A 57,671-nucleotide genomic window follows, 5' to 3' on the forward strand; every position below is an offset into this window, starting at 1 on the left:
CCCCAAAACCCGCAGCGGCAAAATCATGCGCCGCCTCCTGCGCGACGTCGCCGAAGGACGCGAACTCGGCGACACCTCCACCCTCGTCGACCCGAAGGTGTTCGAATCGATCGCCCGCGGGTAACCACCCAAGAGCGGCGGACCCGGCCACGAACAGATGAGGGGGTCCGGGTCCGCCGCTCGCCTCCTCGGCCCGTCCGCACCTCGCCGCCCGCGCCACGACACGCCCGACAGCGACACTCGAGCACACCGAATTGAACCGCGGGACCGCCCTACTCCGTTGACCAGGCGGAAAGCGGCACCGGCGCAATGCCTGCCGCGCCTTCGAGCCGCACAGCGGCCTCGTCTTCGGAACGGAACGCGACATGACATTCGACGAACAGCTCCGCACCCGCCGCAGGGCGGTCATCGCCGGTGCGGGCATCGCCGCCGCCGCGGCGGTCACCGCCTGCACCGCCTACGGCAAGGGCGATTCCGCGCCGGATACCGCGTCCACCGCTCCGGAAGACCGGCCGATCAATGCGGACCGGCCCGCGAACGCGCTCGCCGAGACCGCCGACATCCCGGTCGGCGGCGGCGTGATCGTCGGCGACACCGTGGTGACCCAGCCTGCCGCGGGCACCTTCGTCGGGCTCTCCTCGGTGTGCACGCACGCCGGTTGCAAGGTCGCGACGGTGTCCGGCGGCACCATCAACTGCGCCTGCCACGGCAGCAAGTTCGCGCTGGACGGCACGGTGGTCGCCGGCCCGGCCACGCGGCCGCTCGCGCCGAAGAGCGTCCGGGTCGCCGGTGGTTCGGTGGTCGCCGGGTGAGCCGTCCGGCTCAGGAACCGCCGAACAGGTCGGCCATCCGGCGATCCATCTCGTCGGGCGGCACGTCCTCCACGTGGGTGGCCACGGTCCACCGGTGCCCCCAGGGATCCTCGAAGGCGCCGCTGCGGTCACCGTAGAACTGGTCGGTCATCGGCGTGAGCTCCTTGGCGCCCGCGGCCAGCGCCGCGGCGAAGGCGGCGTCGGCGTCCTCGACGTACACATACAGGTTGACGGGGGTGCCGCCGACCGTCTTGGGGTCGAGGAAGTCCATATCGGGCGCGGGATCGCCGAGCATCACGACCGAATCGCCGAACATCAGCTCGCAATGCGCGATCTTGCCGTCCGGACCGGGCATCCGCATGCGCTCGGTGGCGCCGAAGATGTTCTTGTAGAAATCGATCGCCGCCGCCGCGCCGTCGATCGCCAGCCCCGGCGAAACCACCGGATATCCCTCGGGAACGGGTTTGACATCAGACATGGAAAACCTCCGGTCGAGGCGTTGTGTCGGACCATGCCGAGCCTATTCCGGCGACCGGCGCAATTGGCCGGATCGTCGGAAATCAGGGACCCGCGACCCCCTGCAGACGGCGCACCTGGGCCGCGGTGAGCGCGCCGAGCACACCGGGGTCCACCGCCTCCGGCGCGGTTACCGCCACCTGCAACAACGTGCTCTCCACCTGGACGATCGCGACCGACGAGCCCAGCGTGAGCCCTTCGCTGGTGGCGCGGACCTGGAAGGCGGTGGCGGCCGCGCCGGCAGCGGGCTGGGCGAGTCCGCCGATCCGGTAGTCCACCGCGATATCGGTGGCGTCGTCCCCGGAATAGCGCGTGCACCGGCGCAGGGTCTCCTGCACGGCCGAGAACGCGCCCGCGAGCGCGTCCCGCGGATAACTCGCCGCATCGATATCGATGCTGGAGAAATTCGGCCCGGCGTATTGTGTGGCGGCCTGGGCGAGTGCGCCGGGGTATTGCGCGCCGAGCGGACTGAGGACTTTCGCGCATTCCGCCGGATTCGTCACCGACGAGCCGGCCGGGGTGGCCCCGGGGTCGGGGCGGGGCGGCAGGGCGGTGAAGCCGGGCGGTAGATCCGTGTCACCGAGCAGCCGTGCGGCCAACCGCCCGGAGTCGGTCTCGGGTGCGGACGTCACCGGCGCAGCGGCCACCGCGGGCCCCAGCGGCGGCAGCTCCGGCGCTTTCGCGGCGGGCGCGGAGGACCCGCACCCCACGACGACAGCGACGGACGCCACTGCGATCAGCAGGCCGTGCGCCCGGCTCACTCGGCCCACGACACCTGCGTATCGATCGTCTGCCGCAGCGTGCTGTCACTGTTCGGATCGCGGTAGGCCTGGTGACCGCCGACGGTGATGGACCCGGCCACCGGCAGCGGCAGGCCCAGATCCACCGTGATGGTGCCCGCACCCTGCATGACGTAGTCGCGGATGTCCAGGGTCCCCGCGTTGTTCGGCAGGTTCCACACCGGCGACTTGGGCTTCTGGGTGACGTGCAGCTCGATGGTGAGCCGGTCGCCGTCGCGTTTGCTCAGCGTCGCGGTGGTCACCTGGTCGAGCAGGACGCCGCTGCTCACCTCCTGGCGCACCGTCCACACCGCGCCCTCGCCGACGGGCTCGTCGGGGAACGCGATCGACCGGTAGACGGCCTGATAGAACGCCTGCTCGAGCGCGGCGCGGGCGGTGTTGGACGTGTCCGGCGCCGGCTCCAGCCGCAGCGCGGTGATCGCGCCCAGATCGCTGAGATCGAAGCCCGCGTGCGAGCCGCCGATCTTGGTGAGCGCTTTGGCCATCGTCGGGTCCGGCGAGGTGACCGTGCCCAGGGTCAGATCGATGCCCTCTGCGGTGGTCTGCGCGGTCATCGGGATGGTCAGCGCGGGCGTGGAGAAGTCGCGCTCGGGCTGTTCATCGATCTGCTGCTCGATGTGGTGGGCGGTGTAGAGCGTGACCCGCTGCACCGTGCCGGCCGGATACTCCGGCCGCAGCAGCGAGCGGGGCTCCGCGCCGGCCGATTCGACCGTGGCCACCGCGGCCGCGATCGGCACGGTCACTTCCTTGCCGATGCCGAGCGGCTCCGTTCCGTCGGCCTCGCCGGTCGACTCGGCGCCGTCACCGCAACCGACGCCGAAGGCCGAGAGCCCGAGCGCGAGCACCATGAGCAGCACACCCGAGCGCGCGCTCCGTGCGAAGCCGGCGCTCCGATGAAGGCGGGGGGAAGACAACACCGTCACGAGCATCAGGGTACGACCGCTTCCTGAGTGTCAGCTGGGACGTCGGCTGTGCGCCGCTCGGCGTGCCCGCGAACCCCGGGGGCCGGGCGGGCAATCGGACGCGCGCACCGGCCCCGATTCCGCTCGAGCGATGATGGTCGGTGTGAGTGACGACCGGCCGCCCGAGGAAAACCCAGCGAACACCGCCGATCCGACGACCACGTCGGCTCCCCCCCAGCGCCTGCGGGCGCTGCTCGTCCTCGCCGCGGTGGTGTTCGGACTGGATCTGCTCACCAAGACCATCGCGGTGGCGAACCTGACGCCGGGCGAGCCGGTATCCATCGTCGGCGACTTCGCGCGGCTGAGCCTGGTGCGCAACCCGGGCGCGGCGTTCTCCATGGCCACCGGCATGACCTGGTTGCTGACCCTGGTCGCCGCCGCCGTCGTCATCGGCGTGGTGCGCATCGGCCGCACCCTGCGGTCCCTGTGGTGGGCGATCGGACTGGGCATGGTGCTCGGCGGTGCGCTGGGCAACCTGGTGGACCGGCTGTTCCGCGCGCCCGGCCCGCTGCAAGGGCACGTGGTGGATTTCGTGGCGGTCGGTTGGTGGCCGGTGTTCAACGTGGCGGACTCCGCCATAGTGTGCGGCGCGATCCTGCTCGTCGTGCTCACCGTGTTCGGCTTCGAGCCGAACGGCACCCGGGTGGGCCACGGCAAGCCCGGCGGCGCGAGCGAGGGCAGCGCGGCATGAGGGAGACCAGGACCATGCCCGTCCCCGACGGGCTCGACGGCATGCGCGTCGACGCGGGGCTGGCCCGGCTGCTCGGCCTGTCCCGCACCGCGGTGGCCGCGCTCGCCGAGGAGGGTTCGGTGCAGCTCGACGGCGTCGCCGCGGGCAAATCCGACCGGCTCACCGCCGGGGCCTGGCTCGAGGTGATCTTCCCGGAGCCGAAGCGGGAACTGACCATCGAGGCCGAACCGGTGGAGGGCATGAAGATCCTCTACGCCGACGACGACATCGTCGCGGTGGACAAGCCGGTCGGCGTGGCCGCGCACACCGGCGTCGGCTGGACCGGCCCGACCGTCGTGGGCGGCCTCGCCGCGGCCGGATACCGCATCTCCACCTCGGGGGCCCACGAACGGCAGGGCATCGTGCACCGCCTGGACGTCGGCACCTCCGGAGTGATGGTGGTCGCGCAGTCCGAGCACGCGTACACGGTGCTCAAGCGCGCGTTCAAGCAGCGCACCGTCGACAAGCGGTATCACGCCCTCGTGCAGGGGCACCCGGATCCGAGCAGCGGCACCATCGACGCCCCGATCGGACGGGCCCGCGGCAACGACTGGAAGTTCGCCGTCACCGCCGACGGACGGCCCAGCGTCACCCACTACGACACCGTCGAGGCGTTCCACGCGGCCAGCCTGCTCGACATCCACCTGGAGACCGGCCGCACTCATCAGATCCGGGTGCATTTCTCCGCGATCCGCCACCCGTGCTGCGGTGATCTCACCTACGGCGCCGATCCGCGCCTGGCCGAGCGGCTCGGGCTGCAACGCCAATGGCTGCACGCCCGGTCGCTGGGCTTCCAGCATCCCGCCGACGGCCGCTATCTGGAGATCACCAGCGAGTACCCCGATGATCTGAGACACGCGCTGGACGTCCTGCGCGATGCCTGACCGCCGGGTGCCGCCGTGGCGCGGGATCATCCTGGGCGCGGCGGCGCTCGCACTGATCGTGCTGATCTATGCGCTGGGGGCGCTGCGACCGCCGTATCGCCCCGCGGTCTCCACCGACCGGCTCGGGCCGGATCAGGGCGAGCAGGTCGCGGATTACCTCGCCCGATCGCGCGATTCGCTCAGCGCGGGCGGTGACGAACCGCGCTGGGCCCTGGTGTCGTTCACCGAACCCTTGGTTCCCGGCCGGATCCCCGCGCACAGCGGCGGCTTGCGCATCTCCCAGGTGCTCTACCGGGTGCCGATCGACCGCGTGCAGACGCCGCTGGTGGCCGTGCCCGTCCCGGAAGGCATTGCCGCTGCGGTGGATTCGGCGCGCGACGCGGCCTGGCTGCTCCCCCGCCCCGTCGACGATCGCGCCGCTCGGGTGGTCGCGTTCTCCGCCGCCCGGCTGCGGGACGGTTGCGGCTGCGTCGTCGGGCTCGTCGTCCGTGGCTCCCCGGCGCGGTTGCGCGAACTGGCCGGGGGCAACGGCATCCGCGCGGTCCAGGCGCTGCCCGCCGACGCGGTAGCGGGCAGCTTCGCGGTCGCCCCGCTGCTGCCCGAGTACCGCGACGTCGTCGCGCCCGGCCCCGACGACGGACCGGTTCCGCAGCCGTGAGCGCCAGCGCGGTCAGTCCGGCAGAGTGACGACGCCGTCGAGGTAGCGGCGGCACCGTCCGAACAGCAGCACCCGCTCGCCCGCCAGTTCGCAGCGCAGGCTGCCGCCCCGGCGCGAGAGCTGCCGGGCCCGCAGTTCGGTGCGACCGAGCCGCTCGCTCCACAGCGGAACCAGCTGGGCGTGCGCCGATCCGGTCACCGGGTCCTCCGGGACGCCCACACCCGGGCCGAAGAACCGGGAGACGAAATCGACCGAGTCGCCGGGGGCGGTGACGATCGCGGCGCGCGGTAGGGCGGGGAACGCCGACAGCACCGGCGCGGCATCGCGCACCTCTTGTTCGGTCGCCACGACGATCACCTCGTCGGTGCCGGAATACGCGCGCACCGGACGCACGCCGAGCGCCGCGACGAGCGCCGGATCGGGCCGCACCGGAATGCTCGGCACGACCGGCAGGTCGAGCACGAACTCGTCGTCGTCGGTGCGGTCGACGTGCAGCCAGCCGCTGCGCGTGTAGAAGCTCACCCGGTCCTCGCCGGGATGCATGTCGACCAGAATCTGCGCGGCGCTGGCCAAGGTGGCGTGCCCGCACAGCGCCACTTCCACCCTCGGCGTGAACCACCGCAGGTGGAAGGCGGGCCACTCGCCCGGCGGCACGCCCGCCTCGGGAGGTAACCGCGAGGTGTAGAACGCGGTTTCGGCGAGGTTGTTCTCCTCGGCCAGCTGTTGCAGCAACGCATCCGGCAGCCACGACGGGAGCGGCATCACCGCGGCCGGGTTGCCCGAGAACGGTGCGTCGGTGAACGCGTCGATCTGGTGCAGCAGTACCTCCATAATCTCCAGAAGGTACTCCAACTCTGAATGCCCGCTTCGCACAAGGCTTCTCGTGGCGCGGCGAGTCAGGCGTCCAGTCTGTCAGGCGGCCCCGCCGGGCGAGCTGGGCAGCAGTTGCCGCTTGTCGCCGAGCAGCGCCGCGCTCACCCACCACGCGGCTTCGACCAGCACGATGCCCACCACGCCACAGGCCACCGCCGCACCGGTGAGTGCGGGGTTGGAAGGGTCGAGTTTGAAGAACTCCCGGGTGAACGGGACGGTGAACAAGAAGACGTACGCCGCCACCGACACCGCGATCAGCACCACCTTCCACCAGACGTACGGCCGAGCGACGATGGCCAGCACCCACACCGCGATCATGATCAATGTGGTGAGCGCGGTGGTGCCCGCCTGGACCTTCTGCTCCTCGGTGGCATCCGGCCCCGCGTAGGCGATCAGGTACGCGACGAAGGTGGCCGCGCCGATCACCACGCCCGACGGGATGGCCAACCGCATGACGCGCCCCACGAAGCCCGTGCGGGCCCGCTCGTTGTTGGGCGCGAGCGAGAGGACGAACGCCGGAATGCCGATGGTGAACCAAGCCGCGATCGTGACGTGGCGCGGCAGGAACGGATACCCGATGGGCTCGTAGTCGAAGATCTGCGAACCTGCCCCGGCGACGCCGACCAAGAACGCGAGCAGAACGGAATACACGGTCTTGGTGAGGAACAGATTCGACACGCGCTCGATGTTGCCGATCACCCGGCGACCCTCGCCGACCACATACGGCAGTGTGGCGAACTTGTTGTCCAGCAGGACGATCTGCGCCACCGCCCTGGTCGCGGGGCTCCCCGAGCCCATCGCCACGCCGATGTCCGAGTCCTTCAACGCGAGCACGTCGTTGACTCCGTCACCGGTCATCGCCACGGTGTGCCCGCGCGACTGCAGTGCCGACACCATGGCGCGCTTCTGGTCCGGGCGGACCCGGCCGAAGGTGGTGTTGCCGTCCAGCACGTCGGCCAGCCCGTCGCGGTCCTCCGGCAACGTCCGCGCGTCGATCGGATGCTCGCCGCCCGGCAGATCCAGCGAGGACGCCACCGCGCCGACCGAGACGGCGTTGTCGCCGGAGATCACCTTGATCGCCACCTGTTGGCTCGCGAAGTAGTCGAGAGTGTCGCGAGCGTCGGGCCGGACCTTCTGCTCAAGCACGACCAGCGCGGCGGGCCGCACGACGCCGGGAGCGTCCGCCGCGTCCACCGGACGGTCGCCGCGCGCCAGCAACAGCACGCGCAGACCCGACGCGCCGAGTTCCTCGGCGACCCGCGCGTCCGCTGAGCCCGGGTCGAGCAATACGTCCGGCGCGCCGAGCAGCCAGTCGCCGTGCTCGCCGTAGGAGCAGCCGCTCCACTTCTTGGCCGAGGAGAACGGCGCGACGGCGGTGCGCTGCCAGCCGGGACCGTCCGGCAGGGCCTCGGCGATCGCCTGCACGCTCGCGTTCGGGCGCGGATCGTCGGCGGCGAGCGCCGCCAGCGCGGTACGCACCTCGGCGTCGTCGAAGGTGCCCAGGGTCTTCAGGTCCGACAGCCGCATGCCGTTCTCGGTCAGGGTGCCGGTCTTGTCCGCGCACACCACGTCCACCCGGGCCAGCCCCTCGATCGCGGGCAGCTCCTGCACCAGGCACTGGCGCCGGCCCAGCCGCACGACGCCGACCGCGAACGCGATCGACGTCATCAGCACCAGTCCCTCGGGCACCATCGGCACCAGCGCGGCCACCATGCCGGTGACGGCGGGCCGCCACGACTCCCCGCTGGAGACCAACTGGTTGTAGATGCTCAGCAAGCCCGCGGGGATCAGCAGATAGGTGATGAACTTCAAGATCTTGTCGATACCACTGCGCAGTTCGGAGTGCACCAGGGTGAACTTGCTCGCCTCCTCGGCCAGCCGCGCGGCGTAGGCGTCGCGGCCCACCTTCGTCGCCCGGTACGCGCCGGACCCGGACACCACGTAGCTGCCCGACATCACCGTGGCGCCGACGGCCTTGTCGATCGGATCGGCCTCGCCGGTGAGCAACGACTCGTCCACCTCGAGCTGCGCGGACTCCTCGACCGTGCCGTCCACCACGATCTGATCGCCGGGACCGAGCTCGATCAGGTCGTCGAGCACCACCTCGTGCGGCGCGACCTCGACGGCCGTGCCGTCTCGGCGGACGGTCGGCTTGGCCTGGCTGACGATGGCCAGCTGGTCCAGGGTGCGTTTGGCGCGGATCTCCTGGATGATGCCGACCGCGCTGTTGGCGACGATCAGCAGGCCGAACATGCCGTCGATGATCGACCCGGTGGCCAGCACCAGCACGAACAGGACGCCGAGGATGGCGTTGATCCGGGTGAAGACGTTCGCGCGCACGATGTCCCGGACCGAGCGGCTCGCCCGATCCGGGACGTCGTTGGTCAGACCCTCGCGGCGGCGTTGCTCGACTTCGCCCGCGGTCAGTCCGGTGGCGCCGGACGCCTGCACGGTAATCGACATGACCGCAAGGCTACGGGACAACTACGTTCGTGATCGTGCGGCGAAGCAGGTCCATCCCCGGTGTAGCGTTCGGAGCGAGCGCGTACTTCTTGTGGGGGCTGTTCCCCGCGTTCTTCGGATTGCTGGCGTTCGCCGGTGCGGGTGAAGTGGTGGCGCAGCGGATCGTCTGGACGCTGGTCGTCGTGCTCGCGGTGCTCGCCGTGAGCGGACGGATCCGCGAGTTGCGCGGCATCGGCGCCCGCGTCTGGCGTCTGGCGGCCGTCGCCTCCGCCGCGATCGCGCTCAACTGGGGCGTGTACGTCTACGGGGTCACCTCGGGCCACGTCGTGGAGTGCGCGCTCGGGTATTTCATCAACCCGCTGGTCACCGTCGCGTTCGGTGTGGCGCTCTTTCGTGAGCGGCTGACCGGCGCCCAGTGGGCCGCCCTCGGGCTCGGCGCGGCCGCGGTGGCCGTGCTCACCGTCGACTACGGCAGACCACCGATCATCGCTCTCGCCCTGGCCTGCTCCTTCGCCACTTATGGCTTGGTGAAGAAGGTCATCCCGCTGGACGCGCTACGCGGCATCGCCGCCGAGGGCGTTGTCGCCGCGCCCTTCGCGCTGGCGTTCGCGATCGCCCTCGCGCTCGCCGGGCACAGCGAATTCGCCTCCGGCCCCGCGCATACCGCCCTGATGGTGGCCACCGGACCGGTCACCCTGGTTCCGCTACTGCTGTTCGCCGTCGCGGCCCAGCGCGTCGCGCTGTCCACCATGGGCCTGCTGCAATACCTCACCCCCGCGCTCCAGATGGCCTGGGGCGTCGCGGTCGCGCACGAGCCGATGCCCGCCTCCCGCTGGGCCGGTTTCGCGCTCATCTGGGCGGCGCTGGCGATCTTCACCGCCGACGCGCTGGTACGAGCCCGCCGCGCGCGGCGCACCTCCCCGGTCACCCCCGAATCCGGCGCTCCCGCGAACGAAACGCAGTCCCCAGCATGAACACCGCACAGGGGCAGGTCGCCGAGTTCATCTCGACATCTCGGCGGCGTCAGTGGGTGCCAGCCTCGGAAGTCCTCCGGGAACTGGTTCGCCCGGGCCCGGATAGCACGGGCGTCCGGCGGGAATTGCGCGAGATCCTGAGCGACACGACGGACAGCCTTTCGTCACACAGGACGGCAATTAGCCGCGATGCCCGACTTGAAATGTAAAGCTGCGTCGGAAATGGTCGCAGAAGTGTCGGATCCGACACTTCTGCCGGGCTACGGCCTCCTCGTAGCGTCGACACATGACCGCGCTCAGACCCCTTCGCCCCCGCACCGGCACCGGGCAGCCACCGGCCGAGAACACTCACGACCTGCTCGGCATGACCGGACGGGAAATCCTGCAGGGAACGCTCGACGGGCGATTCCCGAGCGCGCCGATCCTGAGCGCACTCGGGTTCCGGCTGGCCCAGGTGGGCCACGGGACCGTGGTGTTCGAGGGAGAGCCGGGCGATGACTTGCTCGGCCCGGCGGGCGGTATGTATGGCGGCTTCATGGCGACCCTGCTCGAATCGGCCCTCAGCGCGGCAGTGCTGACGCGATTGGCGGGCGGGACGCGTTCCACCTCGGTCAAGATCGGTATCGACATCCACCGTGCCGTGCGCGGCGAGACGCGCACGCTGCGCTGCACGGGTACCGCGATCCACGTCGGCCCCACCACGGCCAGCGCGGAGGCACGTCTGATCGGCGCCGAAGACGGCGAGCTGTACGCGCAAGCCACCTCGATGTACGCGATTCTGCGCATGCTCTGAGCGGCGCACCGGGGCCGAAGGTCAGCGAACTACGGTATGCGGCAGAGCATTACGCACGACGACCGGCCCGGTCGCCGAGAAGAGGCGCGGCGACCGGCCGGTCGGGTGAACTCAGCTGCAGGCCGCCGACTGCTGGCCGAGGTTGGTCAGCATGGTGCAGGCCCACTGCTTCTGGATCTTCCACTTGCCGTTGTCGGCGACGAACGGCACGTCGACGATGTTCTCCTGGCCGTTGAGGATGAACTTGGCCTTCGCGTTCACGCTGTCGCCGAACGAGGTGACGTCGGTGACCTCGATCTTCACGTCGGCGCCCGACGCGGCCTGGGACAGGCGATCCGGCAGGGTCGGATCGGCCTCGGCGCCCTGAACGTTGTCCAGCTTCTCGGCGGCGGGCACCGACGGGTCCAGCGCACGGGCGAGGGCGGTGTTCAGCTCCGCGGGGGTGGGGACCGGCGGCAGGTTCGCGCTCGCGGTCGCCGACGCCTTGGCGCTGGTCGACGTCTTGGCGGCGGGCTTGCTGTCCTTGTCGTCGCCACCGCAGGCGGTCAGGCCAAGCGCGGCGACGATGGCCAGCCCGGCGATCGCGATGCGTCCAGTCTTACGAAGCTTCAACTGCTCGTCCTTTGCGTTCGAGAGGTCCGTGTCGTGTTCCACCATGGCAGCCGCCCCCGAACCGGCGGCGCTGCACGAGGTCCCAGGCTACCGGCACCGGGCGGCGCCGCTCGGATCCACACGGGACCGTCGATGGTCGTCGGCAGCGAACGTACGCGCCCGGCCGGGCGATGTCGAGCCGCGGGCCGCGCCCGTCAGAGCAGGCTGCCCAGCGGATCGGCCCGGGTGAGCGCGGGATCGTCGGCGGCGAAGGTGTGCGCGGGACCCGGACCGGTGGACCGTGTTTCGAAGCGGACGGTCACGACGCCGAGCCCAGCGCCCTGCACCCAGCCGTGGCCGTGCTCGGGGTGCGTCACGTCCATCCCGGGATGCCAGACGGCGACGGGCAGGACCTGCGCGGCAGCGTCGAGGTCGGCCGAGTGCGCCGGCTCGGCTTCGGGTGGCGGGGTGGCCATCTCGGCGGCCGGTGCCCGATCCAGTTCGGGGAACAGCGATTCCTGCCGGACGGTCGACAGGCCGCCGTAGCCGACGCCGACGAGGCGGATCGGACCCAGTTCCCTCGGGTCGATCGCCGAACGCTGCGCGGCCGCGGCGAGGGTGGCCAGGTCCTCGGTGGCGTAGGGCAGGGTGAAGGAGCGGGTGACGATGCTCATATCGGACTTCTTCAGTTTGAGCACCACCGTGCGCGCCGCACGTCCGTCACCGGTCAGGCGCCGGTGCGCCGCGGCGGCCATGTCCTCGATGGCCGGACGCAGCTGCGCGAGGCTGACGATGTCGGTCTCGTAGGTGGTCTCCGCGCTGATCTGCTTCGCCTCGGTACGTTCGGCCACCGGGCGGTCATCGATGCCGCGCGCCAGCCGGTGCAGTGCGGCGCCCACGCTGCCGCCGAGAATCGACATCGCCTCCGATTCCGGCAGGGCCGCGAAGGCGCCCACGGTCTCGATACCCAGCGAACGCAACCGGCTCTCCGCGACCGGCCCGATGCCCCACAGTTTGCGCACCGGCAGCCCCGCGAGCAGGCGCGGCTGTTCGACCGGCGAGATCACTCGAACCCCATCGGGTTTGGCCAGGCCGGAGGCGATCTTGGCCAATTGCTTTCCGGTGCCCGCGCCCACCGAGGCGGTCAACCCGGTCTGTTCGCGCACCACCGCGCGCAATTCCTCGCAGAACGCGTGCACCCGGGCGACCGTCGCGCCGGCCAGTTCGGCGGGCTCGCCGAACGCCTCGTCGAACGACAGCGTCTCCAGCACCGGGATCCGGCTGCGCAGCGCGTCGAAGACCTGCCCGCTGACCACGCCGTAGACCGCTCCGCGCGGCGGCACCACCACCGCGGTGACACCCACCAACCGGCGCGCCTGATGCATCGGCATCGCAGACCGGGCGCCGAACACCCTCGCCTCGTAGCTGGCCCCCGCCACGACCCCGCGCCCGCCGGTCCCGCCGACGAGCACCGGCCTGCCGCGCAACGTCGGCCGGGTCAGCTGTTCGACCGAGGCGAAGAACGCGTCCATATCAATGTGCAACACCCAACGCCGGGCGGCGCTGTCCGCATCGGCAGGCACCGGCAGATGCTGCGGAGGCACCACGCCGTCGCCGCGTGCCGTCCCGGTCCCGGTCGACGGCGCGGTCACCCGCTCGACGCGCGGTTGCTCGGTACGCACGGGTGCAATGTACGCCCGTCCACCGACAACCGGAGCGGGCGGCGACGCTGTCGGATGGCTGTGCGCTAGCTGTCGGTTACCTGCCGGTATCGGCGCAGGCTCGAGCGCGGCTCCGGTGGCCCTTTCGTCCCGCCGCGACGGCCATGATCTGCCCTTTTCCACGCCGGACCAGGCATGCGGCAGTCTCGAAACACCCCGCCGACGTGCCGCGGGCGCGCAGCCGGGCACACGGTCCGATATGTGATGATCGGACCCATGAATATCCGCAAGGCCGTCATCCCGGCCGCCGGTATCGGCTCCCGGCTGCTTCCGCTGACCAAGGCGATCCCCAAGGAGATGCTGCCGGTCGGCGACAAGCCGGTCATCGAGCACACGGTCCGTGAGCTGGTCGCTTCGGGCATCACCGACATCACCATCGTGGTCAGCGGCGGAAAGTCATTGATCCAGGACCACTTCCGCCCCAACCCCGCGCTGGTGGCCCAGCTGCGCGCGGACGGCAAGACCGCCTTCGCCGACGCGGTCGAGGAGGTCGGCGAGCTGTCCCGGCTCGGCCACATCACCTACCTCGACCAGCACGGGCCGTACGGCAACGGCACCCCCGTGCTCAACGCCGCCCGCAATCTCGGCGACGAGCCGATGCTGGTGCTGTGGCCGGACGACGTGTTCGTCGCCGAGGTGCCGCGCGCCCAGCAGCTCATCGATGCCTACGAGGCCACCGGAGCGCCCGTCCTCGCGCTGATGCCGATGGACCCCGCCGAGTCGCAGCGCTACGGCGTGCCGGTGGTCGCCGACGACCACGGCAACGGCCTGCTGCGCATCACCGGGCTGCGCGAGAAGCCGAAGCCGAAGGACGCGCCGTCGTCCTTCGCCGCGATCGGCGGCTACGTCGTCACGCCCGGCATCATCGAGGAACTGCGCAGGCAGACCGAAGCGTGGTACGAGCACCGCACCGGTGAGGTGTATCTCACCGACGCGATCAACGTGCACGCGGCGAACAACCCGGTCTTCGGCCAGGTGATCCGCGGCCGGTGGTACGACACCGGCAACCCGGCCGACTACCTGGTGGCGCAATTCGCCTCGGCGCTGGCGCATCCGCAGTACGGCCCCTCGCTGCGCGACCTGGCCGACGGCCTCGACCGCTGACCTGCGGGCCGCACCGCCGCGGCGACCGAACCGGCGGCGCGGCCCGGCTCCACCAACGGCAATCGCCGCGGACCGTCCCTCTACCAGGACGGCAGTCGTCGTCCGCCGGTCGAGCCGACCGTCATCTGTTTCGGCCGGGCAGCGCCGAGCCGACACGGCCCCGACCACACTGCTGGTCGGGGCCGTGTCATGCCGGGAGCAGCCGCGATCGGCATCGCGCGCCCTCGACGGCGCACGCTCAGAAGCGGCGGATGGCGTAGATGTCGAATTCGTCGAGCGGGGTGTAGCCCACCGGCACACCCCAGTCGTACGCGTTGAGCACCTGTCCGTTACCCGCGTAGATGCCGACGTGCGAGCCGTCCCGGTTCAGCACCACCACGTCGCCGAGCGACAGCGAGCCCATCGGGACCGGCGCGCCCGCCTTCGCCTGCTGCCAGGTGGTCCGCGGAATGCTCACGCCGACTTGGCGGTAGGCCCATTGCACCAGACCCGAGCAGTCCCAGCTGTTGGGGCCGGTCCCGCCCCATTCATATGGCTTGCCGATCTGCGTCGTCGCCGCGGCCAGCGCGCCGACGCCGAACACACTGGGCACCGGCAGGAAGCCCGAGCCGCTGGCGCTGCCGGAGTCGCCGCCGGGACCGCTACCCGAGGCCGAACCGGAGGAGGCGCTGCCCGGCCCGCTGCCGGAGGCGCTGCCGGTGTCGGCCCAGCCGGGTCCGGCGAGCAGAACGATTGCGATGGTCGAGAGCAGGAATCCGAGTGCGATGCGGTGCAACGATTTTCTCGGCACGTGCTCGCCCCTTCCATGGGCGCAGTTGACTTGGCCACCGATCGGCAGCCTGGCTAACACATGGCATCGACAGCGGTCCCCGATATGGAGCCGCGGCCACCCGCGCCGGATCTGTTCCCGGCACGGCCAAATTCCACGTACGACACGCCGAAAAGAGAAACTGCCGTCCCGGAGATCACCTGGGTCACAGCAGCGACACCGCAGATTGTGCCTGGGATATCGGCGAATTGTCGGGAATCAGCAAACTCTCAGCATGTGATCTATATCACTAAAGAGGCGCAGCGGGCGGCGCTGGAACTCGATCGCGCCTTGCCATCGAGTTGCCCTTTGATAGCGCATGATGCGCGACTGGACCGCCGCGCAGGTCCACCTCGAGCGGCCGGGAACAAGCCGACCGTGGCGCAGATGTTTCCGGCCCGGCCGAGAGCATCGACCTATTCGGCGTGTGCCGCACGACCTTCGCCGATCGCTGCCGCGCGGCACAAGGCCGCTCGGAACAGCAGTCGGGGCGGAACCCTCAGGTTCCGCCCCGATTCACTCGGTACCCGGCGCTCAGGCCTTCGCGATCGTCGCGCGCACACCGCCGACCAGATCGGCGGCCTCCGGACCCGCGTCGCCGAAGGTCAGCGTGGTGGCGAGGATCTCGCCCGCGATCAGGTCACGGTGGGTCCGCGCCCACTCGGCCCGATCCGCGGGGACGTCCAGGACCACGGTGATGCGGTCGGAGACGTCCAGCCCGGCGGACTTCCTGGTCTCCTGGAGGTCGCGGATCAGGTCCCGCGCCCAGCCCTCGGCCTCCAGCTCCTCGGTGACCACCGAATTCAGCACTACGAGACCGGCGTTCCCGGGCAGCGCCGCGGTCGACTCCGGTTCGGCCGCGACCAGGCGCTGGGTGTACTCCTCGGGCAGCAGGGCGATCCCGGCCGCGCGGACCGTGCCGTCCGCGTCCTCGGACCACTCGCCGGCCTTGACCGCCTTGATCACCGTCTGGACGTCCTTGCCCAGGCGCGGACCCGCGGCGCGGGCGTTGACCACCAGCTCGAAACGGCCGTGCGCGTCCACGTCGGTGGTCAGGTCCACCTTCTTGACGTTGACCTCGTCGGCGACGATATCGGCGAACGGCGCCAGCCGCTCGGCGTCGGCCGCGGCGATGGTGACCTCGGCCAGCGGCAACCGCACCCGCAGGTTCTGCGCCTTGCGCAGGCTCAGCACCGTCGAGCACACCACCCGCACCTCGTCCATGGCGGCGACCAGCTCCGGATCGTCCGGCAGTTCGCCCTCCTTCGGCCAGTCGGCCAGGTGCACCGAGTCGCCGCCGGTCAGACCGCGCCAGATGACCTCGGTGATCAGCGGCAGCAACGGCGCCGCCAGCCGGGTGACCACCTCGAGCACCGTGTGCAGGGTGTCCACCGCGTCGCGGTCCTCGCTCCAGAACCGCGACCGCGACCGCCGCACGTACCAATTGGTCAGCGCGTCGGCGAACGAGCGCAGTTCCTCGCAGGCGCCCGCGATGTCGTAGACCTCCAGCGCCGCGGTGATCACGTCCCGGGTCCGCGCCAGCTTCGCCAGGATGTAGCGGTCGAGCACGTGCGGCGAATCGGTCCGCCACACTCCGGGCTTCGACGCGTACAGCTGCAGGAACGTCCACGCGTTCCACAACGGACGCAGCGCGTGGCTCACGCCCTCGCGGATGCCGCGCTCGGTGACGATGAGGTTGCCGCCGCGCAGGATCGGCGAGCTCATCAGGAACCAGCGCATCGCGTCCGAGCCGTCCCGGTCGAACACCTCGTTGACGTCCGGGTACTTGCCCTTGGACTTGCTCATCTTCAGGCCGTCGTCACCGAGCACGATGCCGTGCGCGGCGACCGTCTTGAACGCCGGGCTGTCGAAGAGAGCCGTCGCCAGCACGTGCAGCGTGTAGAACCAGCCGCGGGTCTGCCCGTTGTACTCGACGATGAAATCGCCCGGGAAGTGGCTGTCGAACCACTCCTTGTTCTCGAACGGGTAGTGCACCTGGGCGTACGGCATCGAGCCCGACTCGAACCAGCAATCCAGCACCTCCGGCACCCGGCGCATCGTCGACTTGCCGGTCGGGTCGTCGGGATTCGGCCGGGTGAGCTCATCGATCATCGGGCGGTGCAGATCGGCCGGGCGCACGCCGAAATCGCGCTCCAGCTCGTCCAGCGAGCCGTACACGTCGACGCGCGGATAGGCCGGATCGTCGGACACCCACACCGGGATCGGGCTGCCCCAGTACCGGTTGCGGCTGATGTTCCAATCCCGCGCGCCTTCCAGCCACTTGCCGAACTGGCCGTCGCGGATGTGCTCGGGCACCCAGGTGATCTGCTTGTTCAGTTCGACCATGCGGTCGCGGAACTTGGTGACCGCGACGAACCAGGACGGCACGGCCATGTAGATCAGCGGCTGCCCGGAGCGCCAGCTGTGCGGGTAGGAGTGCTCGATCGTCTCGTGCCGCAACAGCTTTCCCGCGGCCTTGAGATCCTTGATGATCACCGGGTTGGCGTCGAACACCATGAGGCCCTCGTAGGGCGGCACCATCGAGGTGAACCGGCCGCCCGCATCCAGCGGCTGCACCAGCTCGATGCCGTGCGCGGAGGCGACGTCCATGTCCTCCTCACCGAAAGCCGGTGCCAGATGCACGATGCCGGTGCCGGAGTCGGTGGTCACGTAGTCGGCGGTGAGCACCCGGTGCGCGTTGTGGTGGCCGGCGAAGAAGTCGAACGGCGGCGCGTAGGACAGCTCGGCCAGCGCGGCGCCGTCGAACTCGGCGAGCACCTCCGGCTCCTCGCCGAACTCCCGCGCGTAGTGCGAGACCCGCTCGGTCGCGAGCACATAGCGTTTGCCGTCGGCGGCGCGCAGGTGCACGTAGCGGACGTCGGGGTGCACCGCGATCGCCAAGTTGGACGGCAGCGTCCACGGCGTGGTGGTCCAGATCAGCGCGTTGGCGCCGTCGAGTTCGTGCAGCGGATGCTCGGCGGGCACGCGCAACGCCATGTCGACGGTCACCGCCGGGTCCTGGCGCATCTTGTAGGCGTCATCGAGGCGGGTTTCCTGATTCGACAACGGCGTCTGCTCGTACCAGCTGTAGGGCAGCACCCGGAAGCCCTGATAGATCAGCCCTTTGTCGTACAGCGACTTGAACGCCCACATCACCGACTCCATGAAGTCGGTGTCCAGCGTCTTGTAATCGTTGTCGAAGTCGACCCAGCGGGCCTGGCGCGTCACGTAGTCGCGCCATTCCCCGGTGTAGCGCAGCACCGACGTTTTGCAGGCCGCGTTGAATTCCGCGAGGCCCATCGCATCGATCTGTGATTTGTCCGTGATACCGAGCTGCTTTTCGGCTTCGATTTCGGCGGGCAATCCGTGGCAGTCCCAGCCGAATCGCCGGTCGACCCGCTTGCCGCGCATGGTTTGGAAACGCGGAACGAGGTCTTTGACGTATCCGGTGAGCAAATGTCCGTAATGCGGCAGACCGTTGGCAAAGGGCGGCCCGTCATAGAAGACGAATTCAGCTGCGCCGGAACGGTTTTCGATGCTCGCGCGGAAGGTGTCGGCGGCCGCCCACGCGTCGAGCACGCGGCGCTCCATCTCGGGGAACGACGCCCCGTTGCCGACGCTCAGGTCGACGCGCGGGTACGCGCTGTTGCTGGAAGTCTGGTCCGCCATGGCGGATACGTCTCCTCGTGCCGAGTCGTTGGCACGGGGACGATGCCGGCGCCCGGTGCGCCGAAACCGCGGTACCACCCCGCTTGTCCGGTGTGGCGGACACCGGACCTCTCATTCGCGAGCTGTGACGGGCTCACCCGTTCGGTTCTACTGAGCGCCCGGCCCGCAGGCCGTGCCGCCGTTCTTCCGAAGGCTCCCCGGTGATAGCCGGATCGACGCCGCATTCATGTTTGATTCTAGCCGGAGCGGTCAACTCACTTTGTGAGGCAGGTCAGCGTTTGGCATGACGACCAGGAGGCGGCGGGGAATCACCATCCGGACTCCGCATGGACAAAGCACTCACCAGCAAGAGCATCGCGCCGATGACGCACACCACGATGCAACCCCACGCCCAGATCACCGATCCGGTGGTGAGCGCGGCCACGAGCAGGGCGAAGCCGATCGCGGCAAGGACGAGTGTCAAGACGAGCATGGTGACCCCCAAGGCATGCCGGGCGGCTCGACAGTTCCTCTAACGGTATGCGAACTGCTGTGCTGGGGCGCGACGCGTTACTTGCCACCCTTGGCGAAGGACGCCGGCGCGAGGTTGTTCGCCGTGTTGGCATCCACGAAGGCGTCGCCGCCGTCGACGGGGACGGCCGAGCCGCGGTTCTCCAGCTCCTCGAGCTGCGACTCCAGGTACGACTTCAAGCGCACCCGGTACTCCCGCTCGAACGTCTTGAGCTGCTCGATCCGGCTCTCCAGCACACTGCGCTGCTGCGTGATGGTCGCCATGATCTCGGTGTGCTTGCGCTCGGCGTCGGCCTGCAGCGCATCGGCCTTCTCCTTGGCCTGGCGCAGCTGGTTGTCCGAGCGGGTCTGCGCGTCCGACAGCATCGCGTCCGACTTCTGGCGGGCGTCGGCGATCATGGCCTCCGACCGTGTCCTGGCGTCTCCGACCAGTCGCTCGGAATTCGCCCGGGCATTCGACAGCAAGCTCTCCGCCTCGGCCTTGGCGTCGCTGGTCAGCCGGTCCGCCATCTCCTGGGCGAGGCTGAGCACCTTGGCGGCCTGCAGGTTGGCGTCCGCGCCGGGCGCGTCCTTGGCCACCGGCGCGGCGGGCATCGGAGCGGGCGGCGCGGCGGGCACCGGGGGCTTGATCGGTTCCGGCGGAGGCGGCGGGGCCTGCGGAATCGGCGCTTTCACGGTGTTCGCCACGGCCGGGCCGCGGTTCTTCTTGGCGTCGGCCAGTTCCGCGTCGAGTTCGGCGACCCGCTGACGCAGATCGGCGTTCTCCTCGATGAGGCGCGAGAGCTCCTGCTCCACGAGATCCAGGAACGCGTCGACTTCGTCCTCGTTGTAGCCACGCTTCCCGATCGGGGGTTTGCTGAACGCGACGTTGTGCACATCGGCTGGGGTCAGCGGCATGGAAGGATCCCTTCACGCGTCTTTTGGAGATCTAGCAGATCTAGCAAGCTGTCTTCACGGCCCATTCTGTCACACCGGAGCTACCGGTTGCCCGAGCCTGCCCACGATCGACATCAGGATGAAGACGATGAAAAGCAGGACCATAATCGACAGATCCAGGCGAATTCCGCCCAGTGACACCGGGGGTATCAACCGCCGCAGCAGTTTCACCGGGGGATCGGTGATCGTGAAGATCACCTCCAGGACGACGACCACGACACCGGTAGGACGCCAGTCTCGGGCAAAGCTACGGATGAACTCGACGATCACCCGGCTGATCAGCAACAGCCAGAAGATGAACAGTACGAAGTACAGCACCGCGAACAAGGCCACCAGTTCACTCTGCCGTAAAAATCGCTTCGCGCAAAATGACCGCGCCGCACAACCGGCGCCAGGTCTGCTCCGCCCCCCAGATCACGACCTTATTTCTGGTTGTAGAAGCCGGTTTCCGCGATGCGCCTGCGTTCTTCCGCTGATACGTCGACATCGGCCGGTGAGAGCAGGAACACTTTCGTCGCGACCTTGTCGAACGATCCGCGCAGCGCGAAGGCGAGACCCGCGGCGAAGTCGACCAGCCGCTTGGCGTCGGCGTTGCTCAGATCCACCAGATCCATGATCACCGGATTGCCCTCACGGAAGCGTTCGCCGATGATCCGAGCCTCGCTGTAGTCGCGCGGGCGCAGCGTCGTGATCTTGGACAAGGGGCCTCCGTCCTCGAAGATCCCGGGCCGCCGCACCGGGGCGGGCTCGGGACGCACGCGCTCCTCCAGCCTGCGCTCCTCGGCGTCGGGATCGACGGCGAGCGCGCCTCGGGTCGCACCGCGCAGCGGCGGCGCGCTCCCGCCCGCCCGGAACCGGCCCGAGGGGGCGGACTCGATCCGGGTGGGACGCCGGGGCGCGTCGTAGTCGCCGTAGGGCTCGTCGACGTAGTCGTCGCGGCGCGACACCGAGTAACCCGGCTTGTACGGGGACTTGTAGGCGGGCTCGGGGTAGTCGACATCATCGAAACGGCCTGCGCCGTATCGATCCTCGCCGTAGCGGTCGACGTAGCCGTCGCGGTCGGAGTAGTCACGGGGCCGGGGCCGGCGAGCACCACGCTCGTCCACGCCTCGGGGGGCGCGATCGTCGACGTAGTCGTCTTCGTAATCCTCGAGCGGAACCATGCCGAAGTACGCCTTGAACTTGTGCAGCGTGCTCATTGGTCGACCTTCCTTCGGCCCCGGTGGCGGCCGGGTGTTGAAGTCTTGCTCAGCCCTCGTCAGATCCCAGCATATGTGTCGAATGTGACTGATGAGGTTTCTTTGCTAGCCCGAGGTTATCGGTCGCATACCCATCAAGGCGGTACCGACACGCACAACCGTCGAACCGTGTTCGATCGCGGATTCCAGATCGCCCGACATTCCCGCGGAAAGCTCTGTCGCGTCCGGATGATCGGCGAGCAACAACGTGTGCAACGTCGCAAGTCGCGCAAATGCGGCATCGGCCTTCGCGTCCAACGGAGGAATGGCCATCAGACCCGACAAACGTAATCCCGGAGCGTCCGCAATCCGTTCGGCGAGCGCGGGAAGATCGCCTGCCGGGACACCGCCTCGGGCGGGGTCGTCATCCAGGCTCACCTGGAGCAACACCCGCAGCGGTTCGGTGCGCTCGCCCGCCTCCAGCGCGGCCACGGCACCGGCGTCCAGAGCGGTTGCCAGACGTTCGCTGTCGACCGAGTGAACGGTGTGCGCCCAGCGGGCGACAGCGCGCGCTTTGTTCCGCTGCAACCGCCCGATCATGTGCCAGCGGATGCCGGTGAGGTCTTGCTCACGCAGGGCCGTCACCTTCGCCGCGGCCTCCTGCTCGCGCGACTCGCCGAACTCCCGCCGGCCCAGCCGGTGCAGGATCGCCACGTCCGAGGCGGGGAAGAACTTCGTCACCGGCAGCAGCCGCACCGAATCCGGCGCGCGCCCGGCCGCGCGACATGCCGCGTCGATGCGAGCGAGCAGCCCCGCCAGGTTGTCCGACAGTTCGGCGGTCCGGGCCGCGAGCGTGCCGTCCACGGCGGTCTCGGCATCGGCGCTCATGCCCGCACCTCGGCGACGCTCCGCGGCATCGGCTCTGCGGCGGCTCGCGCGCTCATGCTGTATCTGTTGTCGGCATGAGCGGGGCCCTGCGTGGTCACGCTGCGCTGCCGCCTCCGGGCCTGACCGCTCATGCCGTATCTGTTGTCGGCATGAGCGGGGCCCTGCGTGGTCACGCTCCGCTGCCGCCTCCGGGCCTGACCGCTCATGCCGTATCTGCTGTCGGCATGAGCGGGGCCCTGCGTGGTCACGCTCCGCCGCCGCCTCCGGGCCTTACCGCTCATGCCGTGGCCTCCATCCAGATCACGCCGCCGATCCGGCCGGTCGGCGCGCCACGGCGATGACTGAACAGGGTGTGGTCCTCGATGGTGCAGCGCGGGTCGACCGCGATCGCCCCGACGCCCGCCTCGGTGAGCTGCCGGGAGATGCCCGCGCGCAGATCCAGCCCGGGGGTGCCGCGGAGCGTGGTGGTCGCGCTGCCGGGCAGGTGGGCTTCGACGTCGGCGCGCATGGCAGCCGGGACCTCGTACTGACGGCCGGAGGCAGCGGGCCCGAGCAGGGCGCCCACCCGATCCAGCCGGGCGCCGGCCGACACCATCGCCTCGAGCACGCGCGGCACGATGCCGATGCGAGCGCCGATCCGCCCGGCGTGCACGGCGGCGATCACGCCCGCCTCGTCGTCGGACAGCAGGATGGGCACGCAGTCGGCGGTGAGCACGACCAGCGCGAGCCCGGGCACGGTGGTCACGAGCGCGTCGGTGGCCGGGACCGGTTCGGCGCGTGGGCCGTCGACGATCTCCACGTTGCGGCCGTGGATCTGTTCCATCCAGACCAGGCGCTCGGGCGGCAGGCCGATGCCCTCGGCCAGCCGGTCGCGGTTGCGCCGCACGGCCGCCGGATCGTCGCCGACGTGGTCACCCAGATTGAACGAGTCGTAGGGGGGCGCCGAGAAGCCTCCGGACCTGGTCGTGGTGACCCGTCGGACAGTGATGGTCGGCGCGATAGTCATGGCGACGAGCGTAGTGGCGCTCCGCGAACAGCGTCGAAATGCCCAGGTAGAAAGCGAATTTTCGCCCGGGGGCGGGACAGTTGCGTCGCATCGGGCGCCCGGAGCCCGGTCCCGGCCGGCCGGCCCCCGCGCCGGCGTCCCCCGTATTCATCGATCGACAGTCGTACTCCGGGACACCACTCCCCCGTGTCCTCCGACGCGTCCCGGCGCGGGCCGGGATCGCTCTTTCCAGCTCGGTCCCGGCCTGCGCCGGAACCGGACTCCAGCGCTCAACCCCTCCGCATGAACGACGGCACGTCCACGTCGTCGTCATCGTCGTCGGCGTCCGGCGGCGTGATGTGCGATCGCGTGTTGCTCGTCACCGTCGGCTCGCCCAGCGTCCGCGGCCGTTCGGTGTCCCGGTAGCTCGGCAGCGCGCCGCGGCCCGCAGTACCGGTAGGAGACGTGCTCGGAGTGCTGTCGCTGCCGCGCGCGGCGATCTCACTGGCTCGGCTCTGCCCGATCTCGCCCGATCTCGCCGTGCCGATGGTGCCGCGGCCCGCGCTCTCGAAGGTGCGCCGGGCCGGGCCGCCGCCGTCGAAGCCCGCCGCGATCACGGTGACCCGCACCTCGTCCCCCAGCGAATCGTCGATCACCGTTCCGAAGATGATGTTGGCCTCGATGTGCGCGGCCTCCTGCACGAGCGAGGCGGCCTCGTTGATCTCGAACAGGCCGAGATCGGATCCGCCCGCGATCGACAGCAGCACGCCGTGCGCGCCGTCCATCGACGCCTCCAGCAGCGGCGAGTTGATCGCCGACTCGGCCGCTTTCACCGAGCGGCCCTCGCCGCGCGCCGAGCCGATGCCCATCAGCGCGCTGCCCGCGCCGGACATCACGCTCTTGACGTCGGCGAAGTCGACGTTGATCAGACCGGGGGTGGTGATCAGGTCGGTGATGCCCTGCACACCGTTGAGCAGCACCTCGTCCGCGGAGCGGAAAGCGTCCATCAAGCTCACCGCCGCGTCGCCGAGCTGCAGCAGCCGGTCGTTCGGGATGACGATCAGCGTGTCGCACGACTCGCGCAGCAGGTTGATGCCGACCTCGGCCTGGTTCCCGCGCCGCTTGCCCTCGAAGGAGAACGGGCGGGTCACCACGCCGATGGTGAGCGCGCCGAGCTTGCGCGCGATCTGCGCGACGACCGGTGCGCCACCGGTGCCGGTGCCGCCGCCCTCACCCGCGGTCACGAAGACCATGTCGGCGCCCTTGAGCACCTCTTCGATCTCGTCCTTGTGGTCCTCGGCGGCCTTGCGCCCCACCTCGGGGTCCGCGCCGGCGCCGAGACCGCGGGTCAGCTCACGGCCGACGTCGAGCTTGACGTCGGCATCGCTCATCAGCAGCGCTTGGGCGTCGGTGTTGACCGCGATGAACTCGACACCTTTGAGTCCCTGCTCGATCATCCGGTTGACGGCATTCACACCGCCGCCGCCGATACCGACGACCTTGATCACCGCAAGGTAGTTGTGCGGGGGCGTCATGGGCTCTCGCCTTCCTTCGATCTAAAGCCTGTCGTTTCCGGATTCTCGGCACACGCTCATGGGCCCGTTCCGGAGTCGGGTCGCTGCGAGGAGCGAACCGCGGCTCGGGCAAACTCTAAAGCTCAACCATAGGGTTAGCGTTATGTCAAGTATCCGACTGGTGCGGAACGCTATTCGCAGCCGACGCGATACGCGCGCAGGCGCGCCGAAACGAGAGCCAGAATCTTGCGTGATCCCGCTCGTCTCGCCGCTCCACACGTCGTATGGTGAACGGTTGCCCCCCGGCCCCCTTCTCCGCGCCGGAACTACTCCCGGACCGCCGAAAAATACCTGGGCGCAATGGGTGTGGATCACTTTACCGTGACCAGATTGGGACTCGACACATCGAACACCGTTCCGGGGCGCGTCAACAACGGCAACACCACCGCCGCCTTTCGTTCGGCGTCGTCGCTCCCGCCCCAGAGTACCGTGCGGCCGTCCTTCAGATTCAGCGAAATGTCCGAAAGGGACCGCGCCGCAACCTCACTCACCTGAACTGCCAGCGCAGGCGGCACGATGGCGAGGATCGCGACCGCCGCCCTGGTCACCGGATCGGCGCCGCCGGGATGATCGGTGATCAACTTCGGCACGCCGATCGGCGCGGGCTCGACGGCGAATTCCACGCCGTCGGCGTCCAGCAGATGCGCGCCCTCCTGGCTGTCGTAGAACAACACCGCCGCACGCTCGACGACGGTCACCCGGATCGTGGACGGGAATATCCGCTGCACCCGCGCCGTGCGCACCTTCGGAATGCTCGCCACCCGCCGGGCCATCGCATCGGTGTCGATCCGCAGAATCGAGCGGCCGGAAGGAATTTCGAGCAGATCCCGCACTTGTTGCTCGGGCACCGCCACCGCCCCGTCGATCCGCACCGTGCGCACCGACAGCGCCGGGGTGAACCAGGCGATGGCGGCGACCACTGCAAGGACGCACACGCCCAGCAATCCCCACAGGCGAATCCGGCGCCATTCGATCTCGCCGAACCGATCGCCCGCGCGACGCCCGGCCGCGCGCGCCGACCCGACTCCGCGCACCCCCGGTCACCGTCCGTGCTGGGGACGCGCCCGTAATCCGTCGAGAATCTGGCTGCCGAGCATCGTCACGTCGCCCGCGCCCATGGTGATCACCACGTCGCCGGGCAACGCCAGCCCGGCGACCTGGCGCCCGACCCGCGACATATCCGGTTGGTAGTGCACCGGCTTCGTCACCGACTGCGCGACCAGCGCTCCGTTCACGCCCGGCAGCGGTTTCTCCCGCGCGCCGTAGACGTCGAGCACGACGACCTCGTCGGCCAGGCTCAGCGCGGCGCCGAAGTCCTGCGCGAAGGTCGCGGTCCGGCTGTAGAGGTGCGGCTGGAAGACCACGATCACCCGGCCCTGCCTGGAGCGGGCGCCGTCGCGGGCCTCCTGCTGGACCAGTTCGGCGGCGGCGCCGAGCACGGCACGTACCTCGGTGGGATGGTGGGCGTAGTCGTCGAACACGCGCACGCCGTTCTCCCGCCCGGCGAACTGGAACCGGCGGTGCACGCCGCCGAACCCTTCCAGGCCCTGGACGATCTCGCCCACGTCGGCACCGGTGGCCCGGGCCGCGAGCAGCGCCCCGAGCGCGTTGAGCGCCATGTGCCTGCCCGGCACCGACAGGCGCAGCGTGCGCGGCGCGGCCTCGTCGGCGAGCTGGAATTGCGCGAGGCCGCCGACGTCCCGCGGCTCCCAGCTGTGCAACCGGGCGCCCACCGGGACCGGCGCGTCCGCGAGGTCGCCGGAGCCGTAGCCGAGGACGCGCACGTTCCGCTCGGCCAAGCGCGCGCCGACCCGCTCGGCCAGCGCCCGCGAGCCCGGATCGTCCAGGCACACCACCAGCAGGCCGCCCGCGGCCAGCCGATCGGCGAAGTCGTCGAAGACCTGCACGTAGGCCTCGTCGGAGCCGAAGAAATCCAGGTGATCGGATTCGATGTTGGTGACCACGGCGACGTCCGGGTCGTACTGCAGCAGCGAGCCGTCGCTCTCGTCGGCCTCCGCCACGAAGATGTCGCCGGTGCCGTGATGCGCGTTGGTGCCCGCCTCGTTCAGCTCGCCACCCACCGCGAAGGACGGATCGAGCCCGCAGTGCTGCAACGACACGATGAGCATCGAGGTGGTGGAGGTCTTGCCGTGCGTGCCGGAGACGAGCAGGGTGCGATGGCCCTGCATGAGCGAGGCCAGCACCGTGGGCCGCAACAACACCGGGATCTCCCGGCGCGCGGCCTCGACCAGTTCCGGATTGGTCTTCGGGATGGCCGCGTACGTGGTGACCACCGCGGTCGGGCCGCCGGGGAGCAGGTCCAAGGCGGTGGCGTCGTGGCCGATCCGCACCTGCGCGCCCCGAGCGCGCAAGGCGAGCACGCCCCGGCTCTCCTTCGCGTCCGAGCCCGACACGGCGCCGCCGCGCGCCAGCAGGATCCGCGCGATGCCGGACATCCCGGCCCCGCCGATGCCGACCATGTGCACACGCTCCAGCTCCGGGGGCAGCCCGGTCCGTTCGGCGCCGGTGTCCGGGGCCACCCGGTCGGCGGTGGTGTCGCTCATCGGCGCGCCACCTCCATCGCGATCCGCGCCACCTCGTCGGCGGCGTCGCGGTGCCCGGCGCCTGCGGCGGCCCGGCCCATCTCGATCAGCCGTTCGGAGTCCATGAGCAGCGGAATCACCTCATCGATCACGTACTTCGGCGTCAACTCGGAATCGGGGACAATTCTGCCACCGCCCTGGCGCACCACGGGCCGGGCGTTGAGTTCCTGCTCCCCGTTGCCGTGCGGCAGCGGCACGTAGAACGCGGGCAGCCCGACCGCGGAGACCTCCGCGACGGTCATCGCGCCCGATCGGCAGACCACCGCGTCGGCGGCGGCGTAGGCGAGGTCCATCCGGGACAGATACGGCACCGCCACGTACCGGGCGCCGTCCCTCTCGGCCTGGTCCACCTCGAGGGTGTTCTTGGGGCCGTGCGCGTGCAACACCGAGATACCCGCGGCGGCGAGCTGCGCGGCGGCGCCGGAAACCGCCTCGTTCAGCGTCCGAGCACCCTGGGAACCACCGAAGACCAGCAGCACCGGCCCGTCGGCCGGGAGGCCGAAGTGCGCACGTGCCTCGGCGCGCAGCGCGGCGCGGTCCAGTGTGGTGATCGAGGCGCGCACCGGGATGCCCACCACCCGCGCGTCCGGCAGACCGGAGTCCGGGACCGCCGCGAGCACCCGCGCGGCGCGGCGAGCGCCGACCTTGTTCGCGATACCGGCCTTCGCGTTCGCCTCGTGCACCACCACCGGGACCGGACGTCTGCGGTGCAGCACGCCGGCGCCCGCCGCCAGATACGCCGGAAGCGCCACGTAGCCGCCGAAACCGATGATCACGTCGGCCTCCACCGCATCGATGATCGCCCGGGTGGCGGCCACCGAGGCCCGCACCCGGCCGGGCAACCGCAGCAGATCGGCGGTGGGTTTGCGGGGCAACGGGACCGGAGGGATGAGCTCGAGCGGATAGCCGCGTTCCGGGACCAAGCGGGTCTCCAGGCCGCGTTCGGTGCCCAGTGCCGTCACTCGGATGCCATCGTCGAGCCGCCGCAACGCGTCGGCCACCGCCAGCGCCGGTTCGATGTGGCCCGCCGTGCCGCCGCCCGCGACGATTACCGAGATCACCTGGATCTTCCCCGTTCTCTTGCGTGATTGACCGGATAGCTGGGTTCCCAAGCCCGGGTGGCGCGCGCCGAGCTGGTGCCGCGGCTCTCCGGCGAGCGGCGCCGCGCCGGTTCCGCGCCGAACCGGCCGCCCCGCCCCCGCGGGAGCGCCGACGGTCCGCGGTCGGCCTGCCGCGGCGCCCGGCCGCGGCGGGCCGCGCTCGCCCGAGCCGGGGCGTACACCTCGGGTTTGGGCAACCGCAACAGCCTACTGAAACGGCCGTCCTGTCCGGCGTGCAGCGCCGCGACGGCCTCCGGCTCGTGCCGCGCGGCATTGGCGATGAGCCCGAACATGAGCAGGGTGATCGCGAGCGACGAGCCACCGGCCGACACCAAGGGCAGCTGCAACCCGGTGACCGGCAGCAGACCTACCACGTACCCGATGTTGATCATGGCTTGTCCGGCGATCCACGTCGTCGCGGAGGCGGTCAGCAATTGCAGGAACGGATCAGCCGACCGGGCGGCGATGCGCAGTCCGGTGTAGACGAACAACGCGAACAGCCCCAGCACCAGCGCGCAGCCCAGGAAGCCCAGCTCTTCGCCGATGATCGCGAAGATGAAGTCGTTGTGCGCGTTCGGCAGGTAGCTCCACTTGGCTCGGCTCTGTCCCAGCCCTCTGCCCCAGATCCCCCCGTCAGCAAGCGAATACAGGGCTTGTCGCGCTTGGTAATTGTCGCCCTGCGGATCGGAGCCCGGATTGAAGAAGGACCGGACCCGATTCGACCGATAACCGGCCGACATCGCGAGCACGCCCGCGGCCACCACACCGGAGATCGCGATCGTCACGAACAGCCGCACCGGCAGACCGCCGAACCACAGCAGGGCGCCGAGGATGATGCCCACCGCGACCGTGGTGCTGAGATTCGGCTGGACCACGATCAGCAGGCACACCAGCACGCCCGCCGGGACGAGCGGCACCAAGATGTCCCGCAGACTCGAACCGATCGCGCGCCGGGAGACCAGCAGGTGCGCGCCCCAGACGATCAAGGTCACCTTCACGACCTCCGACGGCTGCACCGAGACGGGGCCGAAGATCAACCAGCGACGCGCACCCTGCACCTGCGTGCCGATCCCCGGGATGAGCACCAGGACCAGCGCCAGCACCGACATCGCGAACAGCGGGAACGACGCCTGGCGCAGCAGGCGCAGCGGAACCCGCAGGGCCAGGTAGAACAGGACGGCGCCGATCGCCGCGAACAACGTCTGCTGGATGAACAGGGAGTACGCCGACCCGCCCTCCGCGTACTCAACGACTCCGGATGCCGACAGGACCATGACCAATCCGAGCGCCGTCAGCAGCGTGGCGATCGTCACGACCAGATGGAACGACGCGAGCGGCCGCGCCAGCCACGACGCGGGACCTCGTCCCGCCCCGCCGACGCGCGGCGCTTGCGGGCCGGCTTTTCGCGCGGCCGAGGTCCGGGCCGCCCTACCGGTCCAACGCCTGCCGTTACCCGAAGTCACGAAACGTTCTCCCGCCCTGCCCTCTGTCGTCGCTCTCGGAGGGCGTCCTGGCCGCGGCGACGGCGTGCACCGGTGTGGCTGCCGTCCGATCCCGGGGAGATGACTGGGCCGACCGGGGCGGGCCGCCACACCGCCCCGCCCCGGTCGGCAGTCACCGCAAACCCCCGGCGTCGGTGGTCCCCAGGTCACCGTCTTCCAGGGCGTGCACCGCCGCGGCGAAGCTGCGGCCCCGATGGGTGTAATCCTCGAACATGTCCAGCGACGCGGCGGCGGGGGCCAGCAGCACGGTGTCGCCGCGGCGGGCGAAACCGGCGGCCGCCCGCACCGCACGCGCCATGACCGCGTCGGCCGCGGCGGCTCTCGACGCTTCGTCACCCATCCCTGCATCGTCTCCCGCGATCAGCTCCACCACGGGGACCTCGGGCGCGTGTCGCGCCAGCGCCGCCGCGATCACCGGCGCGTCCGCGCCGAGCAGCACCGCGGCGACCAGCCGGTCGGCGACCTCCTCGACGAGGTCCTCGACGTGCGCGCCCTTGAGCTGGCCACCGGCCACCCAGACCACCTGCTGATGCGCCAGGATCGATGAACGCGCGGCGTGCGGATTGGTGGCCTTGGAGTCGTCGACGAACTCGACGCCGGCCAGCTCGCGCACGAACGCCGACCGGTGCGGGCCCACCTTGTGCTCGATCAACCCTTCCCGGACGAACTGCGGCGCCACATCGATCGCTCTGGTCAACGCGGACGCGGCGAGCGCGTCGGCGACCCCGGCGGGGCCGGGCGGGCTGATGTCGCCGACCTCGGCGAGGATGGCGGCCTTGGTGAACGCGCGGTCGAGCAGTTTGCCGTCCACGACGCCGAGTTCGCCGTCGGCGGGCACTCCGACGCGGAAACCCACGGTCCGGCGTGCCTTGGACTTGCGGCCCAGCGAGGCCGCGACCGGATCGTCCAGACCGACCACGCCGACCCGGCCGACCAGCGCCCTGGCCTTGGCCGCGGCGTAGGCGTCCAGGCCGCCGTGCCAATCGAGGTGATCCTCGGCCACGTTGAGCACGACCCCGGCCTCCGGGCGCACCGACGGCGCCCAGTGCAGCTGGAACGACGACAGCTCCACCGCGAGCACCTGCGGACCGGGGTTGCGCCGCAGGGCGTCCAGGATGGGAAGGCCGATGTTGCCGCAGGCGACGCTGGCGATGCCCGCGGCGCGCAGGATCGCGTGGGTCATCTGGGTCGTGGTGGTCTTGCCGTTGGTGCCGGTGACGACCAGCCATTTGCGGACCGGACCGTAGATCCTGGCCTGGTCGACCCACCAGGCGAACTCCACGTCGCCCCACACCGGCGTGCCCTCGGCCACCGCCGACGCCAGCACCGGCGAGTCCGGCCGCCAGCCCGGGCTGGTGATCACCAGCGCGAACCGGCTCCAGTCCGTGTTCTCCAGCTCCGTGGTGGTGGCCACGTCGAGCCCGAGCCCGGCCGCCTCGGCCAGGGCGGCGGCGCCGCCGTCGGTGACCACCGGGCGCGCGCCGATGTCGAGCAGCGGTTCGACCAGCGAGCGTCCCGACACTCCCCAGCCGGCGACCAGGACGTCGCGGCCGCGCAGGAATTCCAGCATCGGCCCCGGTGAGCGCAGGGCGCGCGGCGAATGTTCGACCATCTCGCTCACCCGACCGCGGAGAGGTATTCGCTGTAGAACAGCCCGAGCCCGACGGCGGACGCCATCGCGGCCAGCAGCCAGAACCTGATGATCACCGTCGTCTCGGCCCACTTGCTGAGTTCGAAGTGATGGTGGAACGGCGCCATCTTGAACAACCGGTTGCGCGTCGTGCGGAAGACCGCTACCTGCAACACCACCGACGCGGTCTCGGCGACGAACAGCGCGCCGATCACGATCATCAGCAGTTCGGTCCGGGTGGTGATGGACAGGCCCGCCAGCAGGCCGCCGAGCGCGAGCGAACCGGTGTCGCCCATGAAGATCTTGGCCGGGGCGGCGTTCCACCACAGGAACCCGACGCACGCCGCCGCGCCCGCGGCGCAGACCAGGGCGAGGTCCAGCGGATCGCGCACGTTGTAGCAGCCGGTCTCGGGCTTGGTCTCGCAGGCGTGGTAGTACTGCCAGAACGTGATGATCACGTATCCGCCCAGCACCAGGCTCATCGATCCGGCGGCCAGCCCGTCGAGTCCGTCGGTGAGGTTCACCGCGTTGGACCAGGCGACCACCACGAAGCAGACGAACACCAGGAACACGACCACGCCCATGGTCACCGTGCTGATGTCGCGCACGTAGGACAGGTGCCTGCTGGCGGGGGTCAACCCGCTCCCGCCGCGGAACTGCAGTGCGAGAAAGCCGAAGATCACGGCCGCGGACAGCTGGCCGATGTACTTGCCCGCCGCGGTCAGGCCCAGGTTGCGTTGCTTGCGGATCTTGATGAAGTCGTCGACGAAACCCACCGCGCCCAGAGCCGTGGCCAGGCCGAGCACCAGCAACGCCGACGCCGACGGACCGTCGGCGTCGTAGCCGATGCCGATCAGGTGGGAGCCGAGGTAACCGGCCCACATGCCGACCAGGATGGCGACGCCGCCCATCGTGGGGGTACCGCGCTTGGCCTGGTGGCTGGCGGGTCCGTCGACCCGGATCTCCTGCCCGAAGCCCTGCTTGGCGAACAACCGGATCAGCAGCGGGGTGAGCAGGATCGAGACCGTCAGCGCGATCGCCGCGGCGAAGAGAATCTGCCTCATCCTGCTGCCTCCGTGTCCTGTCCCACCCCGCTGTTCGCCGCGCCGCCGCGTGCGGCCGGGTCGGTCAGATGCTCGGCGACCGCCCACAAGCCGACCGACTTCGATGCCTTCACCAGCACCACGTCGCCGGGCGCGACTTCCCGTTCGAGCAGCGCGATCGCCGCGTCGATGTCCGGTACCAGGACCGATTCCTCACCCCATGACCCTTCCATCACCGCGCCCTGGTGCAGCGCGCGGGCGGGCCGCCCGGTGCCGACGACGACCACCCGGCTGACGTCCAACCGCACCGCGAGCCGCCCGATGGCGTCGTGCTCGATGACGGATTCCTCGCCGAGTTCGGCCATCTCGCCGAGCACCGCCCAGCTGCGCCGCGGCGACTCGCCCGCGCGCGCCATGCTCACCAGCGCCTTGAGCGCGGCGCGGACCGAATCCGGATTCGCGTTGTAGGAGTCGTTGACGACGGTGACGCCGTCCGCGGTGGTCCGTACGTCCATCCGGCGCGCGGACGCGGCGCGCGCGCCGGACAGCGCCGCGATGACGGTGTCCAGATCGGCGCCGCACTCCAGCGCGACCGCGATGGCCGACAGCGCGTTGCCGACCTGGTGCTCGCCGTGCACGGCCAGGCGCACCGGCGCGCTGCCCGCGGGGGTGTGCACCGTGAACGCGGCCCTGGCCTGGTCGTCGAGCCGGATATCGGTGGCCCGCACGTCGGCGGTCGCGGCTTGCCCGACGGTCACCACCCGCGCCGACGTCCGCGCGGCCATCGCGGCGACCTGCGGATCGTCGGCGTTGAGCACGGCGAGCCCGGTGGGCGGCAACGCCTCGACCAGCTCGCCCTTGGTCTTCGCGATGGCCTCGCGGCTGCCGAACTCGCCGAGATGCGCGGTGCCCACGTTGAGCACCACGCCGATGCCCGGGGGCGCCACCTCGGCCAGCGCGGCGATGTGCCCTGGCCCGCGCGCGGACAGCTCCAGCACCAGGAACCGGGTGCCCGCGTCGGCGCGCAACGCCGTCCACGGGTGCCCGAGTTCGTTGTTGAACGATCCCGGCGGGGCCACCACCGTGCCCAGCGGCGCCAGAACGGCGGCCAGCAGGTCCTTGGTGGAGGTCTTGCCGGACGAGCCGGTGACGCCGACGACGGTGAGCCCGCCCGCGGCGACGAGACGCGACACGCTGGCGCGGGCCAGCGCGGCGAGCGCGGTCAGCACCGCGGCGCCGGAACCATCCGAATCATGGCTGAGCGCAACCGACTTCGACGGTACGGCGCCGCGGGTGGGGGTGACCACGATGGCGGGCACGCCGACCGGGCGCGCCGCGAGCACCGCCACCGCACCCGCGGCGATCGCCGCGCCCGCGTAGTCGTGACCGTCGGAGCGCTCGCCCGGCAGCGCCAGGAACAGGTCGCCGGAACCGATTCGGCGCGAATCGAATTCGACCGCGCCGGTCACTCGCACCTCCGGGTCTGCGACGTCGTGCAGCGTGCCGCCGACGACCTCCGCGATCTCCCGCAGTGTCATCTCGATCATGAAACCGTCAAGTCCTCCGCGTGGTTACCTTGCGGACTGCGTCTTTCCAATGCGGCCGCGAGTACGTCGCGGTCGTCGAAGGGGTGCTTCACGCCCTGGATCTCCTGCCCTGCCTCATGTCCTTTGCCCGCGATCAGCACCACGTCACCGGGGCGCGCCCACGCCACCGCCGCCGCGATGGCTTCCGCTCGGTCACCGATCTCCCGCACCTCGCCGCGCTCGGCCTCCGGGACCGCCAGCGCACCGGAGCGCACAGCGGCGCGAATGGCCGCCGGGTCCTCGGTGCGCGGATTGTCGTCGGTGATGACCAGCAGGTCGGCGCCGCGCGCGCTCACGGCGCCCATCAGCGGCCGCTTCGCCGCGTCCCGGTCACCGCCCGCGCCGACCACCACCGCGAGCCGTCCCGCGGTGTCCGCCGCGAGATGCCCGCGCAGCGTGGCGATCACGGACTCCAGCGCCGCGGGCTTGTGCGCGTAGTCGACGATCGCCAGGAAGTCCTGTCCGCGCTCCACCCGCTGCATCCGGCCGGGCACGTCCACGGTCGCCAGCGCGGGCGCCGCGACCGACGGCTCGACGCCCGCCGCCGCGCACACCGCCACCGCCAGCAGGCCGTTGGCGACGTTGTAGTGGCCGGGGAGCCGCAGCCGCACCGGGATCTCCCCGTGCGGACCCGCAGCGGTGAAGTCTTGCTCGCCGCCGTGCGCCGCCACCGGGCCGGTGACGCTCCAGGCGGCGGTCCGGGTGGTCGCCACCGTGACGGGGTTCGGCAGACCGGCGGCCAGCCGCTGCCCCCACTCGTCGTCCACGCAGACCACGGCGGTGCGCGCCGCGACCGGCGAATCAGGTTCGAACAGCTTGCGTTTGGCGGCGAAGTAGTCCTCGAAGTCGGCGTGGAAGTCGAGGTGGTCCTGGGAGAGGTTGGTGAACGCGCCCACCGCGAACCGCACCCCGTCCACCCGGCCCAGCGTCAGCGCGTGGCTGGACACCTCCATCACCACCGCGTCCACGCCCTGCTCGACCATCAGCGCGAACATCGCGTGCAACTGCGGCGCCTCGGGCGTGGTCAGCGCGCTCGGCACCCGCCTGCCGCCGATCCTGGTCTCGATGGTGCCGATCAGCGCGGTGGACAGCCCCGCCGCGGCCAGGCCCGCCTCCACCAGATAGGAGGTCGTGGTCTTCCCCGAGGTGCCGGTGATTCCCACGATGCGCAGCCGCTCCGACGGATTGCCGTAGATCGTCGCCGACAGCTCGCCCAGCACCGCTCTCGGGTTCTCCCGCACCAGCACCGGCACGTCCAGCGGACCGGCCAGCTCCGCGCCCGCCGCGTCGGTCAGCACCGCGACCGCGCCCTGGGCCACCGCGTCCCGCGCGAAGCGCGCACCGTGCGCGCGGGCGCCGGGCAGCGCGGCGAACAGGTCACCGGGCAGCACGGCGTTCGAGCGCTGCTCGATGCCGGTGACCGACACGCCGCGCACAGCCGATTCGGGACTCGTCGCGGCGCCGATGACGGCGGCCAGCGACGCCAGCGGCGTTGACGGCGAATGCTCTGGCCGCAATGCGCGCGGTTGACCGGACTGCACAGAAACCAGGCTCCTTTCGGGGGCGGCGATCGACGTGTCAGGTTACCGGCGACCGGTCACGGCGGGACCATGCGCCCCATCGCAAGGCCGGGGAGGTCGCCCACCGCACCCTACGGGTTCGCCCGCCCGCTCCGGACCGCGCCACGCGGCATCCGCACGCCACCGCTCGAGGACGCGAGGCGCACGGCGGGCCGCCACGCGTCTTCGCCCCCCGAATACCGCACTCACCTGCAATTTCCTCCGCACAGATCCGATGTTCGCTACCGATCGCAGCCCCGGCACGCCGGGCGGGACAGCTCGCTCAGCCCGCCTGCAGGACGAATTGCCGGGACGGCTGCGCGGACGGCGGAATGCGGTCGCGCTGCAAGGCCCACGAGGCGATGTTGTGGAACAGCGGCGCGACCGAACCGCCGCCGGAGCCGTCGGAACTGCGGACGGGCGCGTCGAGCATGAGCCCGATCACGTACCGCGGATTGTCCGCGGGAACCATGCCCGCGAAGGTGATCCAGAACGACGACGTGGAGTAGCACCGGCACGCGCGATCGACCTTCTGCGCGGTACCGGTCTTGCCCGCCACCTGATAGCCGGTGATGGCCGCGGGCCATCCGGTGCCGTTCTGGTTGGCGTTCATCGGGTCACGCTGCACCACGGCCTGGAACATGGTTCGCAACGTGGCGGCGGTCTGCTTGCTCACCACGCGCACGCCGTCCGGTTGGGTCTCCTCGGCGCGCGTGCCGTCGGGCGCGATCTTCGCCCGCACGATCCGGGGCGGAATCCGCACGCCGTCGTTGGCGATCGCCTGGTACATGCTCGCCATCTGCAGCGTCGTCATCGAAAGACCCTGCCCGATCGGGAGATTCGCGAAGGTGCCGCCGGACCACTGCTCCCGGTCCGGCATCAGGCCCGCGCTCTCGCCCGGCAGGCCGATGCCCGTGCGCTGCCCGAGCCCGAACCGGTGCGCCATGTCGGCGAAGCGGTCCTCGCCCACGCGCTGCGCGAGCATCAGCGTGCCCACATTGGAGGACCGGCCGAAAATGCCCGTGGTCGTGTAGGGCTCGACGCCGTGCGACCACGCGTCGTGCACCGTGACGCCGGCCATCTGGATCGCGCCGGGCACCTGATGCACCTCGTCCGGATCGGTCAGGCCGTAGTCGATGGCGGCGGCCGCCGTGACGATCTTGTTCACCGAGCCCGGCTCGAACACGTCCGTGACCGACGGGTTGCTCAATTGGGCATTGGCCCACTTCTGCGGACCCAGGCTGGGGTTGAAGGTGTTGTCGTTGGCCATCGCCAGCACCTGCCCGGTCTTGGCGTCCAGGACGACGGCCGAGGCGCTGCCCGCACCCGACACGTCCTTGGCCTGCTGCACCTGCTGTTGCACGTAGTACTGCAGGTCCGAGTCCAGGGTGAGTTCGACGGAGGCTCCGTTGACCGCGGGCTGCTCGTCGCGCCAGCTGCCAGGGATGACCGCGCCGTCGGAACCGCGATCGTAGGTGTGCGATCCGTCGGTACCCGCCAGCACCGAGTCCAGCGACGACTCGAGCCCGATCTGCCCGTGGCCGTCCCAGCCGACCGCACCGACGACATTCGCCGCCAGCGACCCGCCGGGATACACCCGCGGACTCTGCTGATCGGCGCCGACTTGTGGGAATTTCTCGGTGATCTCGTCGGCGATGCGCGGGTCGACGTTCTGGGCGAGGAACACGAATTGCTCGTCGCTGTTCAGCTTCGCGAGCAGGTCCGATTCCGCGGGCGCGTCTTTGCCGAGCTTCTCGTGGACGGTGCGCGCGATGTCGCGCAGCCGCTGGTCCGGATCCGGTGCCTTGTCGCTCTTGGCCCTGGCGTCCGCCAATTCCTTCCGGACAGCGACCGGCCGGAAGTGCAGCGCCTTGGCCGACACGGTGAACGCCAGCGCCTTGCCGTTGCGGTCGGTGATCGGGCCGCGGGTGGCCGGATCGGGCTGATGGGTGGTGCGCTGGCTGGCCGCCTGCGCGGACAGCCCCGGCGCCGCGACGCTCTGCACCCACAGCAATTGCAGCGCGACCACCGCGAGCGCGACGAGCATGACCACCCGGCCGACGCCGAGGCGCAACCGGAGCGGACCGTCCGGGACAGCCGCCGCCGATGGCCGCGGCCTGCCCGTGGCACGGGGGGCCGCGGGCCCGCGTCGCCGGCGCGGCGCGGGCCCGGGATGGGTCACTGCGGCACTCCCTGGGGAGCCGGCGCGGCTTCCGGATCGGTCGAGGTCGCGTCCGCGGATGTCTGCGGCGCGGCGGCGGGCGGTGTGGGTGCGGGCAGTCCCGCCTGGGGCGGAACGACCGGCGCGGGCGCTGCCGGGACCTGGCTACCCGGCGGGGGCGACGCGTTCACCTGGGCGTCGGCCGGCGGCCCGGTGTTCGGCCGGCCCGGTACGGGAGCTCCGGGCGTGGTGGTGACCGGAACCACCCGCTCGCCTTGCGGCGAACGCGCCGAGGGCCCGGCGTTCAGCGGCGGCACGGGAGTGCCCTGAGCCGGGGTGGGCTTGCCGATCACGGTGACCGAGCCGTCCGGTCCGATCAGCAGACGGGCCGGGTCCTTGGCGGGGATCATCCCCAGCTCGCGCGCCCGCAGGGCCAGTTCCGGCGCCGAATCGGCGACCTCGACCTCGCGCTGCAGGGCCGCGCGCTCGTCGGCCAGCCGCCGGTTCGTCGCCCGCGCGTCGCCGAGTTGGTAGCTGTCCTCGGCGGCGCGGGTGGTCAGCAGCAAGGTGAGCGCGAGGCCGCATCCGAGCAAGGCGATGATGGCCGTGACGAACGGGATGCGGGTGGCCATCGCCGAGCGCCGCACGGTAGGCAGGAAGGTGCTGTCCGACCCGGTCTCGGCGCGCATCCGCCGCCGCGCGTAGGCGCGCTGCGCAGCGCCCGATTTCACCCGCTCGGCATCCTGGACCCGCCGGGCGACCCGGCCCGGCGCTTCGACGGTCCGCGTCCGCACGCTCATCGATTCCCCTCCTCTGTCCTCCCGGGACGCCGGAGCGGCACAGCGCGCCGCTGTCTCATCCGGCCTCCGCCGGCTGCGCGGGACATCCGCGCGCGGCCGGCGCGGCGAAGCGCCGGGTACTGCTCGCTCACCGCGCCTCCTCGATCCGCTCGGCGGCACGCATGCGTACCGGGGCCGCCCGCGGGTTGTCCTCGATCTCCTGCTCGGTCGCCTTTTCCGCGCCCCGGGTCAGCATCCGGAACTCCGGTCCCATGCCGGGGAGTTCGACCGGCAGGTCCACCGGGGTTCGGGACGCGGTGCGTGCGGCCAACTCCTGCTTGACCACCTTGTCCTCCAGTGATTGGTAGGACATGACGACGATGCGGCCGCCCACGCGCAGCGCGGCCAGCGCGGCGGGCAGTGCGGCTCGCAGGGAGTCGAGCTCCCCGTTGACCTCCACCCGCAGCGCTTGGAAGGTGCGCTTGGCCGGATGCCCGCCGGTGCGGCGCGTCGCCGCGGGGATCGTGGCGTACAGCAGTTCCACCAGTTCGGCGCTGGTACGAAACGGTTTGACCTGGCGACGGCGGATCACCTCCGCGGCGATCCGGCCGGCGAAACGTTCCTCTCCGTAGGTCTTCAGCACCCGGGCGAGGTCGCCGTGGCTGTAGGTGTTGAGTACGTCGGCGGCGGTGAGCCCGCTGGTCGGATCCATCCGCATGTCCAGGGGGGCGTCGACGGAATAGGCGAAGCCGCGATCGGCCTCGTCCAGCTGCATCGACGACACGCCGAGGTCCATCAGGATCGCCGAGACCGAACCGGTGGCGGGCAGCCCCGCCTCCCGCAGCGCGTCGGCGATGCCGTCATAGCGGGTGTGCACCAGCGTGATTCGGTCCGCGAAGGGTGCGAGCCGCTCGCCGGCCAACCGCAGCGCGGTGGTGTCGCGGTCCAGCCCGACCAGATGGAGGCCGGGGTAGCTGCTCAGGAAGTGCTCGGCGTGCCCGCCGAGGCCGAGCGTCGCGTCGACGTAGACCGCGCCGGGCTCGGACAAGGCCGGGCCGAGCAGCGCGTCGGCTCGCTCGAGCAGAACCGGAACATGGCGGGGACCGCGCTGTTCACGGTTCACCTCGACCTCCCGGAGTCTGCCTCGCGTCGTCGCGCACCGCACACGGGTCGCCTTGATACACAGTGCTTTCGATAGAAGTGCGAATGCCCCGTGGTCTCTGACCGAACTTCGGCACCTGGCGTCGGGGAAGTACGTCAGGGTCCGCGTCCGGGCAGAGACCGCGTGGCACTCGCGCGCCCGCGGCTAGAAGATTCCGCCCAGCGACTCGTCTCTGGCTTGCGAGAAGTCCTCCTCGTGCTCGGCGAGGTAGGACTCCCACGCCTGCTTGTCCCAAATCTCCAGGAAGTCGACCGAACCGATCACCACGCAATCCCTTTGCAGGTTGGCGTAGCGACGATGGTCGGCGGACAACACGATCCGGCCCTGCGCGTCCGGACGCTGCTCGTCCGTTCCGGCCGCGAGGGCCCGGACGAACGCACGGGCCTGCGGATTGCTTCGAGACGCGGCCGCGGCACGCCGGGCGAGCGCGGTGAACTCCTCTTTCGGGTACACGGCAAGGCTGTGGTCCTGCCCCTTCGTGACCATCAACCCTCCCGCCAGATCGTCTCGAAACTTCGCAGGCAACGTGAGTCGCCCCTTGTCGTCCAAGCGAGGTGTGTAGGTACCGAGAAACATCTCGATACCTCCCTAACGATCACCTCGATGGTCGGCCCTTCAGTACTGCGCGCTCCACATTACCCCACTTTCCCCCACTTTCAATCGAAACAAGCGGTGATCTGGCTCCCGACCCAGACGATTCCGCAGGTCATGCCAGCTATCACCGGCGTGGAGAACTTTCGCGAGTTCTGCCGACACGCGCCACCCCTGCGGACAAACGCCCGAAAACACCCAGCAAACTCCTTGGTGCCGGTTGCGCGGGGGCGCGGTGGGGGAACTTCGTGGGGAGGTGTGGGGGAAGGCGGAAGCGCGGCCCGATGATCATCCACGGCGCGGGAGGCCGCATACGCGAACCGGCGACGCCGCACCATCACGGTGCGGCGTCGCCGGTCGTGCTGAAGTTGTCAGGCTACGGGCGAGCTACTCCTGCTCGAACCGCCGGCGGAAGCGATCCTCCATGCGCTCGGAGAAACCGCCCGATTTCCGCTGGCGACCCCGGCCGCCCGAGCCGCCGGACGCCGCCTGGCCGCCGGACCGATCATTCTTGGCGATGCTCTTGGAGGTGCCGAGCAGCAGCAGCACGCCGGCGCCGAACATCACGATGAACCCGATCAGGCTGATGATCGGGAAGCCGCCGGGCTTCACTGGTGCGGCGATGCCTGCGACGAGGAGAAAGAGGCCGAGGACGAACAACGCCGCGGCCTGGAGTCTGCGACGACTCGAGGTCGAACGTAGCCGTCCGCCGCGGACGGACGAGGCGAACTTGGGATCCTCAGCATAGAGAGCGCTCTCGATCTGTTCGAGCATGCGCTGCTCGTGCTCGGAGAGTGGCACGGTACCTCCCCCGGCACTAGGACGTGGCTGTCGCCTCCGGGTAGACGACAGATAGCCGACCTTGGCGGCCATCTGACACCAATGATACGAGTTCGATCAGGGCCAGACCACCTAATGTGCGCAGTAGGACGTAGTCCGTCTTCAGCCCGTTAACCAATCGGTCATCCCGCCGGACAATCCGGGGGCGGGCCGCAACCGAGCCGATGCCGCGAGGAGATCTTCCACGTCGTGCAGGAATGCCGCGACCCGGGAAGAGAACTCGTCCGCCTCGTGTTCGTCGACGTTCCGGTCCAGTCCCGCCTCCAGCGCCGCCCTGAGCTCCGAGCGCGCGCTGAAGTAATCCGCCCACATCACGAATTCCGGCGCGGCGCGCTGCATCAGCACCCACGCGTTGCGCGAGCGCGCCCGGGGTGCGGCATCGGCGCCCGTGAGCGCGATCACCGCGCCCGCGCCACGCAACGCCGCCAAGTAGGCGGTGCGGAACCGCTCCCGTGGATCCCGTTCCCCCGCCGCCTGCATGAGCAACCCGTCCGCGCGCTCCAGCAGTTTGCCGGCCCGGCCGGGCCGGCCCGGATGTTCCACTCGACCAGACATCGCCGTCCCTCCACCATCGCGTACCTTGGCCCGTATCCGTGCTGGACGCGGCGTGCCCCACCGCTTTCCAGCACCGCCCGGACCGAACAGGTATTCGAACGTTTGAATTGAGCTTCAATATAAAGACGCCCACCGACAAACTTCCGCGTCCGCGCGACCGACGAGAGCCATGACCGCCGTCAAGCCCAATCACACTCCCGCACCCGCCGTCATCGATCTCTCGGTGGCGGCTCTGCGCTCCCGGCTGCACGACGCGCTGGCGGTCTACGTGGCCGCGATGGACTATCCGCGCGGGACCGAGAACCATCGCGCGCCGATGTGGACCGAGCACACCACCCGGCCCGGCTGGCAGGCGGTGGCCGCGGTGCTGCCCGACGACTCCGGCCGGATCGATCTGCGCACCGCGCCGATCGTGGCGATCGCCTACGGCTATCGCGGCGCCGCGCACCAGTGGTGGCACCAGCAGGTGCACAGCGGGATGCGGCGTTCGGGCTGGCCGGAACACTCCGCGCGGGAACTGCTCTCGGACTACTTCGAGCTCACCGAACTGCACGTGCATCCCGCCGCGCAGGGCCGCGGCATCGGCGGCACGCTGCTGGAACGGCTGCTGCGCGATCGCACCGAGCGCGCCGTGCTGCTGTCGACGCCCGAGGTCGCCGGTGAGGACAATCGCGCCTGGCGGCTGTACCGCAGGCAGGGATTCACCGACGTGGTCCGCAATTTCGTCTTCGCGGGCGACAACCGGCCCTTCGCGATCCTCGGCAGGCGGCTGCCGCTGTGAGGGTCACGTGACGGCGGTCGTCGTCGGCTCGGGTCACAACGCCTTGGTCGCGGCGTGCTATCTCGCCCGCGCCGGTCACCAGGTCGAAGTGCTCGAACGCGACGTGGTCCTCGGCGGGGCGGTCTCGACGGTCGAACGGTTCCCCGGCCATCGCGTCGATCGCGGCTCGTCGGCGCACATCATGATCCGCCACACCGGCATCGTCGAGGAGCTGGAACTCGCCCGCTTCGGCCTGCGGTACATCGATTGCGACCCATGGGGTTTCACCCCCGCGCACGGCGGCCGTCCCGCCCTGGTGTTCCAGCGCGACCTGGAAGCGACCTGCGCGTCGATCGCGGCGGCCTGCGGACCACGCGACGCGGACGCCTACCGCCGCTTCGTGCGGGTGTGGGGCCCGCGCAGCGCCCGGGTGATGCGGGCCTTCGGCGGCGGGCCGACGCCGGGCCGGCTGGTGCGGTCGTTCTGGGGTCTGGAGGCGAAGGACGGCGGCAGCGCCCTGTCCCGGGAGTTCCTGCAATCCGGTGACGCGCTGCTGGACGCCTGCTTCGAGGACGAACGGTTGAAGGCGTCACTGGCCTGGTTCGGCGCGCAGTCCGGCCCGCCGATGTCGGAGCCTGGCACGGCGCCGATGGTGGGGTTCGCCGCGCTCATGCACACGCTGCCGCCGGGGCGCGCGGTCGGCGGCAGCGGGGCGCTGACCACGGCGCTGGTGGCGCGGCTGCGCGCCGACGGCGGGGTGGTGACCGCGGGCGACGCGGTGTCCGCGCTGCGCCGCGACGGCGAGCGCTGGCGGGTGCGCACCGCGTCGGGCCGAGAGCTGCGCGCCGACATCGTGATCGCGGGCTGCCATGTGCTGACCACGCTGGAGCTGCTGCGCGACGGCGGCTTCGACGGCGCGCTGCTCGACGGCTGGCGCAGGCGCATCCGCGTGGGGCCCGGAATCGGAATGGTGGTGCGGGCCGCCACCACGGCACTGCCTCGTTATCCCGGCAGCCCGGCCGACCAGTCCGCCCGCGGCCTGCAGTTCCTGGTGTCCGACCGCGCGCAGTTGCGGCGAGCGCACGGCGCGGCGCTGGCCGGGGACCTGCCGCCGCGACCGGTCGTCCTGGCCATGAGCTTCAGCGCGCTCGACCCGACCATCGCGCCGCCGGGCGCGCATCAGTTGTCGCTGTGGGCGCAGTGGCATCCCTACCGCCTGTCCTCCGGTGCCGATTGGGCCGATCTCGCGCAGCGCGAAGGCGAGCGGATCATCGCCGAAGTCGACTCGTACGCGCCTGGTTTCGCCGGCACGGTGACGCACACGCACGTGCAGACGCCGGTGGAGTTGGAGCGCGAGCTCGGGCTCATCGGCGGCAACGTCATGCACGTGGAGATGTCGCTGGACCAGATGATGCTGTGGCGCCCGCTGCCCGAGCTGGCGGGCCAGCGGGTGCCCGGCGCGCGGGGGCTGTATCTGACCGGCGCGTCCACCCACCCCGGTGGCGGCGTCTCCGGCGCGAGCGGCCGCACGGCCGCCGCGCTCGCGCTGCGCGACCTGAACCGGCGCGGCGTGTCGCGGTGGCTGCGCCGATGACGGATGCGGGTGACCCGCCGCCGGCCGCCACGAATCGGACGGCACCCGGCCGCCCCGCGGGCCCCAGGTCCCCGTATCGCTCGGCGACCTTCCTCCTACCGCTGGCCCTCGTCGTCCTGACGGTCGCCGCGCAGATCGGATATCCGCTGGCCACGGGCGGCGCGCGGGACCGCGTCACCGTGGCCGTCGTGCTGCTCTCCGCCGCCGCCGCGCTGGCGCACGCGACCGCGACCAGGGGCTTCCGCTACGCCGCCGGCTTCCTGGTCATCGTCTCCGGCGTCGGGCTCACGGCGGAGGTGATCGGCACCGCGACCGGCATTCCGTTCGGCTGTTACCAGTACGCCACCGACCGGCTCGGGCCCGCGTTGCTCGAGGTGCCGCTGCTCGTCCCGCTGGCCTGGACCGGCGGGATGTATCCGGTGTGGGTGGTGGCCGGGATGGTGTCGCGCCGCACGGCCGCCCGGGTCCTGGCGACGGCGGCGGGCGCGGTGGGCTGGGACCTGTTCCTCGATCCGCAGATGGTGGCCGACGGGCAGTGGACCTGGTGCGACACCAGCTCCGGGCTACCCGGGCTGGAGTGGATTCCGGTGACGAACTACCTGGGCTGGTTCGCCGTCGCGCTCCTGATGGGCGGATTGCTCGCGATCTGGGAGCGCGCGGCGCCGGATCCCGTGCCTGCGCGCAGCCGCGCGATCGCGCTCACCGTGCCGGTGGCCTTGTTCTTGTGGACCTGGCTCGGATCGGCGCTGGCCCACGCGGTGTTCCTGGATCTTCCGTCGTCCGCCGGGTACGGCTTCGCCGGCCTGGGCCTGCTGGGCGTCCCGCTGCTGGTCGCCCTGGCTCGCGCGCGCCGCTGACCGAGCCCGCCTTCCCGCGCGTGGCACGCCGACGCGCGCTGCGACTGGCGCGTTTCATTACCGGCGGTTGGCCTGGCACGATGTCACCCGTGCAGCCGAGTCCCGTCACCACGAAATCCGATGCCACGGCCCTCGCGCCGCGGCGGGCCCGACGCCGCGGCGCGCGCGTCGCTTCGGTCCTCCTGCTCGCGGCGATGCTGGTCCCGATGCTCGCCGGCTGCCTGCGGGTGCAGGTCTCGATGGGGGTCTCGTCCAACGACCGGGTGTCCGGACGCATCGTCGCCGCCGTGGTGCCCACCGACCCCGGGGACAAGGGCCCGCAGTTGAAGGCGCCCGAGACGCTGGCGGCCAAGGTGCGGGTGGAGCCGTACGCCCAGGACGGATACGCCGGCAGCCAGGTCTTCTTCGAAGACCTGTCCTTCGGTGACGTGCAGCAGCTCGGGCAGTTGTCCGAGCAGACCCAGGGCATGTTCCAGTTGCAGTTCCAGCGCACCGGCGACCTGGTCAGCCTGAGCGGGCGGGTCGATCTGAAGTCCGTGCCGCCGCACGGCTCGGACGTGCAGTTCACCGTCGCGTTCCCGGCCCGCGTCGCCAAGACCAACGGCAACCGCGAGGGCGACAACGTCGTCTCCTGGAAGCTGCCGTCCGGTGAGGTCTCCAAGCTGCACGCCGAGGTCAGCTACGCCGACCCGAACACCCGCTCGTTCGCGGGCTGGGCGGGCATCGCGGGCGGCATCACGCTGGCGGTGGCCGCCATCGTCGCCGCGATGGCGTACATGGACCGCAATCCCGCGGCGCCCGGCGCGCCGGAAGTCGGCTTCTCGCTGAGCCGCTGGTGGCGCTCGGTGACGCAGAATCGCTGAGCGGCGGGGCGGTGTGCCGGGATAGCGTGACCCCCATGGTGCATGCCGACCTGCCGAAGACGTTGCGTGCGAACTCGATTCTGCCCAGCACCGCCACCGCGGTGGCGGTGCTCGGCGCGGGCCTCGCGCTATACAACCGAATCACCGTGCGGCGGTTGCCGGATACCCCGACGACAGTGATCGAGCCGGTCACCGTCTGCGTTCCCGCGCGGAACGAAGCCGACCGGCTGCCCGATCTGATCGCCGATCTGCGCGCTCAGGTGGGCGTACCCCGCCTGGCGGTGCGCATCCTCGACGACGCCTCCTCCGACGGCACCGGTGCCGCCGCCCGCGCGGCGATCGACGACGACCCGCGCTTCACCCTGCTGCGCACCGAGTCCGACCCCGTCCCCGGCTGGACCGGGAAGGCCGCGGCCTGCGTCCGTCTGGCCGAGGACGTGTCGACGCCGGTGCTGATCTTCTTGGACGCCGACGTGCGGCTGGCGCCGCACGCGCTCGCGGCGGCGGTCGGCGCGCTGCGCGCTGGACGAGCCGCGCTGGTCTCCCCGTGGCCTCTGCAAGTGGCCGCATCCGTGGCGGAGGCCGTCGTGCAGCCCCTGCTGTGCTGGTCGTGGGCCTCGACGTTGCCGATGGCCGTGGCCGACCGGAGCCTGCGGCCCGCGACGGCGGTGGCCTGCGGCCAGTTTCTCGTGTTCGACAACGCCGCCTACCGCGCGGTGGGCGGTCACACGACGGTGGCCGGGAGCGTCACCGAAGACCTCGACATCGCCCGTACGCTGCGGCGAGCCGGTCATTCCACCGTGCTGGCGGCCGCGGGAGGGCTGGCGCGCACCAGGATGTATCGCGGTGCGGCCGAAGTGGACGCGGGCTACACCCGTTGGCTGTGGTCGGCCTACGACGGCACGATTGCGGGTGGAGCGGCGGTGGGACTCGTTGCGGCCATTGCCTATTGGGTGCCGCCCGTGGCGACGGTAGTCGGCCGGGGCGCGGTCCGCCGGATCGGCCTGATCGGCTGGCTCGCCGCCGTCGCCGGGCGGCTGCTGGCCCGCTCGACCGAAACCGGCGGCCCCTTGAGCCGCGCGGATGTCGCGGCCGCCGTGGCGCATCCGGTGTCGGTGGCGGCCTATCTGCTGCTGTGGGCGCGTTCGCATCGGGCCCGCCGCCGCGGCACGGCGCGCTGGAAAGGTCGTTCGCTCACCTGAGCGACCGCGCCGCGGCCGGCGGAACTCACGGCACCGCGGTGATTCCGACCGTCGGCAAGAACATGCACGACTTCGCGCCGTTCTGCACCGTGCCGAAGACCGCGGCGAGAACGGTGCCCTTGCCGGTGTCCACCGGGACCGCGCGCACCCCACCCATCGGGAGGGACGCGACGAGGAAGTCCCGGATGGCCTGCTCGGCCGTGGGCCGCAGGTCCGCGGGAACAGCCGCGGGAATCATCGAGCGGGCGACCTCCGGCAGCGGCCCCATGGCGGCCGTGCCGCCGCGGCCGGTGCTCAGGTTGAGCCAGGCCACCTGCATGCCTCCGGTGTTCGAGCCGTCCGGCCCGAGACCGTAGGGCACGAAGGTGAACATGGCCTGCCCCGCTTTGACGGCGCTGAGATCCTGGCCGGGAATCTGCACGCTGTTCTTCGGCCAGGGCCCCGGAATGGCGCCCGCCACGGCAGGCGCCAGACCGGCCGTGGTGTTGTCGAGACAGAACGCCGACGCGCTCGGATAGGCGAAGGGCTGGATACCGAGCGCGCGCAGCGCGTCGATCGCGGCTTGGTAGGCGCCGAACAGGTCACCTGGGGCGGCGACCGGCACGGAGTGCTCGGAGAACGCGGGAATCGTGGCATCCGGAGCCGCGAACGCGGTGGCCGGGCCGGCGAGCGCGAAGGCGATGGAACTGGTCGCGACAGCGGACAACTGGGTCAGACGGCGCAATATGGTCACGAAACCTCCTCATCGGCGGAACGATCGAGGGGCACAGTACTCCGGCAAACGCCTCCAACAGCCTGGATTGGGCATAGCAATTTCTTGGCGAGTCCTGTTTGCCCGGAACGGACTTCCGCTCGGCCGACCGGCGTTCCCCAGCCCCGGCGATAGCCGTATGCTGCATCGGGCCGCCGGATTCCCGCCGCCGCGCACTCGCCCTCCGCGAGGCGCCCGGGCCCACGCCGCCCACGAGCGAGCAGCGCATCCCTGGTTACTACAAGGATCCGAGGCATCGGCGTCGACAAGGTCTACGCTCACGCTGATTACTTCTCTTGTTCCAGGCTTCCCTTGCTGGGCATCATGATTCGGCTCGCCTCCGACATCCGTCGCCGGGGGTCGGCGCCAACCATCCAGAGCGACCGAGAGACCTGGCTCGTCGACGTCGCAGCAACCCCCCGGTCATCGGGTGCGGGTGCTTCCGCCGGGACCGATGGAGGAACCGAAGTGATCATCGAGGACCCGTCGTGAGTGCGTCCACGGCACCTGACGCCGCCCCCGAAACCGTCACGCACACCGAAGCGGACCCGATCGGCGCCCCCGTCCCCGTGCCCGTGCCCGCCGATTCCGGCGCGACGCCCACCGTGGCCAAGACCCGGCACCCGTGGCGCTGGGTGGTCAGCGCCGTCGCGCTGATCCTGCTCGCCCAGTTCGCGCACGGTCTGGCCACCAATCCCGGCTGGGACTGGCCGACCTTCGCGCAGTACATCACGGCGAAGTCGGTGCTGTCGGCGTTGCGGGTCACCCTGGAGCTGACCGTCTGGGGCACCGCGCTCGGCTTTCTGCTGGGCACCGCCCTGGCGATCGCCCGGTTGTCGAACAATCCCGTGCTGCGCGTGATCTCGTGGGTCTACATCTGGGCGTTCCGTTCGATCCCGCTGATCGTGCAGCTGCTGTTCTGGTTCAACATCGCCTACCTGTATCAGACCCTCTCGATCGGCGTGCCGTTCGGGCCCGCGCTGTTCACTTTCGAGGTGAACGGGGTGATCAGCGGTTTCACCGCCGCCGTGATCGGCTTGGCCCTGCACCAGGCGGCCTATTCGGCCGAGATCATCCGGGCCGGATTCATCTCGGTGGACGCCGGCCAGCTGGAAGCCGCCGCCGCGCTGGGGATTCCCCGGCTGCGGCAGTTCCGCACGGTGGTGGCGCCGCAGGCCATGCGCACGATCCTGCCGAACGCGACCAACGAGGTGATCAGCCTGTTCAAGGGCACCTCGATCGTGTCGGTGATGGCGATCGCCGAGCTGTTCTACCAGGTCCAGGTGATCTACGGACGCAATGGGCGAGTGGTGCCGCTGCTGATGGTCGCGACGGTCTGGTACATCGTGCTCACCACCGTGCTGTCGGTGGCGCAGCACTACATCGAGCGCCACTACGCCAAGGGGGCGCACCGCACGCCGCCGCCGACTCCGCTGCAACGCGCCTGGCGGAAGCTGCGCGAGGTCGCCGAGGCCGGTCCCGCCGCACCGCGCGGAGCCACCCGATGAGCGCCACACCCGCCGTCGAGGTCCGCGGCGTGCGCAAATCCTACGGCGCGCATCCGGTGCTGCGCGGCATCGATCTCACCGTGCGCTCCGGCGAGGTGGTCGCCGTCATCGGCCCGTCGGGCTCCGGTAAGTCGACGCTGCTGCGCGTGGTGAACCACCTGGAGACCCTCGACGCGGGCACCGTGCACATCGACGGGGAACTGATCGGCTACCGGCTGCGCCGCGACCGCCTGCACGCGCTGCCCGATCGCGAGGTGCGCAAGCAGCGTTCGCGGATCGGCTTCGTCTTCCAGCAGTTCAATCTGTTCCCGCACCTGACGGTCCTGGAAAACGTCACGCTGGCCCCGCTTTCCGCGCAACGGCGGGGCCGGGCCGAGGTGGAGCGCGAGGCGCACCGCCTGCTGGAGCGGGTCGGCATCGGACAGCTGGCCGGCGCGTATCCGCGCACGCTGTCGGGCGGACAGCAGCAGCGGGTGGCGATCGCCCGCGCGCTGGCGCTGCGGCCGCGCGTGATCCTGTTCGACGAGCCCACCTCCGCCCTGGACCCGGAACTGGTCGGCGAGGTGCTCGACGTGATCCGCGATCTCGCGCACGGCGGCACCGCCCTGGTGATCGTCACCCACGAGATCGGTTTCGCCCGTGAGGTCGCCGACACCGTGGTGTTCCTGGACGAGGGCGTCATCGTCGAGCAGGGGCCGCCCTCGGCCGTCCTCGATCACCCCGAACACCCGCGCACCCGCGCTTTCCTTTCCCGAGTCCGCTGATGAACAGGTTCCCGATGAAGTTCTCCGCCCTGGTCACCGCCGCCGCGACGGCGGTCGCGCTGCTGGCCACCGGCTGCACCGAACCCGAGGCGGACAACGCCGCGCAGCCCGCCGGTTCGATCACCTTCGACCTCTCCCCCGCCCAGTCCGGTCGCGTCCGGGCCGCCGAGGTCGACGCCATCGCCGCCGAAGTGCCGCAGGCGATCCGCGACCGCGGCACGCTGATCGTGACCGGCGCGTCCGGCGCCGCGCCGCCACTGCGGTTCTACGCCACCGACGACAAGACCGTGGTCGGTTCCGAGGTCGACTTCGCCTCGCTGATCGCCGACATCCTCGGCCTGAAACTCGATGCGCGGGTGGCCGATTGGTCGCAGAACTTCGTGCGGGTGGACTCCGGCGAGGTGGACGCGTTCATCTCCAACGTCACCGTCACCGAGGAACGCAAGGAGAAGTACGACTTCGCGACCTACCGCAAGGACAACGTCGCGCTGGAGGTGCCGATCCAGAGCAAGCTGGAGTACAAGGACCGGAGGAGCCTGGCGGGCAAGCGGATCGGCGTCGGCAGCGGCACCAACCAGGAGCAGCTGCTGGTGAAGTGGAACGAGCAGAACCGGGCCGAGGGCCTGCCGCCCATCGACATCGCCTACTTCCAGCAGGTCACCGACTACTACCTGGCGCTGGCCTCGCAGCGGCTGGACGGCTACCTCGGCCCCAACCCGACCGCGATCTACCACGCGGCCACCGCGAAGCAGACCAGGATCGTGGGCACCTTCTCCGGCGCGGGCGAGGCGTTGCAAGGCGAGATCGCGGTGCTCACCAAGAAGGACAACGGGCTGATCACCGCCGTGCAGCACGCGCTGGCCTACGCCATCGAGCACGGCACCTATCAGCAGGTGATCGACCGCTGGGGCCTGCAGAGCGAGACGGTCACCGAATCGCGGATCAACCCGCCCGGCCTGCCGAAGAAACGGTGAGCCGATGACACCCCGCCCAGGGCGAGCAGTTCGCCCGCCCCGAAGTATCTGGAGTTGCCCCGTGACCCGAACCCGCCACCGAATCGTCGCGCTGGCCGGCGCGCTCGCCGCGGCCACCACTGTGGCCGCCTGCGGCAGTGATTCGGCCGCGCCCGGCGGCGACGCGGGCCCGCCCCAGCCCGGCGGCACCCTGCGGTACGGCCTTTCCCAGGCGCCGACCTGCTCGGATCCCGCCCAGGCGGGCACCAACCAGACGCTGTACGTCGCCCGGCAGATCGTGGATTCGCTGACCGACCAGGACCCGGCCACCGGCGAGCTGAAGCCGTGGCTGGCCCAGAGCTGGGAGGCGAGCCCCGACGCGAAGGTCTTCACCTTCCATCTCGTCGACGGCGTCACCTTCAGCGACGGCACGCCGCTCACCGCCGAATCGGTGCGCAACACCTTCGACTCGGTCGTGAAACTGGGCTCGGGCAAGGCTCCGCTGGGCAGCAGTTATCTCACCGGCTACGTCGGCACCACGGCCGTGGACCGGCTCACCGCCCGGGTCGAGTTCAGCAAGCCCAACGCACCGTTCCTGCAGGCGTCCTCGACCGCCGCGCTCGGTATCCAGGCCGACGTGACCACCGCCAAGCCGGCCGAGCAGCGCTGCCTCGGCGACAACGTGGGCAGCGGACCGTTCACCTACGCGGCCTACCGCCAAGACGCCTCGGCGACGCTGGTCAAGCGCACCGGCTACCACTGGGGTTCGGCGGTGTTCGCCCACCGCGGCGAGGCCTACCTGGACAAGATCGAGTTCACCGTCGTGCCCGAATCCGGAGTGCGCACCGGCAGTCTCGCCTCCGGGCAGCTGGACGCGATCAGTGACGCGCTGCCGCAGGACGCCCCGCAGATCGAGGCGGCGGGCGGCCGGGTGCTCAGCACCGCAAACCCGGGCGTGCCGTTCGGCTTGCAGGTGAACGTCACCCGCGGGCCGCTGCGCGATCCCGCGGTGCGCCAGGCGCTGCTGCCCGCGATCGATCGCAAGCAGCTGGTGGACACCGTCCTCGGCCCGCAGTTCAAGCCCGCCACCAGCACGCTGGCCAGCACCACCCCCGGCTACACCGACCTCTCGGCGCGCCTGGCCTACGACCCGGCGAAGGCGCGCACCATCCTCGCCCAGGCCGGGTGGGTCCCAGGCGCGGATGGCATCCGGGCGAAGAACGGCGAGCGGTTGTCGTTCTCGGTGCTGTTCAGCCAGGTGTTCGCGGGCAACCAGGCGATCCTCGAACTGGTGCAGCAGCAGCTGCGGCAGGTCGGCGTCGAGCTGAAGCTGGACCTGGTGTCGGTGGCCGAGACCACGGCGCGGCAGAACAGCAAGGACTTCGACACCTCCTACGGCAACACCACCCGCGCCGACGGTGACATCCTGCGCACCTCCTTCGGTCTCGACGGACGCAATCTCAACGCGCGCGGCCCCGTCCCCGCGCTGGACGACGCGCTGAACGGCCAGGTCAGCACCATCGACACCGTGACACGCAACGGGCTCATCCGTACCGCGCAGGAACAGGTGCTCGACGCCGGACTGCAGATCCCGACCGTCGAGCTGTCCCAGGCGATCGGGGCGGGCGCGAACACGCGGGATCTGAAGTTCGAAGCCTCGGCGCGATTGCAGTTCTTCGACACCTGGCTGAGCGGACGCTAGTCATGGCGCGCTATCTGGCCCTGCGGGCCCTGCAGGCGGTCTGGGTGCTGTGGGCGGCGTTCACGCTGTCGTTCGTGGTGCTGTACCTGCTGCCCGCCGACCCGGTCTCGATCGCGGCCGACGGCGGCGGCGCCGGCACACCGGTGGACAAGGCCGCCATCGCCGAGTTGCAGGCTCGCTACGGGCTGGATCGGCCGCTGTGGGACCAGTATTGGACCGCGCTCGGGCACGCCGTGCGCGGCGATCTCGGGCATTCCATCGCCACCGGGCAGCCGGTCACCGGCGCGATCGGCGACGCGCTGCCCGCCACACTCGCGTTGACCGGCGCGGCGCTGCTCTTCGCGGTCGCCGGAGGCGTGGCGCTGGCGTTCGCGGCCACCCAGACCCGGCGGCCGTGGCTGCGCAACGCCGTGGCCGCGCTGCCGTCGCTGGGCGTCTCGGTGCCGACCTTCTGGACCGGACTGCTACTGCTGCAAGTGTTCTCGTTCCAGTTGCGGCTGGCGCCCGCGTTCGGCGGGCACGGGTTCGCGGGCACGGTGCTGCCCGCCCTCACCCTGGCCCTGCCGATCGGCGCGGTCATCGCGCAGGTGCTCACCGCCGGGCTCGAAGCCACCTGGCGGCAGCCGTTCGTGGACGTGGCGCTGGCCAAGGGCGGATCGCGCTGGTGGGTGCAACGCAGGCACGTGCTACGGCCGGCCAGCGTGCCCGCGTTCACCATCGCGGGAGTCCTGGTCGGCAACATGCTCGCCGGATCGGTGGTGGTGGAAACCGTCTTCGCGCGCCAAGGCGTCGGCCGGCTGACCCAGACCGCGGTGCTCGCGCAGGACATCCCGGTGGTGCAGGGCATCGTGCTGCTCACCTCGGTGGTGTTCGTCAGCGTGAATCTGGCGGTCGACCTGCTGTATCCGCTGCTCGACCCGCGCATCGCCGCCCGCTCCGCGGCCGTGAGCGGCGAGTCGGAGCAGGCCGTCGCCGACGCCGCCGAGGAGGCGATCACCGCCGGATCCTTGCCCGGCGCGCCGTTCGCCGAGGAGGTGCGGACCCGTGGTTGACGTGACCGAGGAACAGCGCCGAGCCGTGCTGCCCGGCCTGCGGCGGCCCACCGTGAGCTGGAAGCGGGTGCGCGGCAACGCGGGCGTGCTGGTCGCGGCCGCCGTCGCACTGCTGGCCCTGGGGTGGGCGCTCGCCCCGTCGGTCTTCGCCGGCGGCGACCCGCTGACCGGCGTGCCCGCGCAGAAGTTGCAGGGTCCCAGCGCCGCACACTGGTTCGGCACCGACAATCTCGGACGCGATCTGTACACCCGGATGGTGCACGGAGCCGGTCTCTCGCTGACCGCCACCCTGGCCGCCGTCGGCATCGCGCTTGTCGCCGGGTCGCTGCTCGGGCTGCTGGCCGGCGCGGTGGGCGGCGTGGTGGACGCCGTCGTCATGCGGCTGGTCGACGTGCTGCTGTCGGTACCCGCGCTGTTGCTGTCGCTCGCGCTGGTCACCGCGCTCGGCTTCGGTACCGGCAACGTGGCGGTCGCGGTGGGCGTTTCGCTGGTGGCCAATTTCGCGCGCGTGATGCGCTCGGAAGTGCTGCGAGTCCGTCAGGCGGTGTACGTGGAGGCGGCCCACGCCGCGGGCGTGCGCTGGTACACGGTGCTCGCCAGGCATGTGCTGCCCAATTCCGTCCAGCCCGTCCTCGCCCTGGCCGCGGTCGAGTTCGGCATGGCGGTGCTGGCCGTGTCGGCGCTGAGCTTCCTCGGTTACGGCGCGAAACCGCCCACGCCCGAGTGGGGCACGCTGATCTCCGAGGGCCGCAACTACCTCGCGACCGCGTGGTGGATGACCACCCTGCCGGGCTTCGTCATCATCGCCGTCGTGCTCGCCGCCCAGCGCCTCGGCCGCGCCATCGGGAACGGAACGCCCGCATGAGCGCCCCGGCGGCACCGCTGCTGCGCGTCGAGGATCTGCGGGTGCGATACCGGTCCGACGCCGGCGCGGTCACCGCGCTCGACGGTGTGTCGCTCACCGTGGCCCGCGGCGAGGTGGTGGCGCTGGTCGGCGAGTCCGGCTCCGGCAAGTCCACGCTCGCCCACGCCGTGATCGGCCTGCTCGGCGCGCATGCCGAGATCACCGGCGGAACCGTGACCTTCGACGGCGCCGTGGTCGACACCGGCTCCGAACGCGCGCTGCGGCGGCTGCGCGGCGCACGCATCGGATTCGTCCCGCAGGACCCCGCTCTGTCGCTGAACCCCGTCCGGCGCGTCGGCGACCAGGTGGCCGAAGCGCTGCTGGTGCACGGGCTGGCCGACCGCAAGGCGGCGCGGGCGCGGGCGATCGAACTGCTGGCCGACGCGGGGCTGGACCGGCCGGAACTGCGCGCCGCCCAGTATCCGCACGAACTGTCCGGCGGGCAGCGCCAGCGGGTGCTCATCGCCGCGGCCCTGGCCTGCGCACCGGACCTGATCATCGCCGACGAGCCGACCAGCGCCCTGGACGCGACCGTCGCGCGCCGGGTGCTGGACCGGCTCGCCGAGCAGATCGCGGCACGCGGCACGGCGGTGCTGTTGATCACCCACGATCTGGCCGTCGCCGCCGAACGCGCGGACCGGCTCGTCGTACTCAACGGCGGCGAGCTGGTGGAGACCGGCCCGACCGCCGAACTGCTGGCCGCGCCGCGGCACCCGTACACCAAGCGGCTGCTCGCCGCCTCGCCGAGCCTCGCCCCGGCGGGCGGTTACCGTGCGCCCAAGCCCCGGGACGGCGAACCGCTACTGGTTCTGCGCGAGGTGCACAAGACATTCCGGGCGCATGGAGGCGACAGCGTGACCGCGGTGGCCGGAGTCGGCTTCGAACTCGGCCGTGGCGAAACCCTCTCGCTGGTCGGCGAATCCGGATCCGGGAAGTCCACCACCGCGCGGATCGCGTTGCGGCTCACCGAACCCGACCGCGGCGAGGTCGTCTTCGACGGGCAGCCGCTGTCGCAGGCCCGCGGGTCACGACTACGCGCGCTGCGCAGACGTTTCCAGGTGGTGTACCAGAACCCTTACGCCTCTTTGGATCCGCGCTGGCGGGTGGGCGCGATCGTCGAAGAACCGCTGCGCGCGTTCGGCGTCGGGAATCGCGCCCAACGGCGCGACCGGGTGGCGGAGCTGCTCGCGCAGGTCGCGCTTCCGGCGGGGTTCGCTCAGCGCAGGCCGGCGGAGTTGTCCGGCGGACAACGTCAGCGCGTCGCCATCGCCCGCGCGCTGGCGCTGCACCCCGAGCTGCTGGTGCTCGACGAACCGGTCTCCGCGCTGGACGCCTCGGTGCAAGCGCAGATCCTCGAACTCCTGGATCGCCTGCAAGACGAGCTGTCGCTGAGCTATCTGTTCATCTCGCACGACCTGGCGGTGGTGCGCCGCATCAGCGACCACGTCGCGGTGCTGCGGCACGGCCGCATCGTCGAATACGGCCGCACCGCCGCGATCTTCGGCGACCCGCGGCACGAGTACACCCGCGAGCTGTTGTCGGCCATCCCGGCCCCCGCCGTCGCGAAAGGCGTGTCCTGATGCCGAATCCGACCTACCGGCACAGCCGGGTGCTGAACCGGCGGCAGCGCCGGTCCCCGTGCCGTAGCCACCCCGAACCCGTCCCGTCCTCCGCGATCACCCCTCTCCGCTCACCGGAGCCCACCACCGGCCACAAGCCGACCACGTGGTGGCACCGACCGAAAAGGATCGTCCTGATGGTGTACTCCGCCTTCAACCGGAAACCGGCCGCCGACGCCGAACCGTCCTCGGCGCCGGAGGTTCCCGCCGCCCCCGTCGCCTTCGGACCGGACCCGGCCCGATGGTGGCGCACCCGACTGCGCGCCCCGCGCGCCGCCGATACCCCCGGTAACACACGGGTGCACGCCGTCGCCCCAGGCCGCGGCGAGCGCGACCGCCGCGTCATCCGATCCTCGCCCGGCGCGCACGCCGAGCTGTGGCGACAGGCGCTGCTCTTGGCGCCCGACGTCGCCCCAGCGGGAACGCACCCAGCGCTGCGGGCGCACATCGATGCTGAGGGAACCGCCTGATGCCGCCCTCCGCCCGCTCGCACGACCACCCCGGCCTGCGCCGTCCCCACCGTCGCACCACCGCCCACGAAGGAGCCCGAGCGTCATGACCACGAGCATCACCAGCGTTTTCGAGACCGAGTGGGCGCACTGGCACCACGCGCGAGAAGACCAGATGCGCGATCCCCTGGGCTTTCTCAGCCTGACCGGGCTGCACTGGCTCACCGACCGCCCCGAGCGGCTGCCGGACGTGCCCGGCACCTGGTGGGTCACCGACGAGAAGGTGTTCATCACCGCCCAGCCCGCCGACCGGCTGGAATTCGACGGGATCGGCATCGCGGGCGTGCAGATCGTCACGCCGGCCGAAGGCGCGCCCGGGCTGCACGTCCGGCAGGAGCGGCGGGTGCTCGAGGTGATCCGCCGCACCGGCCGCTACGCCGTCCGCGTGCACGACCCTGCCGCCCCCGCCCTGCTGACCTTCGACGGCATCCCGGCTTACCGGCCCGACCCGCGCTGGGTGGTCCCCGGGCGGTTCACGCCGTTCGAGCAACAGCAGACCGTGGTCACCGGGGCCGTGCTGGCGGGCCTCGAACACCACCACACTGCCGCGGGCACCATCGAATTCCGTATCGGGGAGGTGACCGAGCGCGTCGTCGCCTTCGGCGAGCGGGACGACCTGCGGGTGCTGTTCACCGACGCGACCAGCGGCGTGACGACCTACCCGGCGGCGCGTTCACTCGCCGTCGGCGCACCGGACGCGGACGGCACGGTGCTGCTCGACTTCAACCGCGCCGCGAATCTGCCCTGCGCCTTCACCGATTTCGCGACCTGCCCGGTGGCGCCCGCGCAGAACCGGCTGCGCGTCGCGATCGAAGCGGGCGAGCAGGATCCGCGGCAGGGGCGGGCGGCATGAGCGGCCGGTCGGTTCCCCTCTCGATTCTGGATCTGTCGCCGATCAGCGCCGGCTCGACGGCGCAGCAGGCCCTGCGCAACACCGTCGACCTGGCCCAGCACGCCGAACAGTGGGGCTACCACCGCTACTGGCTGGCCGAACACCACTTCGTGTCGGTGGCCAGCTCCTCCTCGATCACCCTGATCGGCTTGGTCGCCGCGGCCACCAAGCGCATCCGGGTGGGTTCGGCGGCCGTGCAGG

At 70.8% G+C, this 57,671-nt stretch carries 53 protein-coding genes and 1 riboswitch (1 of these 54 running past the window's edge); of the genes, 22 read left to right on the forward strand and 31 right to left on the reverse strand.

The features are described from left to right. Positions 1-365 precede the first annotated feature (365 nt). Positions 366-812, forward strand: coding sequence for a Rieske (2Fe-2S) protein (locus tag ABZ552_RS32390; protein WP_281917081.1), 447 nt, complete (start codon positions 366-368; stop codon positions 810-812). Between the two features lie 10 nt (positions 813-822). Here ABZ552_RS32390 and ABZ552_RS32395 read toward each other — a convergent pair whose 3' ends face one another. The 3 genes from ABZ552_RS32395 to ABZ552_RS32405 form a co-directional block, all read right to left on the reverse strand. Then, complete coding sequence (locus tag ABZ552_RS32395) at positions 823-1,290, reverse strand: VOC family protein (RefSeq protein WP_281874552.1); 468 nt, start codon at positions 1,288-1,290, stop codon at positions 823-825. Positions 1,291-1,372: 82 nt separating this feature from the next. Then, on the reverse strand, positions 1,373-2,098 hold the full coding sequence (locus tag ABZ552_RS32400) for a hypothetical protein (protein WP_357441688.1): 726 nt from the start codon (positions 2,096-2,098) through the stop codon (positions 1,373-1,375). Beyond that, entirely contained in the window at positions 2,086-2,976 is an 891-nt protein-coding gene (locus ABZ552_RS32405; protein WP_350356415.1) for a hypothetical protein, read from the reverse strand. Before ABZ552_RS32405 ends, ABZ552_RS32400 begins: the two co-directional genes overlap by 13 nt. Before the next feature lie 205 nt (positions 2,977-3,181). Between ABZ552_RS32405 and lspA the strand changes: the two genes are divergently transcribed. Genes lspA through ABZ552_RS32420 form a run of 3 tightly spaced genes read left to right on the forward strand, consistent with a single transcriptional unit; the run spans position 3,182 to position 5,362 of the window. Then, a complete protein-coding gene (lspA, locus tag ABZ552_RS32410) occupies positions 3,182-3,781 on the forward strand; it encodes a signal peptidase II (protein ID WP_281874557.1) in 600 nt (199 codons plus the stop codon). Next, a complete protein-coding gene (locus ABZ552_RS32415) occupies positions 3,778-4,704 on the forward strand; it encodes an RluA family pseudouridine synthase (RefSeq protein WP_281874558.1) in 927 nt (308 codons plus the stop codon). Before lspA ends, ABZ552_RS32415 begins: the two co-directional genes overlap by 4 nt. Beyond that, positions 4,697-5,362, forward strand: a complete 666-nt coding sequence (locus ABZ552_RS32420) for a hypothetical protein (RefSeq protein ID WP_281874559.1) — start codon at positions 4,697-4,699, stop codon at positions 5,360-5,362. Before ABZ552_RS32415 ends, ABZ552_RS32420 begins: the two co-directional genes overlap by 8 nt. Before the next feature lie 12 nt (positions 5,363-5,374). Here ABZ552_RS32420 and ABZ552_RS32425 read toward each other — a convergent pair whose 3' ends face one another. Then, positions 5,375-6,193 carry a PhzF family phenazine biosynthesis protein gene (locus tag ABZ552_RS32425; RefSeq protein WP_281874560.1) on the reverse strand — a complete coding sequence of 273 codons (819 nt, stop codon included), beginning with the start codon at positions 6,191-6,193 and terminating at the stop codon, positions 5,375-5,377. An 81-nt stretch (positions 6,194-6,274) separates the two neighbouring features. Continuing rightward, the gene (locus tag ABZ552_RS32430) at positions 6,275-8,698 is read right to left on the reverse strand and encodes a cation-translocating P-type ATPase (RefSeq protein ID WP_357441691.1); all 2,424 of its coding nucleotides are present in this window, start codon (positions 8,696-8,698) and stop codon (positions 6,275-6,277) included. A gap of 35 nt (positions 8,699-8,733) precedes the next feature. On the opposite strand from ABZ552_RS32430, the gene rarD reads away from it, so the two are divergent. Then, positions 8,734-9,672, forward strand: a complete 939-nt coding sequence (gene rarD / locus ABZ552_RS32435; RefSeq protein ID WP_281874562.1) for an EamA family transporter RarD — start codon at positions 8,734-8,736, stop codon at positions 9,670-9,672. 286 nt (positions 9,673-9,958) lie between these two features. Then, a complete protein-coding gene (locus ABZ552_RS32440; RefSeq protein WP_281874563.1) occupies positions 9,959-10,465 on the forward strand; it encodes a PaaI family thioesterase in 507 nt (168 codons plus the stop codon). Positions 10,466-10,576: 111 nt separating this feature from the next. Here the strand turns inward: ABZ552_RS32440 and ABZ552_RS32445 are convergent, their stop codons facing one another. Beyond that, positions 10,577-11,077, reverse strand: a complete 501-nt coding sequence (locus ABZ552_RS32445; RefSeq protein ID WP_195090679.1) for a hypothetical protein — start codon at positions 11,075-11,077, stop codon at positions 10,577-10,579. 194 nt (positions 11,078-11,271) lie between these two features. Next, positions 11,272-12,639: a DNA polymerase IV gene (locus ABZ552_RS32450; RefSeq protein WP_357441734.1), complete on the reverse strand. Its 1,368-nt coding sequence runs from the start codon at positions 12,637-12,639 to the stop codon at positions 11,272-11,274. A 354-nt stretch (positions 12,640-12,993) separates the two neighbouring features. On the opposite strand from ABZ552_RS32450, the gene ABZ552_RS32455 reads away from it, so the two are divergent. Next, the gene (locus ABZ552_RS32455; RefSeq protein WP_281874564.1) at positions 12,994-13,881 is read left to right on the forward strand and encodes a UTP--glucose-1-phosphate uridylyltransferase; all 888 of its coding nucleotides are present in this window, start codon (positions 12,994-12,996) and stop codon (positions 13,879-13,881) included. A 238-nt stretch (positions 13,882-14,119) separates the two neighbouring features. Here the strand turns inward: ABZ552_RS32455 and ABZ552_RS32460 are convergent, their stop codons facing one another. The 23 genes from ABZ552_RS32460 to ABZ552_RS32570 all read right to left on the reverse strand — a co-directional run bounded on the left by ABZ552_RS32460 (position 14,120) and on the right by ABZ552_RS32570 (position 41,540). Next, positions 14,120-14,671, reverse strand: coding sequence for an NlpC/P60 family protein (locus ABZ552_RS32460; RefSeq protein WP_281874565.1), 552 nt, complete (start codon positions 14,669-14,671; stop codon positions 14,120-14,122). A gap of 552 nt (positions 14,672-15,223) precedes the next feature. Further along, positions 15,224-18,358 (reverse strand): isoleucine--tRNA ligase, encoded by a 3,135-nt coding sequence (ileS, locus tag ABZ552_RS32465; protein ID WP_357441695.1) that lies wholly within the window; start codon positions 18,356-18,358, stop codon positions 15,224-15,226. A gap of 271 nt (positions 18,359-18,629) precedes the next feature. Further along, positions 18,630-18,830 carry a hypothetical protein gene (locus ABZ552_RS32470; protein ID WP_084488747.1) on the reverse strand — a complete coding sequence of 67 codons (201 nt, stop codon included), beginning with the start codon at positions 18,828-18,830 and terminating at the stop codon, positions 18,630-18,632. A 77-nt stretch (positions 18,831-18,907) separates the two neighbouring features. Further along, positions 18,908-19,765 carry a DivIVA domain-containing protein gene (locus tag ABZ552_RS32475; protein ID WP_281874567.1) on the reverse strand — a complete coding sequence of 286 codons (858 nt, stop codon included), beginning with the start codon at positions 19,763-19,765 and terminating at the stop codon, positions 18,908-18,910. Between the two features lie 69 nt (positions 19,766-19,834). Then, on the reverse strand, positions 19,835-20,137 hold the full coding sequence (locus ABZ552_RS32480) for a YggT family protein (RefSeq protein ID WP_039797136.1): 303 nt from the start codon (positions 20,135-20,137) through the stop codon (positions 19,835-19,837). Between the two features lie 89 nt (positions 20,138-20,226). Further along, a complete protein-coding gene (locus tag ABZ552_RS32485; protein ID WP_281874568.1) occupies positions 20,227-21,003 on the reverse strand; it encodes a cell division protein SepF in 777 nt (258 codons plus the stop codon). A gap of 105 nt (positions 21,004-21,108) precedes the next feature. Beyond that, on the reverse strand, positions 21,109-21,870 hold the full coding sequence (locus ABZ552_RS32490) for a YggS family pyridoxal phosphate-dependent enzyme (RefSeq protein ID WP_281874569.1): 762 nt from the start codon (positions 21,868-21,870) through the stop codon (positions 21,109-21,111). A 277-nt stretch (positions 21,871-22,147) separates the two neighbouring features. Continuing rightward, positions 22,148-22,876, reverse strand: coding sequence for a peptidoglycan editing factor PgeF (pgeF, locus tag ABZ552_RS32495; protein WP_281874570.1), 729 nt, complete (start codon positions 22,874-22,876; stop codon positions 22,148-22,150). A gap of 269 nt (positions 22,877-23,145) precedes the next feature. Continuing rightward, complete coding sequence (gene ftsZ, locus ABZ552_RS32500) at positions 23,146-24,390, reverse strand: cell division protein FtsZ (RefSeq protein WP_281874571.1); 1,245 nt, start codon at positions 24,388-24,390, stop codon at positions 23,146-23,148. A 350-nt stretch (positions 24,391-24,740) separates the two neighbouring features. After that, entirely contained in the window at positions 24,741-25,382 is a 642-nt protein-coding gene (locus ABZ552_RS32505) for an FtsQ-type POTRA domain-containing protein (protein WP_281881063.1), read from the reverse strand. 87 nt (positions 25,383-25,469) lie between these two features. Then, positions 25,470-26,909 carry a UDP-N-acetylmuramate--L-alanine ligase gene (gene murC, locus ABZ552_RS32510; protein ID WP_281881064.1) on the reverse strand — a complete coding sequence of 480 codons (1,440 nt, stop codon included), beginning with the start codon at positions 26,907-26,909 and terminating at the stop codon, positions 25,470-25,472. 80 nt (positions 26,910-26,989) lie between these two features. Beyond that, positions 26,990-28,093 (reverse strand): undecaprenyldiphospho-muramoylpentapeptide beta-N-acetylglucosaminyltransferase, encoded by a 1,104-nt coding sequence (murG, locus tag ABZ552_RS32515; protein WP_357441698.1) that lies wholly within the window; start codon positions 28,091-28,093, stop codon positions 26,990-26,992. Next, complete coding sequence (gene ftsW, locus ABZ552_RS32520) at positions 28,090-29,478, reverse strand: putative lipid II flippase FtsW (protein ID WP_236566746.1); 1,389 nt, start codon at positions 29,476-29,478, stop codon at positions 28,090-28,092. Before ftsW ends, murG begins: the two co-directional genes overlap by 4 nt. Positions 29,479-29,746: 268 nt before the next feature. After that, on the reverse strand, positions 29,747-31,204 hold the full coding sequence (gene murD, locus ABZ552_RS32525) for a UDP-N-acetylmuramoyl-L-alanine--D-glutamate ligase (protein WP_281919481.1): 1,458 nt from the start codon (positions 31,202-31,204) through the stop codon (positions 29,747-29,749). Positions 31,205-31,251: 47 nt separating this feature from the next. Beyond that, positions 31,252-32,328: a phospho-N-acetylmuramoyl-pentapeptide-transferase gene (gene mraY / locus ABZ552_RS32530; protein WP_159840394.1), complete on the reverse strand. Its 1,077-nt coding sequence runs from the start codon at positions 32,326-32,328 to the stop codon at positions 31,252-31,254. After that, a complete protein-coding gene (murF, locus tag ABZ552_RS32535) occupies positions 32,325-33,854 on the reverse strand; it encodes a UDP-N-acetylmuramoyl-tripeptide--D-alanyl-D-alanine ligase (protein ID WP_281874573.1) in 1,530 nt (509 codons plus the stop codon). Before murF ends, mraY begins: the two co-directional genes overlap by 4 nt. After that, a complete protein-coding gene (locus tag ABZ552_RS32540; RefSeq protein ID WP_281874574.1) occupies positions 33,851-35,434 on the reverse strand; it encodes a UDP-N-acetylmuramoyl-L-alanyl-D-glutamate--2,6-diaminopimelate ligase in 1,584 nt (527 codons plus the stop codon). The genes murF and ABZ552_RS32540 overlap by 4 nt, the downstream gene beginning before the upstream one ends. A 301-nt stretch (positions 35,435-35,735) precedes the next feature. Continuing rightward, entirely contained in the window at positions 35,736-37,499 is a 1,764-nt protein-coding gene (locus ABZ552_RS32545; RefSeq protein ID WP_281881068.1) for a penicillin-binding protein 2, read from the reverse strand. 131 nt (positions 37,500-37,630) lie between these two features. After that, positions 37,631-38,413, reverse strand: a complete 783-nt coding sequence (locus ABZ552_RS32550; protein ID WP_281917073.1) for a hypothetical protein — start codon at positions 38,411-38,413, stop codon at positions 37,631-37,633. Between the two features lie 127 nt (positions 38,414-38,540). Further along, complete coding sequence (gene rsmH, locus ABZ552_RS32555) at positions 38,541-39,515, reverse strand: 16S rRNA (cytosine(1402)-N(4))-methyltransferase RsmH (RefSeq protein WP_281874576.1); 975 nt, start codon at positions 39,513-39,515, stop codon at positions 38,541-38,543. Positions 39,516-39,698: 183 nt separating this feature from the next. Beyond that, the gene (gene mraZ / locus ABZ552_RS32560) at positions 39,699-40,130 is read right to left on the reverse strand and encodes a division/cell wall cluster transcriptional repressor MraZ (protein ID WP_039797118.1); all 432 of its coding nucleotides are present in this window, start codon (positions 40,128-40,130) and stop codon (positions 39,699-39,701) included. Between the two features lie 402 nt (positions 40,131-40,532). Further along, complete coding sequence (locus tag ABZ552_RS32565) at positions 40,533-40,946, reverse strand: DUF3040 domain-containing protein (protein WP_281874577.1); 414 nt, start codon at positions 40,944-40,946, stop codon at positions 40,533-40,535. Positions 40,947-41,087: 141 nt separating this feature from the next. Beyond that, a complete protein-coding gene (locus tag ABZ552_RS32570) occupies positions 41,088-41,540 on the reverse strand; it encodes an SAV_6107 family HEPN domain-containing protein (protein WP_281874578.1) in 453 nt (150 codons plus the stop codon). 169 nt (positions 41,541-41,709) lie between these two features. On the opposite strand from ABZ552_RS32570, the gene ABZ552_RS32575 reads away from it, so the two are divergent. From ABZ552_RS32575 to ABZ552_RS32595, 5 genes are all read left to right on the forward strand, one after another. After that, positions 41,710-42,321, forward strand: a complete 612-nt coding sequence (locus ABZ552_RS32575) for an N-acetyltransferase (protein WP_281874579.1) — start codon at positions 41,710-41,712, stop codon at positions 42,319-42,321. Positions 42,322-42,328: 7 nt separating this feature from the next. Then, positions 42,329-43,894 carry an NAD(P)/FAD-dependent oxidoreductase gene (locus ABZ552_RS32580; RefSeq protein ID WP_281917072.1) on the forward strand — a complete coding sequence of 522 codons (1,566 nt, stop codon included), beginning with the start codon at positions 42,329-42,331 and terminating at the stop codon, positions 43,892-43,894. Then, positions 43,891-44,751 (forward strand): carotenoid biosynthesis protein, encoded by an 861-nt coding sequence (locus ABZ552_RS32585; RefSeq protein ID WP_357441703.1) that lies wholly within the window; start codon positions 43,891-43,893, stop codon positions 44,749-44,751. The genes ABZ552_RS32580 and ABZ552_RS32585 overlap by 4 nt, the downstream gene beginning before the upstream one ends. A 194-nt stretch (positions 44,752-44,945) precedes the next feature. Further along, on the forward strand, positions 44,946-45,614 hold the full coding sequence (locus ABZ552_RS32590) for a DUF3153 domain-containing protein (RefSeq protein ID WP_281881069.1): 669 nt from the start codon (positions 44,946-44,948) through the stop codon (positions 45,612-45,614). A 35-nt stretch (positions 45,615-45,649) separates the two neighbouring features. Next, positions 45,650-46,816 carry a glycosyltransferase family 2 protein gene (locus ABZ552_RS32595; RefSeq protein ID WP_357441705.1) on the forward strand — a complete coding sequence of 389 codons (1,167 nt, stop codon included), beginning with the start codon at positions 45,650-45,652 and terminating at the stop codon, positions 46,814-46,816. 25 nt (positions 46,817-46,841) lie between these two features. On the opposite strand, the gene ABZ552_RS32600 is transcribed toward ABZ552_RS32595, so the two are convergent. Then, positions 46,842-47,549, reverse strand: a complete 708-nt coding sequence (locus tag ABZ552_RS32600; RefSeq protein WP_281874583.1) for a hypothetical protein — start codon at positions 47,547-47,549, stop codon at positions 46,842-46,844. Positions 47,550-47,934: 385 nt separating this feature from the next. After that, positions 47,935-48,028: riboswitch (SAM riboswitch) on the forward strand. Positions 48,029-48,142: 114 nt separating this feature from the next. Between ABZ552_RS32600 and ABZ552_RS32605 the strand changes: the two genes are divergently transcribed. From ABZ552_RS32605 to ABZ552_RS32650, 10 genes are all read left to right on the forward strand, one after another. Then, the gene (locus ABZ552_RS32605) at positions 48,143-49,075 is read left to right on the forward strand and encodes an amino acid ABC transporter permease (protein ID WP_357441737.1); all 933 of its coding nucleotides are present in this window, start codon (positions 48,143-48,145) and stop codon (positions 49,073-49,075) included. Continuing rightward, positions 49,072-49,839 carry an amino acid ABC transporter ATP-binding protein gene (locus ABZ552_RS32610; protein ID WP_357441707.1) on the forward strand — a complete coding sequence of 256 codons (768 nt, stop codon included), beginning with the start codon at positions 49,072-49,074 and terminating at the stop codon, positions 49,837-49,839. Before ABZ552_RS32605 ends, ABZ552_RS32610 begins: the two co-directional genes overlap by 4 nt. Further along, a complete protein-coding gene (locus ABZ552_RS32615; RefSeq protein ID WP_357441709.1) occupies positions 49,839-50,813 on the forward strand; it encodes an ABC transporter substrate-binding protein in 975 nt (324 codons plus the stop codon). Before ABZ552_RS32610 ends, ABZ552_RS32615 begins: the two co-directional genes overlap by 1 nt. A gap of 61 nt (positions 50,814-50,874) precedes the next feature. Then, the gene (locus ABZ552_RS32620) at positions 50,875-52,494 is read left to right on the forward strand and encodes an ABC transporter substrate-binding protein (RefSeq protein ID WP_357441711.1); all 1,620 of its coding nucleotides are present in this window, start codon (positions 50,875-50,877) and stop codon (positions 52,492-52,494) included. A gap of 2 nt (positions 52,495-52,496) precedes the next feature. Then, entirely contained in the window at positions 52,497-53,546 is a 1,050-nt protein-coding gene (locus ABZ552_RS32625; RefSeq protein ID WP_357441713.1) for an ABC transporter permease, read from the forward strand. A gap of 52 nt (positions 53,547-53,598) precedes the next feature. Next, on the forward strand, positions 53,599-54,411 hold the full coding sequence (locus ABZ552_RS32630) for an ABC transporter permease (protein ID WP_281881072.1): 813 nt from the start codon (positions 53,599-53,601) through the stop codon (positions 54,409-54,411). Further along, positions 54,408-56,030 (forward strand): ABC transporter ATP-binding protein, encoded by a 1,623-nt coding sequence (locus tag ABZ552_RS32635; RefSeq protein ID WP_357441714.1) that lies wholly within the window; start codon positions 54,408-54,410, stop codon positions 56,028-56,030. Before ABZ552_RS32630 ends, ABZ552_RS32635 begins: the two co-directional genes overlap by 4 nt. Positions 56,031-56,206: 176 nt before the next feature. Next, on the forward strand, positions 56,207-56,539 hold the full coding sequence (locus ABZ552_RS32640; RefSeq protein WP_357441716.1) for a hypothetical protein: 333 nt from the start codon (positions 56,207-56,209) through the stop codon (positions 56,537-56,539). 85 nt (positions 56,540-56,624) lie between these two features. Beyond that, positions 56,625-57,431 (forward strand): DUF1684 domain-containing protein, encoded by an 807-nt coding sequence (locus ABZ552_RS32645; protein ID WP_281917065.1) that lies wholly within the window; start codon positions 56,625-56,627, stop codon positions 57,429-57,431. Next, positions 57,428-57,671, forward strand: partial view of an LLM class flavin-dependent oxidoreductase gene (locus tag ABZ552_RS32650; protein ID WP_357441718.1) — the 5' end (the start) only. It continues 917 nt past the right edge of the window; 244 of the gene's 1,161 nt are visible here — the first part of the coding sequence; the start codon lies at positions 57,428-57,430; its stop codon lies off the right edge, out of view. The genes ABZ552_RS32645 and ABZ552_RS32650 overlap by 4 nt, the downstream gene beginning before the upstream one ends.

Origin of the sequence: Nocardia sp. NPDC019219, assembly GCF_040632645.1 — a bacterium.
Classification (GTDB): Bacteria; Actinomycetota; Actinomycetes; order Mycobacteriales; family Mycobacteriaceae; genus Nocardia; species Nocardia sputorum.

Bases quoted from the DNA above. Each gene is read 5' to 3' on its own strand.
- ABZ552_RS32390 (WP_281917081.1), top strand. From the start codon at position 366: ATGACATTCGACGAACAGCTCCGCACCCGCCGCAGGGCGGTCATCGCC.
- ABZ552_RS32395 (WP_281874552.1), bottom strand. From the start codon at position 1,290: ATGTCTGATGTCAAACCCGTTCCCGAGGGATATCCGGTGGTTTCGCCG.
- ABZ552_RS32405 (WP_350356415.1), bottom strand. From the start codon at position 2,976: ATGGTGCTCGCGCTCGGGCTCTCGGCCTTCGGCGTCGGTTGCGGTGAC.
- lspA (WP_281874557.1), top strand. From the start codon at position 3,182: ATGATGGTCGGTGTGAGTGACGACCGGCCGCCCGAGGAAAACCCAGCG.
- ABZ552_RS32415 (WP_281874558.1), top strand. From the start codon at position 3,778: ATGAGGGAGACCAGGACCATGCCCGTCCCCGACGGGCTCGACGGCATG.
- ABZ552_RS32420 (WP_281874559.1), top strand. From the start codon at position 4,697: ATGCCTGACCGCCGGGTGCCGCCGTGGCGCGGGATCATCCTGGGCGCG.
- ABZ552_RS32425 (WP_281874560.1), bottom strand. From the start codon at position 6,193: ATGGAGGTACTGCTGCACCAGATCGACGCGTTCACCGACGCACCGTTC.
- ABZ552_RS32430 (WP_357441691.1), bottom strand. From the start codon at position 8,698: ATGTCGATTACCGTGCAGGCGTCCGGCGCCACCGGACTGACCGCGGGC.
- ABZ552_RS32440 (WP_281874563.1), top strand. From the start codon at position 9,959: ATGACCGCGCTCAGACCCCTTCGCCCCCGCACCGGCACCGGGCAGCCA.
- ABZ552_RS32455 (WP_281874564.1), top strand. From the start codon at position 12,994: ATGAATATCCGCAAGGCCGTCATCCCGGCCGCCGGTATCGGCTCCCGG.
- ileS (WP_357441695.1), bottom strand. From the start codon at position 18,358: ATGGCGGACCAGACTTCCAGCAACAGCGCGTACCCGCGCGTCGACCTG.
- ABZ552_RS32470 (WP_084488747.1), bottom strand. From the start codon at position 18,830: ATGCTCGTCTTGACACTCGTCCTTGCCGCGATCGGCTTCGCCCTGCTC.
- ABZ552_RS32475 (WP_281874567.1), bottom strand. From the start codon at position 19,765: ATGCCGCTGACCCCAGCCGATGTGCACAACGTCGCGTTCAGCAAACCC.
- ABZ552_RS32485 (WP_281874568.1), bottom strand. From the start codon at position 21,003: ATGAGCACGCTGCACAAGTTCAAGGCGTACTTCGGCATGGTTCCGCTC.
- ABZ552_RS32490 (WP_281874569.1), bottom strand. From the start codon at position 21,870: ATGAGCGCCGATGCCGAGACCGCCGTGGACGGCACGCTCGCGGCCCGG.
- pgeF (WP_281874570.1), bottom strand. From the start codon at position 22,876: ATGACTATCGCGCCGACCATCACTGTCCGACGGGTCACCACGACCAGG.
- ftsZ (WP_281874571.1), bottom strand. From the start codon at position 24,390: ATGACGCCCCCGCACAACTACCTTGCGGTGATCAAGGTCGTCGGTATC.
- murC (WP_281881064.1), bottom strand. From the start codon at position 26,909: ATGGTCGGCATCGGCGGGGCCGGGATGTCCGGCATCGCGCGGATCCTG.
- murD (WP_281919481.1), bottom strand. From the start codon at position 31,204: ATGCTGGAATTCCTGCGCGGCCGCGACGTCCTGGTCGCCGGCTGGGGA.
- mraY (WP_159840394.1), bottom strand. From the start codon at position 32,328: ATGAGGCAGATTCTCTTCGCCGCGGCGATCGCGCTGACGGTCTCGATC.
- murF (WP_281874573.1), bottom strand. From the start codon at position 33,854: ATGATCGAGATGACACTGCGGGAGATCGCGGAGGTCGTCGGCGGCACG.
- ABZ552_RS32545 (WP_281881068.1), bottom strand. From the start codon at position 37,499: ATGCTCGTCGCGCTCGCGGTGGTCGCGCTGCAATTGCTGTGGGTGCAG.
- ABZ552_RS32550 (WP_281917073.1), bottom strand. From the start codon at position 38,413: ATGAGCGTGCGGACGCGGACCGTCGAAGCGCCGGGCCGGGTCGCCCGG.
- mraZ (WP_039797118.1), bottom strand. From the start codon at position 40,130: ATGTTTCTCGGTACCTACACACCTCGCTTGGACGACAAGGGGCGACTC.
- ABZ552_RS32570 (WP_281874578.1), bottom strand. From the start codon at position 41,540: ATGTCTGGTCGAGTGGAACATCCGGGCCGGCCCGGCCGGGCCGGCAAA.
- ABZ552_RS32575 (WP_281874579.1), top strand. From the start codon at position 41,710: ATGACCGCCGTCAAGCCCAATCACACTCCCGCACCCGCCGTCATCGAT.
- ABZ552_RS32585 (WP_357441703.1), top strand. From the start codon at position 43,891: ATGACGGATGCGGGTGACCCGCCGCCGGCCGCCACGAATCGGACGGCA.
- ABZ552_RS32590 (WP_281881069.1), top strand. From the start codon at position 44,946: ATGCTGGTCCCGATGCTCGCCGGCTGCCTGCGGGTGCAGGTCTCGATG.
- ABZ552_RS32595 (WP_357441705.1), top strand. From the start codon at position 45,650: ATGGTGCATGCCGACCTGCCGAAGACGTTGCGTGCGAACTCGATTCTG.
- ABZ552_RS32610 (WP_357441707.1), top strand. From the start codon at position 49,072: ATGAGCGCCACACCCGCCGTCGAGGTCCGCGGCGTGCGCAAATCCTAC.
- ABZ552_RS32615 (WP_357441709.1), top strand. From the start codon at position 49,839: ATGAACAGGTTCCCGATGAAGTTCTCCGCCCTGGTCACCGCCGCCGCG.
- ABZ552_RS32625 (WP_357441713.1), top strand. From the start codon at position 52,497: ATGGCGCGCTATCTGGCCCTGCGGGCCCTGCAGGCGGTCTGGGTGCTG.
- ABZ552_RS32635 (WP_357441714.1), top strand. From the start codon at position 54,408: ATGAGCGCCCCGGCGGCACCGCTGCTGCGCGTCGAGGATCTGCGGGTG.
- ABZ552_RS32640 (WP_357441716.1), top strand. From the start codon at position 56,207: ATGGTGTACTCCGCCTTCAACCGGAAACCGGCCGCCGACGCCGAACCG.
- ABZ552_RS32645 (WP_281917065.1), top strand. From the start codon at position 56,625: ATGACCACGAGCATCACCAGCGTTTTCGAGACCGAGTGGGCGCACTGG.